General features: G+C 48.0%; 59 protein-coding genes and 1 tRNA gene (2 of these 60 cut by a window edge). 38 read left to right on the top strand and 22 right to left on the bottom strand.

Translation table 11 applies throughout. The annotated features are described in order from the left end of the window. The 5 genes from ACYVJM_RS19045 to ACYVJM_RS19025 form a co-directional block, all read left to right on the top strand. Positions 1–346 carry the 3' end of a 3-keto-disaccharide hydrolase gene (locus ACYVJM_RS19045; RefSeq protein WP_461149810.1) on the top strand. The gene continues 347 nt to the left of window position 1, outside the view, so 346 of the gene's 693 nt are visible here — the last part of the coding sequence; its start codon lies beyond the left edge, outside the window; it ends in the stop codon at positions 344–346. Between the two features lie 182 nt (positions 347–528). Beyond that, positions 529–2,613: an NAD(+) synthase gene (nadE, locus tag ACYVJM_RS19040; protein ID WP_461149809.1), complete on the top strand. Its 2,085-nt coding sequence runs from the start codon at positions 529–531 to the stop codon at positions 2,611–2,613. Between the two features lie 89 nt (positions 2,614–2,702). Then, positions 2,703–2,879: a DUF433 domain-containing protein gene (locus ACYVJM_RS19035; RefSeq protein WP_461149969.1), complete on the top strand. Its 177-nt coding sequence runs from the start codon at positions 2,703–2,705 to the stop codon at positions 2,877–2,879. After that, positions 2,876–3,067 carry a DUF5615 family PIN-like protein gene (locus tag ACYVJM_RS19030; RefSeq protein ID WP_461149808.1) on the top strand — a complete coding sequence of 64 codons (192 nt, stop codon included), beginning with the start codon at positions 2,876–2,878 and terminating at the stop codon, positions 3,065–3,067. Before ACYVJM_RS19035 ends, ACYVJM_RS19030 begins: the two co-directional genes overlap by 4 nt. Positions 3,068–3,231: 164 nt before the next feature. Then, positions 3,232–4,104, top strand: coding sequence for a DMT family transporter (locus ACYVJM_RS19025; protein WP_461149807.1), 873 nt, complete (start codon positions 3,232–3,234; stop codon positions 4,102–4,104). A gap of 83 nt (positions 4,105–4,187) precedes the next feature. Here the strand turns inward: ACYVJM_RS19025 and ACYVJM_RS19020 are convergent, their stop codons facing one another. Next, on the bottom strand, positions 4,188–5,108 hold the full coding sequence (locus tag ACYVJM_RS19020; protein WP_461149806.1) for an OmpA family protein: 921 nt from the start codon (positions 5,106–5,108) through the stop codon (positions 4,188–4,190). A gap of 206 nt (positions 5,109–5,314) precedes the next feature. Here ACYVJM_RS19020 and ACYVJM_RS19015 point away from each other — a divergent pair, with 206 nt between their 5' ends. From ACYVJM_RS19015 to ACYVJM_RS19000, 4 genes are all read left to right on the top strand, one after another. Continuing rightward, complete coding sequence (locus tag ACYVJM_RS19015) at positions 5,315–6,397, top strand: hypothetical protein (protein WP_461149805.1); 1,083 nt, start codon at positions 5,315–5,317, stop codon at positions 6,395–6,397. A gap of 294 nt (positions 6,398–6,691) precedes the next feature. Then, positions 6,692–7,246, top strand: coding sequence for a peroxiredoxin (locus ACYVJM_RS19010; protein WP_297379303.1), 555 nt, complete (start codon positions 6,692–6,694; stop codon positions 7,244–7,246). Positions 7,247–7,335: 89 nt separating this feature from the next. Continuing rightward, complete coding sequence (locus ACYVJM_RS19005; RefSeq protein WP_461149804.1) at positions 7,336–7,923, top strand: carboxymuconolactone decarboxylase family protein; 588 nt, start codon at positions 7,336–7,338, stop codon at positions 7,921–7,923. Between the two features lie 196 nt (positions 7,924–8,119). Further along, positions 8,120–9,118, top strand: a complete 999-nt coding sequence (locus ACYVJM_RS19000; RefSeq protein ID WP_461149803.1) for a cytochrome C — start codon at positions 8,120–8,122, stop codon at positions 9,116–9,118. 285 nt (positions 9,119–9,403) lie between these two features. Here the strand turns inward: ACYVJM_RS19000 and hemH are convergent, their stop codons facing one another. Then, the gene (gene hemH, locus ACYVJM_RS18995; protein ID WP_461149802.1) at positions 9,404–10,465 is read right to left on the bottom strand and encodes a ferrochelatase; all 1,062 of its coding nucleotides are present in this window, start codon (positions 10,463–10,465) and stop codon (positions 9,404–9,406) included. A gap of 156 nt (positions 10,466–10,621) precedes the next feature. Here hemH and ACYVJM_RS18990 point away from each other — a divergent pair, with 156 nt between their 5' ends. Next, entirely contained in the window at positions 10,622–11,563 is a 942-nt protein-coding gene (locus ACYVJM_RS18990; RefSeq protein ID WP_461149801.1) for a LysR substrate-binding domain-containing protein, read from the top strand. A gap of 8 nt (positions 11,564–11,571) precedes the next feature. On the opposite strand, the gene ACYVJM_RS18985 is transcribed toward ACYVJM_RS18990, so the two are convergent. After that, positions 11,572–12,417: a hypothetical protein gene (locus ACYVJM_RS18985; protein WP_461149800.1), complete on the bottom strand. Its 846-nt coding sequence runs from the start codon at positions 12,415–12,417 to the stop codon at positions 11,572–11,574. A 52-nt stretch (positions 12,418–12,469) separates the two neighbouring features. Then, positions 12,470–13,225: an NUDIX hydrolase gene (locus ACYVJM_RS18980; protein ID WP_461149799.1), complete on the bottom strand. Its 756-nt coding sequence runs from the start codon at positions 13,223–13,225 to the stop codon at positions 12,470–12,472. Between the two features lie 164 nt (positions 13,226–13,389). Between ACYVJM_RS18980 and ACYVJM_RS18975 the strand changes: the two genes are divergently transcribed. Further along, positions 13,390–15,021, top strand: a complete 1,632-nt coding sequence (locus tag ACYVJM_RS18975) for a carboxylesterase/lipase family protein (RefSeq protein WP_461149798.1) — start codon at positions 13,390–13,392, stop codon at positions 15,019–15,021. 91 nt (positions 15,022–15,112) lie between these two features. On the opposite strand, the gene ACYVJM_RS18970 is transcribed toward ACYVJM_RS18975, so the two are convergent. Next, a complete protein-coding gene (locus ACYVJM_RS18970; protein WP_461149797.1) occupies positions 15,113–16,426 on the bottom strand; it encodes a protoporphyrinogen/coproporphyrinogen oxidase in 1,314 nt (437 codons plus the stop codon). Between the two features lie 218 nt (positions 16,427–16,644). Between ACYVJM_RS18970 and ACYVJM_RS18965 the strand changes: the two genes are divergently transcribed. From ACYVJM_RS18965 to porG, 6 genes are all read left to right on the top strand, one after another. Continuing rightward, positions 16,645–17,262, top strand: a complete 618-nt coding sequence (locus ACYVJM_RS18965) for an anthranilate synthase component II (RefSeq protein ID WP_461149796.1) — start codon at positions 16,645–16,647, stop codon at positions 17,260–17,262. Then, complete coding sequence (locus ACYVJM_RS18960) at positions 17,259–18,035, top strand: alpha/beta fold hydrolase (RefSeq protein ID WP_461149795.1); 777 nt, start codon at positions 17,259–17,261, stop codon at positions 18,033–18,035. Before ACYVJM_RS18965 ends, ACYVJM_RS18960 begins: the two co-directional genes overlap by 4 nt. 118 nt (positions 18,036–18,153) lie before the next feature. After that, on the top strand, positions 18,154–18,822 hold the full coding sequence (locus tag ACYVJM_RS18955; RefSeq protein ID WP_461149794.1) for a CBS domain-containing protein: 669 nt from the start codon (positions 18,154–18,156) through the stop codon (positions 18,820–18,822). Between the two features lie 113 nt (positions 18,823–18,935). After that, positions 18,936–19,811: an NAD kinase gene (locus tag ACYVJM_RS18950; RefSeq protein ID WP_461149793.1), complete on the top strand. Its 876-nt coding sequence runs from the start codon at positions 18,936–18,938 to the stop codon at positions 19,809–19,811. Between the two features lie 162 nt (positions 19,812–19,973). After that, the gene (locus ACYVJM_RS18945; RefSeq protein ID WP_461149792.1) at positions 19,974–20,981 is read left to right on the top strand and encodes a DUF6089 family protein; all 1,008 of its coding nucleotides are present in this window, start codon (positions 19,974–19,976) and stop codon (positions 20,979–20,981) included. A 108-nt stretch (positions 20,982–21,089) separates the two neighbouring features. Then, entirely contained in the window at positions 21,090–21,761 is a 672-nt protein-coding gene (gene porG / locus ACYVJM_RS18940) for a type IX secretion system protein PorG (RefSeq protein ID WP_461149791.1), read from the top strand. Positions 21,762–21,817: 56 nt separating this feature from the next. Here the strand turns inward: porG and bshB1 are convergent, their stop codons facing one another. Continuing rightward, on the bottom strand, positions 21,818–22,537 hold the full coding sequence (gene bshB1 / locus ACYVJM_RS18935) for a bacillithiol biosynthesis deacetylase BshB1 (RefSeq protein WP_461149790.1): 720 nt from the start codon (positions 22,535–22,537) through the stop codon (positions 21,818–21,820). Between the two features lie 244 nt (positions 22,538–22,781). Between bshB1 and ACYVJM_RS18930 the strand changes: the two genes are divergently transcribed. Further along, the gene (locus tag ACYVJM_RS18930) at positions 22,782–23,789 is read left to right on the top strand and encodes a nitrilase-related carbon-nitrogen hydrolase (protein ID WP_461149789.1); all 1,008 of its coding nucleotides are present in this window, start codon (positions 22,782–22,784) and stop codon (positions 23,787–23,789) included. On the opposite strand, the gene ACYVJM_RS18925 is transcribed toward ACYVJM_RS18930, so the two are convergent. Continuing rightward, a complete protein-coding gene (locus tag ACYVJM_RS18925; RefSeq protein WP_461149788.1) occupies positions 23,786–24,907 on the bottom strand; it encodes an AI-2E family transporter in 1,122 nt (373 codons plus the stop codon). The two genes, ACYVJM_RS18930 and ACYVJM_RS18925, sit on opposite strands and share 4 nt — an antisense overlap. Before the next feature lie 176 nt (positions 24,908–25,083). Here ACYVJM_RS18925 and ACYVJM_RS18920 point away from each other — a divergent pair, with 176 nt between their 5' ends. The 3 genes from ACYVJM_RS18920 to ACYVJM_RS18910 all read left to right on the top strand — a co-directional run bounded on the left by ACYVJM_RS18920 (position 25,084) and on the right by ACYVJM_RS18910 (position 27,413). Next, positions 25,084–25,641 (top strand): L-threonylcarbamoyladenylate synthase, encoded by a 558-nt coding sequence (locus tag ACYVJM_RS18920; protein ID WP_461149787.1) that lies wholly within the window; start codon positions 25,084–25,086, stop codon positions 25,639–25,641. Positions 25,642–25,719: 78 nt separating this feature from the next. After that, the gene (locus ACYVJM_RS18915) at positions 25,720–27,174 is read left to right on the top strand and encodes a CCA tRNA nucleotidyltransferase (protein ID WP_461149786.1); all 1,455 of its coding nucleotides are present in this window, start codon (positions 25,720–25,722) and stop codon (positions 27,172–27,174) included. 29 nt (positions 27,175–27,203) lie between these two features. Continuing rightward, on the top strand, positions 27,204–27,413 hold the full coding sequence (locus tag ACYVJM_RS18910; RefSeq protein ID WP_012925281.1) for a hypothetical protein: 210 nt from the start codon (positions 27,204–27,206) through the stop codon (positions 27,411–27,413). 46 nt (positions 27,414–27,459) lie between these two features. Here ACYVJM_RS18910 and ACYVJM_RS18905 read toward each other — a convergent pair whose 3' ends face one another. Continuing rightward, on the bottom strand, positions 27,460–28,251 hold the full coding sequence (locus ACYVJM_RS18905) for a M23 family metallopeptidase (RefSeq protein ID WP_461149968.1): 792 nt from the start codon (positions 28,249–28,251) through the stop codon (positions 27,460–27,462). Between the two features lie 479 nt (positions 28,252–28,730). On the opposite strand from ACYVJM_RS18905, the gene ACYVJM_RS18900 reads away from it, so the two are divergent. The 3 genes from ACYVJM_RS18900 (at position 28,731) to ACYVJM_RS18890 (ending at position 31,936) form a co-directional block, all read left to right on the top strand. After that, positions 28,731–28,922 (top strand): cold-shock protein, encoded by a 192-nt coding sequence (locus ACYVJM_RS18900; protein ID WP_012925283.1) that lies wholly within the window; start codon positions 28,731–28,733, stop codon positions 28,920–28,922. A gap of 193 nt (positions 28,923–29,115) precedes the next feature. Further along, entirely contained in the window at positions 29,116–31,254 is a 2,139-nt protein-coding gene (locus ACYVJM_RS18895; protein ID WP_461149785.1) for a Tex family protein, read from the top strand. Positions 31,255–31,321: 67 nt separating this feature from the next. Then, positions 31,322–31,936: a C40 family peptidase gene (locus ACYVJM_RS18890; RefSeq protein ID WP_461149784.1), complete on the top strand. Its 615-nt coding sequence runs from the start codon at positions 31,322–31,324 to the stop codon at positions 31,934–31,936. Positions 31,937–31,994: 58 nt separating this feature from the next. On the opposite strand, the gene ACYVJM_RS18885 is transcribed toward ACYVJM_RS18890, so the two are convergent. After that, positions 31,995–32,249 carry a GIY-YIG nuclease family protein gene (locus ACYVJM_RS18885; RefSeq protein WP_461149783.1) on the bottom strand — a complete coding sequence of 85 codons (255 nt, stop codon included), beginning with the start codon at positions 32,247–32,249 and terminating at the stop codon, positions 31,995–31,997. A 170-nt stretch (positions 32,250–32,419) separates the two neighbouring features. Between ACYVJM_RS18885 and ACYVJM_RS18880 the strand changes: the two genes are divergently transcribed. Next, positions 32,420–32,493, top strand: a tRNA-Ala gene (locus ACYVJM_RS18880). 116 nt (positions 32,494–32,609) lie between these two features. On the opposite strand, the gene ACYVJM_RS18875 is transcribed toward ACYVJM_RS18880, so the two are convergent. Further along, positions 32,610–33,107, bottom strand: a complete 498-nt coding sequence (locus tag ACYVJM_RS18875) for a DUF3299 domain-containing protein (RefSeq protein WP_461149782.1) — start codon at positions 33,105–33,107, stop codon at positions 32,610–32,612. 91 nt (positions 33,108–33,198) lie between these two features. Between ACYVJM_RS18875 and ACYVJM_RS18870 the strand changes: the two genes are divergently transcribed. The 5 genes from ACYVJM_RS18870 (at position 33,199) to ACYVJM_RS18850 (ending at position 37,534) form a co-directional block, all read left to right on the top strand. Further along, complete coding sequence (locus ACYVJM_RS18870; RefSeq protein ID WP_461149967.1) at positions 33,199–34,779, top strand: sensor histidine kinase; 1,581 nt, start codon at positions 33,199–33,201, stop codon at positions 34,777–34,779. A gap of 4 nt (positions 34,780–34,783) precedes the next feature. Beyond that, positions 34,784–35,440, top strand: a complete 657-nt coding sequence (locus tag ACYVJM_RS18865; protein WP_461149966.1) for a response regulator transcription factor — start codon at positions 34,784–34,786, stop codon at positions 35,438–35,440. A 145-nt stretch (positions 35,441–35,585) separates the two neighbouring features. Beyond that, complete coding sequence (locus tag ACYVJM_RS18860; RefSeq protein ID WP_461149781.1) at positions 35,586–36,221, top strand: peroxiredoxin; 636 nt, start codon at positions 35,586–35,588, stop codon at positions 36,219–36,221. Positions 36,222–36,401: 180 nt separating this feature from the next. Continuing rightward, the gene (locus ACYVJM_RS18855; RefSeq protein ID WP_012925317.1) at positions 36,402–36,647 is read left to right on the top strand and encodes a hypothetical protein; all 246 of its coding nucleotides are present in this window, start codon (positions 36,402–36,404) and stop codon (positions 36,645–36,647) included. Positions 36,648–36,760: 113 nt separating this feature from the next. Continuing rightward, positions 36,761–37,534 carry a glycoside hydrolase family 25 protein gene (locus ACYVJM_RS18850; RefSeq protein ID WP_461149780.1) on the top strand — a complete coding sequence of 258 codons (774 nt, stop codon included), beginning with the start codon at positions 36,761–36,763 and terminating at the stop codon, positions 37,532–37,534. Between the two features lie 19 nt (positions 37,535–37,553). On the opposite strand, the gene ACYVJM_RS18845 is transcribed toward ACYVJM_RS18850, so the two are convergent. From ACYVJM_RS18845 to ACYVJM_RS18830, 4 genes are all read right to left on the bottom strand, one after another. After that, entirely contained in the window at positions 37,554–37,838 is a 285-nt protein-coding gene (locus tag ACYVJM_RS18845; protein ID WP_461149779.1) for a putative quinol monooxygenase, read from the bottom strand. A gap of 48 nt (positions 37,839–37,886) precedes the next feature. Further along, positions 37,887–38,630, bottom strand: a complete 744-nt coding sequence (locus ACYVJM_RS18840) for a shikimate dehydrogenase family protein (protein WP_461149778.1) — start codon at positions 38,628–38,630, stop codon at positions 37,887–37,889. Positions 38,631–38,704: 74 nt separating this feature from the next. Further along, positions 38,705–39,346 carry a DedA family protein gene (locus ACYVJM_RS18835; protein ID WP_461149777.1) on the bottom strand — a complete coding sequence of 214 codons (642 nt, stop codon included), beginning with the start codon at positions 39,344–39,346 and terminating at the stop codon, positions 38,705–38,707. 79 nt (positions 39,347–39,425) lie between these two features. Beyond that, the gene (locus tag ACYVJM_RS18830; protein WP_461149776.1) at positions 39,426–40,190 is read right to left on the bottom strand and encodes a phosphosulfolactate synthase; all 765 of its coding nucleotides are present in this window, start codon (positions 40,188–40,190) and stop codon (positions 39,426–39,428) included. Positions 40,191–40,319: 129 nt separating this feature from the next. On the opposite strand from ACYVJM_RS18830, the gene ACYVJM_RS18825 reads away from it, so the two are divergent. From ACYVJM_RS18825 to ACYVJM_RS18815, 3 genes are all read left to right on the top strand, one after another. Further along, complete coding sequence (locus tag ACYVJM_RS18825) at positions 40,320–40,775, top strand: PaaI family thioesterase (protein WP_461149775.1); 456 nt, start codon at positions 40,320–40,322, stop codon at positions 40,773–40,775. 1,214 nt (positions 40,776–41,989) lie between these two features. After that, positions 41,990–43,990, top strand: a complete 2,001-nt coding sequence (locus ACYVJM_RS18820; RefSeq protein ID WP_461149965.1) for a hypothetical protein — start codon at positions 41,990–41,992, stop codon at positions 43,988–43,990. Positions 43,991–44,127: 137 nt separating this feature from the next. Further along, positions 44,128–44,589 carry a PPC domain-containing DNA-binding protein gene (locus ACYVJM_RS18815; protein ID WP_461149774.1) on the top strand — a complete coding sequence of 154 codons (462 nt, stop codon included), beginning with the start codon at positions 44,128–44,130 and terminating at the stop codon, positions 44,587–44,589. A gap of 51 nt (positions 44,590–44,640) precedes the next feature. Here the strand turns inward: ACYVJM_RS18815 and ACYVJM_RS18810 are convergent, their stop codons facing one another. The 3 genes from ACYVJM_RS18810 to ACYVJM_RS18800 all read right to left on the bottom strand — a co-directional run bounded on the left by ACYVJM_RS18810 (position 44,641) and on the right by ACYVJM_RS18800 (position 47,122). After that, positions 44,641–45,237 carry a bifunctional nuclease family protein gene (locus tag ACYVJM_RS18810; RefSeq protein WP_461149773.1) on the bottom strand — a complete coding sequence of 199 codons (597 nt, stop codon included), beginning with the start codon at positions 45,235–45,237 and terminating at the stop codon, positions 44,641–44,643. A gap of 101 nt (positions 45,238–45,338) precedes the next feature. Further along, positions 45,339–46,301: an electron transfer flavoprotein subunit alpha/FixB family protein gene (locus ACYVJM_RS18805; protein ID WP_461149772.1), complete on the bottom strand. Its 963-nt coding sequence runs from the start codon at positions 46,299–46,301 to the stop codon at positions 45,339–45,341. Between the two features lie 83 nt (positions 46,302–46,384). After that, positions 46,385–47,122, bottom strand: a complete 738-nt coding sequence (locus ACYVJM_RS18800; protein WP_461149771.1) for an electron transfer flavoprotein subunit beta/FixA family protein — start codon at positions 47,120–47,122, stop codon at positions 46,385–46,387. A 165-nt stretch (positions 47,123–47,287) separates the two neighbouring features. Here ACYVJM_RS18800 and ACYVJM_RS18795 point away from each other — a divergent pair, with 165 nt between their 5' ends. Then, positions 47,288–47,617 (top strand): tetratricopeptide repeat protein, encoded by a 330-nt coding sequence (locus tag ACYVJM_RS18795; protein ID WP_461149770.1) that lies wholly within the window; start codon positions 47,288–47,290, stop codon positions 47,615–47,617. A 63-nt stretch (positions 47,618–47,680) separates the two neighbouring features. Here ACYVJM_RS18795 and ACYVJM_RS18790 read toward each other — a convergent pair whose 3' ends face one another. Further along, positions 47,681–48,490 carry a hypothetical protein gene (locus tag ACYVJM_RS18790; protein ID WP_461149769.1) on the bottom strand — a complete coding sequence of 270 codons (810 nt, stop codon included), beginning with the start codon at positions 48,488–48,490 and terminating at the stop codon, positions 47,681–47,683. 279 nt (positions 48,491–48,769) lie between these two features. Between ACYVJM_RS18790 and ACYVJM_RS18785 the strand changes: the two genes are divergently transcribed. The 4 genes from ACYVJM_RS18785 to ACYVJM_RS18770 all read left to right on the top strand — a co-directional run bounded on the left by ACYVJM_RS18785 (position 48,770) and on the right by ACYVJM_RS18770 (position 53,145). Next, positions 48,770–49,786, top strand: coding sequence for a hypothetical protein (locus tag ACYVJM_RS18785; protein WP_461149768.1), 1,017 nt, complete (start codon positions 48,770–48,772; stop codon positions 49,784–49,786). Between the two features lie 403 nt (positions 49,787–50,189). After that, the gene (locus ACYVJM_RS18780) at positions 50,190–50,924 is read left to right on the top strand and encodes a WecB/TagA/CpsF family glycosyltransferase (protein ID WP_461149767.1); all 735 of its coding nucleotides are present in this window, start codon (positions 50,190–50,192) and stop codon (positions 50,922–50,924) included. A gap of 39 nt (positions 50,925–50,963) precedes the next feature. Then, the gene (locus tag ACYVJM_RS18775) at positions 50,964–51,875 is read left to right on the top strand and encodes a glycosyltransferase family protein (protein WP_461149766.1); all 912 of its coding nucleotides are present in this window, start codon (positions 50,964–50,966) and stop codon (positions 51,873–51,875) included. 64 nt (positions 51,876–51,939) lie between these two features. After that, on the top strand, positions 51,940–53,145 hold the full coding sequence (locus tag ACYVJM_RS18770; RefSeq protein ID WP_461149765.1) for a glycosyltransferase family 4 protein: 1,206 nt from the start codon (positions 51,940–51,942) through the stop codon (positions 53,143–53,145). 13 nt (positions 53,146–53,158) lie between these two features. Here the strand turns inward: ACYVJM_RS18770 and ACYVJM_RS18765 are convergent, their stop codons facing one another. The 4 genes in view from ACYVJM_RS18765 to ACYVJM_RS18750 are tightly spaced (at most 30 nt apart) and all read right to left on the bottom strand, a layout consistent with a single transcriptional unit that may run on beyond the window. After that, positions 53,159–53,848, bottom strand: a complete 690-nt coding sequence (locus tag ACYVJM_RS18765; RefSeq protein ID WP_461149764.1) for an acyltransferase — start codon at positions 53,846–53,848, stop codon at positions 53,159–53,161. 30 nt (positions 53,849–53,878) lie between these two features. Then, on the bottom strand, positions 53,879–54,769 hold the full coding sequence (locus ACYVJM_RS18760; protein ID WP_461149763.1) for a glycosyltransferase family 2 protein: 891 nt from the start codon (positions 54,767–54,769) through the stop codon (positions 53,879–53,881). Then, positions 54,766–56,121, bottom strand: coding sequence for a hypothetical protein (locus ACYVJM_RS18755; RefSeq protein ID WP_461149762.1), 1,356 nt, complete (start codon positions 56,119–56,121; stop codon positions 54,766–54,768). Before ACYVJM_RS18755 ends, ACYVJM_RS18760 begins: the two co-directional genes overlap by 4 nt. Then, positions 56,114–56,383, bottom strand: partial view of an acyltransferase gene (locus ACYVJM_RS18750; RefSeq protein WP_461149761.1) — the final stretch only. Its footprint extends 372 nt past the window's final position; only the last 270 of its 642 coding nucleotides appear in the window; its start codon lies beyond the right edge, outside the window; the stop codon is at positions 56,114–56,116. Before ACYVJM_RS18750 ends, ACYVJM_RS18755 begins: the two co-directional genes overlap by 8 nt.

The raw sequence follows: 56,383 nt of genomic DNA, 5'->3' as shown, positions 1-56,383 counted from the left end.
CTACGAAGTGCAGATCGACAACCACCCCGAAACGTCCGACGAAGACGAGTACCATGTAACGGGAACCTTGTATTCCCTGACGAAGCCCCTCGCTAAACCCGGCAAGCCAGGTCCTCAGTGGAATACCATGGAAATCACCCTCGATGGCCCCCGAACCCTCGTGTACGTCAATGGGGTAAAAGTTACGGACTACAAAGAAGGGGCTCCGGTTCCGGCCCGCAAGTTTGACTTCGAGCCATTTCGAGGCATTCGTCCGGATGCTGGCTACATCGGCCTGCAAAACCACGGCGAGCACGATATTGTGTATTTCAGGGAGGTATCGGTGAAGGCGCTTTCCGGGAAATAGATGGAATGACAGGTTTTGCAGAAGCCGGCTTTATCTAACGTAAAGCCGGCTTTTTGTTTCATTGGCTAGTTACTTCGCTTCGACAAATCTATTTTCGCCCATTCGTTGTTATCCCTGCAATAAACTAAATACTACCGTACCGATCACGACTCGTGCCTATCGGTGCGCTTCCGCCTTTATCTATGAAACTACTGAAAGTAGCCGCTGGTGTTCTGAATCAGATTCCGCTTGCCTGGGAACACAATAAGCAAAATATCATCAACGCCATCGAAGAAGCCCAGCGGCAGCATGTCAGTCTGCTGTGTCTGCCCGAATTCTGTATTTCGGGGTACGGCTGCGAAGACGCCTTTTTTGCCCAGAACACCATCGACCAGTCCATTGCCTCATTACTGGAGATTGTTGAGCACACGAACGACATTGTCGTGGCCGTTGGTTTACCCCTGCGCCATAACAATCGCACTTTCGACACCGCCTGCCTGATTGCCAACAAGCGGATTCTGGGCTTCACGGCCAAGCAGTACATGGCAAATAATGGTGTCCATTACGAAACACGCTGGTTTCAACCGTGGCCGCCCTACGTGCGCGACGAGATCAAAATCGGCGACTTTACGTATCCCTTTGGCGATGTGGTCTATGACCTGTCGGGTATTCGGATTGGATTCGAAATCTGCGAAGATGCGTGGGTCGCCAATCGTCCGGGACGTATTCTGTACGAGCGGGGCATCGACATCATTCTGAACCCCACGGCAAGTCACTTCGCGTTCCTAAAGTCGCAGGTGCGCGAGCGGTTCGTGGTCGATGCATCGCGGTCGTTCGGGGTGAGCTACGTATATTCCAACATGCTTGGCAATGAAGCGGGCCGGATCATTTACGATGGCGACGCTATGGTAGCCTCCAACGGCGAATTACTGGTGTCTGGGCCACGGTTGAGCTATGAAGATTTTGTCATTGTTCCGGCGGTTATCGACGTAGAAGCAACCCGCCTGAACCAGACACAAAACCGGGCAAACATGGCGTTGGCTTACCCTAATCTGCGCGTTACGGATCGGTTCGACTGGCCCGAAATAGCGCCCGTTATTCAGAAAGCGCAGCTCGAAGGCTGGGAGCGGGGCGGCTACCTGAAAGAAGAAGAATTTGCGCGGGCGGTAGCACTCGGTCTGTTCGATTACCTGCGGAAGAGTCGTTCGCAGGGCTATGTGCTGTCGCTAAGTGGCGGTGCCGATTCGTCGGCCATTGCAGCACTGGTATTCCTGATGATTCGGATGGCGGTCGAGAACATCGGCATGGACGGCGTCAAGAAAAAGCTGAGCTACATAAAAGCCATTCAGGATTGCACCACCGCCGAAGAGGTGGTCGGTAAACTCCTGACCGTGATGTATCAGGGTACCGAAAATTCATCGGACGATACGTTTAACTCGGCGAAAGAACTGGCCGATGACATTGGCGCGAAATTCCTGAATATTAATATCAACGGGCTGGTTGAAACCTACACCGGTCTGATTGAAGAACAGTTGGGGCGTAAGTTATCCTGGGATACCGACGATCTGGCGCTGCAGAATATTCAGGCGCGGGTGCGGGCTCCAAGTATCTGGATGCTGGCCAACATCAACAATGCCCTGCTGCTCACCACCTCTAACCGCTCTGAAGCTGCCGTTGGGTATGCCACCATGGACGGCGACACCGCTGGCAGTATTTCGCCCATAACGGGCATCGACAAGCATTTTCTACGCAGCTGGCTCCGTTGGCTCGAAACGGTTGGCCTGAACGTTAAAAACGCCCCCGAACCCACCGACCGCACGAGTCTGGCCACCAGCCCACCGGACCCGGATGAACTCATCAAGGTAAAAGGCCTGAACGCCGTGAACAACCTGCAACCTACCGCCGAACTCCGGCCGCAGGACAAAAAGCAGACCGACGAAGACGACCTGATGCCCTACGATGTGCTGAATTCCATTGAGGAATCGGCCATTCGCGACAAGCAGCCGCCGGTTGAGGTGTTGAAGATGATGGAAGTCCGGTATGCGGGAACCCACGACCGAGACAAGTTGGTGGTGTGGGTAGAGCGGTTCTTCAAGCTCTGGAGCCGCAACCAATGGAAGCGCGAACGCTATGCGCCCTCATTCCATCTGGACGACCACAACCTCGACCCCCGTTCGTGGTGCCGCTTCCCGATCCTGTCGGGTGGTTTCGAGAAAGAGCTGGCCGAAATGCGCGACTGGGCCAACGAACAGAAGCCCAATGGGCGCAAAGGCAAGATTGGGTTTTAGTGTATATTTGCGTAAAATGAAAAAGCTATGATTGATGTAAAGTGGAAGGATTACATCACTACTGATCCGGCTATTATGGTAGGTAAACCATCTTTAAACGCACTCGAATTACCGTAGAACTAGTTGTTGAAAAACTTGGCTACGGTGAAATCGTTGACGAAATTCTGGAAGATTATCCGCATTTAACCCGCGAGCAGATTTATGCCTGTTTGCGCTTTGTTGCTTATACTGTACATCGTAAGCGCAGCCGTAAATTAGTAGCGTGATTAGTCTGCTGGCTGACGAAAATGTAGAAGCAAGGGTTGTTCGTTTGCTGGGTTTAGCGGGACATATCGTTACGTCAATTCAGGAAACACAAAGTGGAGTGGCTGACGTGATAGTGCTTGAAGCCGCTGTCTCGTCAGCCACTGTTTTGTTGACTGGAGATAGTGAATTTGGGGAATTACACTTTTAGAAAGGCCAGCTGCCTAGTGGTATCTTGTTTTATCGGCTCCCAAGAACGACAACTAAAGAAAAAAGAGAAATTATTTTGAAGGTAATACTTGAATACGACACTCAGCTTATTGGCGCATTTACTGCTGTGACTGCTAAGAAAGTACGTATTCGAAAATTATAATTGTGCGTCAACTCATTCCCGGCCTTCTCTTTGCTGCTCTCTGGGCATCCGCTTCGGTTGCTACCAAGTTTGGTGTGCAGTCGGTTCATCCGCTCATTCTGGCGAACGTACGGTTTTTCATTGCCGGTAGCGGTATGCTCCTGTTTGCATATGGCATCCAGCGAGCAGAAAACGCCTGGCCAAAAGGTAAAGAGTGGCGGCAGCTAACCATTTTCGCCCTCCTCAACACCACTATTTACCTCGGGGCTTTTGTACTGGCGTTAAAACAGGTTTCGGCTGGTATTGGCAGCCTGTCAACGGCCACAAACCCCTTGTTTATTGCGCTGCTATCCGCTATCTGGCTGCGTCGGATGCCGCGCTGGAACGAGATGGGGGGCTTACTGTTGGGGCTTTTGGGTGTGGGCGTTGCGACCTATCCGCTCTTGCAGAATAGTTACGCTACCGTAGAGGGGCTGCTTATTCTACTGAGTGGTATGGTAGCTGTATCGGCGGCAACGGTTTACTACGCCAGTATCGAGTGGCGACTGCCCAGTCTGGTTATTAATGGCTGGCAAGTACTGCTGGGCGGCTTTTTGCTTATTCCATTCACGCTGCTGATGGCCTACATCGACCCGGTACCCTTCCGGGCTTCTACCTTCGATCTACGATTCTGGGCCTCGGTGTTCTGGCTTATTCTGCCCGTGTCGGTGGCGGCTTTGCAATTGTGGTTCTATCTCGTTCGGCAAGATGCCATTCGGGCGTCGCTTTGGCTGTTTCTATGCCCTATTTTTGGCTTTATCAATTCATACCTGCTCATGAGCGAGCCCATTACAGTCTACACCGTCATTGGCACTGCATTAGTCATTGGCGGGCTTTGGCTGGGACGAAAAAAGTAACGCGGCCGGTCGGTATCCCGATCAACAGCCGCGTTTTATACGAACTATTTCTGAAAAAAGCACACCTGGCTTAAGGCTGGGTTTTATTGTTTCACCACAATCATCTCGACTCGCCGGTTCTGCTGGCGGGTGGTTTCGGAATTGTTGCTGGCAATGGGGCGGGTAGGACCGTAACCCCGCGTGGTAATCCGACTGGCTGCTATTCCACTTTTTACCAGATAGGACTTGATCACTTCCACCCGTTGTTTGGACAAAAGCAGATTCTGATCGAAGTCGCCCTGATTATCGGTATGTCCCGATAGTTCAATTTCGGCGGTAGGCTGGCTCTGCATGAACTGTAATAACTGTTCCAGCGCCGGTTGAGCATCGGGCAATAGCTCCGTTTTACTTTGCACAAACTGCAATGCCTGAAGTTGCGTCGTTTTACCGACGGGCGCTACCACGAGTGGTGGCGTATACACGACTTTGGCGTCGAGGGTTTTGGGCGGAGTTACCCGTTCGGTACTAGCCGTGGTTGTTTTCACGACTGGAGGCTGGCTTACAGGTTTGGCAGAAGCGGGTGGAGCAGAGGCTTGAGTTGGCTTCACGGCTAAGGCTGTGGCTGAACTTTTTGGCTTGGCAGCGGGCGTATTCTTGAACAGCAGAATTTGTTTTCCGTATAGCCGATTGGTGCTTCCCGATGTAAACGCCAGTTGCTCGTCGATTGTCGTGTAGCCGTTTGCTTTTGTCGTAATGACGTAAGGTTGCCTGGGATCTAGTTTGAGCAAGAAGGTGCCATCGGCACCGGTCGACTGTTGCGCCCGCACAATACCCTCCTGATTTTTTGCCAATACGGTTGCTCCGGCAATAGGCTTTTGTGTGTCACCGTCCTGTACGGTTCCTTCCAGAGAAGCAACACCATCTGTAGGAGCTACTTGGTGCTGAGGTTGCGCAAAAACTGAGGAGGAAGTCTGCTTTGCCAGGCATAGACCTCCCAATAGTATACTATATCTTATCCACTTCATACTGTACTGCTAACGTTGAAACGTAGCCCAAAAGTACGCTTAAATACGCAAAACCAGCGAACGGGGCAATCTGCAAAAGCAGGACTTTTTAGGGTACTTTTTTGGGGTAAAAAATCACATATAATGCATTGATTTTCAGTATACTTAATAGGTAGAAAAAGATGCCTGAAAATGAACGGAGGAACCCACTTTTTCGTTTATTAATTATGACACAGAGAACCAACGTGACGATGCATTCCCCGGACGCTCAGGCACCCCTTGCACCGGCGTCGACGGGCAATTTGCCGCTCGATGACAGCTGGCGGAAGTCGATTCCGGCGCAGGTGTTTCTGAACCATTTTTTTGCGATGGACTACCACATCCATCACCAGAACGACCTCTTCGATCTCGCTAAGTTTCCCATATTTCAACAGTTTTATGGCCGCGTGACCGAAGAGAGCCGCAAGGCTTTGGAGAAATTATTATTGAATAGCTGGAGCGCCGAGTACGCACTGCGGATTACGCCTGTTGTTAACGATGAGCAGTACCTGCAAAGCTCGTTGCACTGGACGTTTCCACAGGCGTATTATAGTGCCTTGTTCAGTGCCAGGGCTTTTCTGGCTGTACAGGGTATCAACGTGAGCAATGAAGAGTTGATTCGTAAGCGCATTGGCAATGCCGTTGTGCGGGGGTATTATCCGGCTTCGGTTGGTTACTATGCTCTTGGCCCGATTAACAGTTATCGCATCCAGCGGTTACCGATGGCCAAACGATTCAGCGTGGCGTCTAAAACGGACCTGCTGTTACCGTCGAGGGCGGCTTCGGCACAGGGGGAGTTGGCCCAGTTCCTGAAAACCACCCGCGACCAGCGAGTGAAGGCTTTACGCAATGCGATTCAGAACAATCCGAAAACAGCCCTGCGTAGCCCGAAGACGGGGGAGATCCTGCAAAAGTTCAGTGTGGAGCAATACAAACAACTGGCAAAGCAAATCGGATATACTACCTACTTCGACATGCTGAGTCGATTACGGATTTCGTCGACCAATCGGGAGATTGAGCGGTTTGTCGATTCGGAGATTGACGTGAAATTGTTCCACCAGAGTCTGGTGAATATCGTATCGCATGTCAACTCGGTACACGAAGCGTACATTGCCAAAGCGCTTGGTATAACGGCTTATCGGCAGTTGGTTGCCAAGTTGCCCTCCTATCTGCAGGAGAGCTTTGTACGGGAGCGTATGAATACCGTTATCACACCCATGCTGGCGGAGCCGCAGGCTGGCGAAGAGTCAGGACTTCGGCTGGCAGCCTGATAAATAATGCATTGATTGTAAAAGCCCGATCAGCTGTTCCGCTGATCGGGCTTTTTGCGTTTATCGGAAAAATTATAATTAGCATCATTTCAATGAATAAGATTATTCTTTGAAGAAGTTGCCAGTGCGATCTCTATCTGCTTTTAGCGTAGATTGTTGAAAATCACCATGGATATTGATTTTTGATAGTTTTTATCTATACCCAGATTGATAAAAGTCATGAGTTGATAATGTAATGAGCCCTTACTTTGCACTCAGGAAAGATCATATAGTTATACAACCTCAATAAATTCCATGAAAAATCATATTGTATCCGTTGGTTCAACTTTTCCGGAGTTCAAAAAACTGGCTGTCGTTTCGCTCGATAAAGACAAAGAGTTTTATGAGATTTCATCTGAAGATCACAAGAACGCTGGTCAGTGGCTGGTGATGTTCTGGTGGCCTAAAGATTTTACGTTTGTTTGCCCAACTGAAATTGCCGAGTTTAACAAGAAGTTCGAAGATTTCCAGGATCGTGACACGATGGTCATTGGCGCTTCGACCGACAGCGAGTTCGTTCACCTTGCCTGGCGCAAAAACCACGACGATCTGCGTGGTCTTAAGTTCCCAATGCTGGCCGATACCTCCAAGTCGCTGGCCGAAGAGCTGGGTATTCTGGAAGCAAACGAAAAAGTGGCCTATCGCGTAACCTACATCGTCGATCCCCAGGGTATCGTTCGCTGGGTAGCGGTTAACGACCTGTCAGTTGGCCGGAACGTAAACGAAGTAATCCGCGTATTGGACGCTCTGCAAACCGACGAACTTTGCCCCTGTAACTGGGTGAAAGGCGAAGAGACACTAACGGCCTAATCAAAGAGCGACAGAGTGAATGAGTGAAAGTGTGGGTCTTAAAGCCGCTCGTTCGCTCATTCACTCTGTCGCTCATTCGCTTCTTAAAAATGACAACTACGCAAAATGAAACCGTTGTGTCGCTGCTGAATCTGGTAGGACTCAACGCCGAAGGTACCTATCCGGCATTGGACGCCCTGGCGCAAGCCGACCACCGTTACCTGCGCGACCTGAAAATCAATGTGGGTAACGTGCTGAACAGCAGCCAAACACTGAGCAGGAAAGAAACCCTGTTGCTGGCCCTGTCCGTAGCCGTTAACGAGAAGCATCAGCCGCTGATGGACTCGCTGACGGAGGCTGCCCGACAGGAAGGGGCAACCGACGCCGAACTGGCCGAAACCATTGCCTGCACCTCGCTGCTAAGCACCAACAATATTTTTTACCGGTTCCGTCACTTCACCAGTAAGGAGTACTATCAGCAAACACAACCGGGTATTCGCATGAGCATTATGATGAATCCGGTGCTGGGTAAAGAGTTTTTCGAGCTGATGAGTCTGGTTGTGTCGGCCGTCAACGGTTGTGAACTCTGTGTTAAGTCGCACGAGGAAAGTGTCCTGAAACATGGTTCCAGCGAGCCTAGAATTTTCGACTCGATCCGGTTGGCATCGGTCATAAAAGGCCTTATTACGCTACTTTAGGCACTGTTTGGCTAACCAGGCCAGGTGTGTATATAGTAAAGCGTTGTTTAGTGAAAGAAGCCTTCTATTCGTTCTGACGTGAGCGAATGGCAGGCTTCTTTTTGTGTTTTTCAGGTCTGCCGACCGTTCACACACATTGTGACGTAATTTTCAAAGATTTCTATGAAATTGTTGAAAATCCACGATCACTAAAAAAATGAAAAAACGAATTGTAAAGATTGTTTTGGGTCTAGTAGGGGCCTTTGTTCTTCTTGTTATTAGTGCACTGGCCTATGTTAAACTTGGTTTGCCGGCAGTTGAAGCCGCTCCTGAAGTGAGTATCAAAGCCACGCCAGCCCAGGTCGAGCATGGCCGGTACCTGGCCAATCATGTAGCTTCCTGTATGCATTGCCATTCCTCCCGCGATTTTTCTAAACTGACCGGTCCGAATATAGCGGGTACGGAAGGGAAGGGCGGAGAGCCTTTTCTGCGCGAAATGGGCTTCCCGGGCAATTATTACGCCAGTAACCTAACCCCTGACCATCTTGGTGAATGGACTGACGGCGAAATCTACCGGGCGATCACAACCGGTGTCAGCCGCGATGGACATGCCCTCTTTCCAGTCATGCCGTATATGAGTTACGCGCAGATGGCCCCTTCTGATATCAACGATATTATTGCCTATTTACGAACCCTGAAGCCGATCAAAAATGATGTTCCGGCATCTGAGTCTGATTTTCCGATGAATTTCATCATCAATACCATGCCTGCCCAGCGTGAGCCGGGAACCCGCCCCGATACGGCAGACCATGTAGCGTATGGTAAATACATCACCACCTTTGCCGCTTGTGGCGATTGCCACACACCGGTCGACGCACAGGGCGCACCATTGCCAGGAATGGATTTTGCCGGTGGACGCGAATTTCCACTACCAACGGGTACGGTTCGGGCCATGAATATCACCGCAGATAAGTCGGGGATCGGGGGCTGGACAAAAGCAACCTTTATTGCCCGGTTCAAAGCCTACGCCGATAAGAGCAAACCCCTGCCAACGGTGCACGAAGGAGAGTTTAATTCGGTCATGCCCTGGACGGTACTTGCGGATATGAGCGAACAGGATTTAGGGGCTGTGTACGAGTACCTGCGGTCGCTGAAGCCAGTTCAGCACAAAGTAGAACGGTTTACACCCAAAGCAAAACTTGTAGCCAGCCGGTAAGGAAAGATGAACATTCTTTTTAGTCTACAGTTTAAGAATACAAATGCGTCTACAGCCTGGTAGCAATGAGTCATAACGCTGCTGTATTGCTTCAGCATACGGATAAAAAGTGCCTATAGACCTATTGCAATTGATGATATTTTATCAACTTTAGTGCTGTATCTGCCGTAATGAAAAGCCCGCTCTCTTTGACAAGAAGCGGGCTTTTGTAATGAAGTATATATAGGGTTTTCGCTTAAACCCTGAATGGTATAATTTCTCTTTGCCGAAATCTGCTTTGGATGCTCAGGCAGTTTTCACCAGATCGACCAGCGTTTCAATCCAGATCGGACTATCGTTCAGGCTCTCGACCAGTTGCCAGTGCTTGCCGCCAACTTCCTCAAACATCTCTTTATATTCAACGCCCACTTCAATGGTCGTTTCCAGGCAATCGGCAACAAAAGCGGGCGAGAAAGCCAGGACGCTATGCACCCCTTTGCCCGGTAAGGCTTTGATCACATCGTCGGTATAGGGCTTGATCCAGGGATCGCTGCCCAGCCGCGATTGAAAACAGGTTGTGTATTTGCCTTCGGGGATATTGAGCGCCTTGACCAGCAGACGTGTCGTTTCAAAGCACTGCGCCCGGTAGCAATGCTGGTTCATGGCCTGAAGAGAATCGCAGCAATCGCCAAGTTTACAAACCGTTTTGGTTACGTCGCCCTTTCGAATTTGCCGTTCGGGCAGTCCGTGGTAGCTGAACAGGAAATGATCGTAGTCGTACGTAGCCATGTATTTTCGGCCCAGTTGCGCAAATCCCTCAATGAATTTGGGATGCTCCAGGAACCGATTGATGAAGCGGATGCCCGGAATTACCTGCCATTCCTTGACAATATCCATCACTTTCTGGTACACCGATCCCGTTGATGCTGAAGCATACTGCGGAAAGAACGGAATAACGATGATGTCCGTTAGCCCCAATTGCTGGAACTCACTTAAACCGGCTTCAATACTGGGGCTCTGGTAACGCATGGCTAATTTGACTACGTACCGATTGCCAAGTGCCTGTTGCAATTCCCGTTCAACAATGTGCCCGTAATACTTCAGCGGTGACCCCGTTTCGGTCCACAGTTCTTTGTAAACTTTAGCCGATTTTGGTGCCCGGAATGGAGCAATGATGCCATTGACGAGCAGGGAACGCGGAACAAGGGGGATGTCAATTACCCGTCCATCCAGCAAAAACTCGCGCAGGTATTTGCGCACGTCGGGTACGTTGGGGCTGTCGGGTGTCCCCAGATTAACGATTAAAACGCCCGTTTTACCGTATATCTTTGGGGCGGAAACGGGTTGTTGTAAAACAGAAACGTCCATGGTAGGAAAAACAAGGATGATAACGAGTAAGTTGCAGTTACTTCAGATTAAAAACTGCTGTCAAGACGGTTGAGTCGCATGTATGAGCGGCAAAAATACGACAAGGATGGATTCGTTTCGTTAGTTCCTTACCAGATACCACTTACCAACTCATTAATGACCCTTACTCAACTCGATTATATTGTTGCGGTAGATACGTACCGGCATTTTGCAACGGCTGCCGAGGCCTGTCATGTAACACAGCCAACGCTCAGCATGCAGATCCAGAAGCTGGAGGATGAACTGGGTATTCTGGTGTTCGACCGCTCGAAGCAACCCGTTGTCCCTACCGAAACCGGACAGGCGGTCCTGGCTCAGGCTCGGGATGTACTGCGCGCAGCCAAGCGTATTCCCGAAATTGTTAGTGAGTCGAAAGAAGACTTCAGGGGAGATTTTCGAATTGGCATTATTCCAACCCTGGCTCCCTATTTGCTGCCTTACTTCATTGGTGAATTTGTGGGGAAGTACCCGGCCGTATCGGTACATATTCAGGAACTGGTAACAGAGCACGTTGTCGAAAAGCTTCGGAATGGCCTGATCGATGTCGGGCTGGTGGTGACCCCGCTGGAAGAGAACGGAATCACGGAAATACCGCTCTTTCAGGAGCCTTTCGTGGCCTATGCTGCGGATTCAAATCCTTTGCTGGATAAAACGTCGGTATCGTCGTCCGATCTGCTTTCCGATGGGCTGTGGCTGCTGACCGAAGGCCACTGTTTCCGCACGCAGGTTATGAATCTGTGTGGTGCCGACCGCCACGCGAACGGAAAGACGACTTTGCGTTATGAAACCGGCTCGCTCGAAACTCTCATTAAGCTAATTGACCGGCAGGATGGGTTTACGTTGCTTCCTTACCTCGCCACGCTTGATATGGACGCTGCCCGCCGGGCACGACTTCGACCGTTCGATGCGCCCGCTCCGGTACGCGAGGTTAGTATTGTGATGCACCGCAGCTTCCTGAAACGTCAATTAATCAATGCCCTGAAGCAGGAGATTATGGTTCATCTGCCCCCGGAAATAACCAGCGTAGCGAAGGGCGGCCGTATAGCCAGTGTGCGTTAAGTGCCTATTTAGTTGTTAAGCCGCTTCCCGGGCTTCCTCGCTCGTTCTCGTTTGGACCGTTCCATTTGTTGGTACATCTGCCGAAACCCGCTCCCGTTTTTGATCGCATTGGTAAGCGTTGGCACCCCTGCCCGCCCCACAACGGCCAGCCAGCGGGCCACTTCGGCGGCTGCGGTTTCGTAAGCCAGCATGGTGTGTATGTAACTGCCGCCAAAAAAATCGCGGGTGGATTCCAGGTCGGTGAGTTTCATCATTGGATAATGCGAAAATGATTCCATGCGAGTCTCGTCGACAAGCGCATCGGCTTGCGACAGACTGTCGGGTTGTTCCCATACCGATGGGTTACTGAATCGATAATCGACCATTAGCGCAAGGCCTTCGTTGAACCATTGCGGAATTTCCCGCTTAACCCGCCACCAGCCCAGCCGCGAAAAGAGTTCGTCGTGGCAAAGCTCATGGGCTATCACATCGGTATTATTTCCATCTGGCCCGAGCACAAGGTACGACGCGCTCCAGGGAGTGCCAATACTGCAACCGGCTCCTTCGCCCCCGGCGCAGTAGGTCTCGTACTCAGCCTGGGCAGGGCAATAAATTAAGGTTGCCGTTCCCTGTCTGTCTCCCCAAAATCGCCGGATGCGCTGGTAGGCCGTTTGCGTATGTTCATGAAGCTGGGCCAGTTGCTTGGTGGTGGCTTTGCGGCTGGTGTATACGTTGCCGGTTTTCTCAAGCAGCCGGAAATCTGCCGAATAAGGGACGCGCATGCACCGGATTACCTGCGGAAAAAGCCACAAATAACTAATAGGCACCGCAATCAGCGCTAGCAAACTATACCGGAAAAAGACACGTCCACGCATGAAAAGAACAGCAAAGCATTTGGTAAGGCAGGCGATTCACAGCTGACTGCCCCTATCCGGAAGTACTGTTAGGCCCGAATCTATACAGATAGGGCGCTTTATGGGCTCCACCGCTGTACTTTTTATCGAGCCGCTGTAAAATTCCCAAACTAAGCATCTTTCGCTGAAAACTGGAGCGGTGCAGGGGTTGACCCAGGATTGTTTCGTAAAGGCGTTGCAGATCGGCCATCGTAAATACGTCAGATAGGAGCGGGGCTGCCCATTGGTTGAAGCCAATCAACTTGCGGTCGAGGTCGGCTCGTAACGTTTCCAACGCTTTCTGAACAATGAGCCGGTGATCCTGAATAAGCGGGGGCAGCGCCGTAAGCTCATACCAAGCGCAGGTATCAGACAGCGAATCGGGAATGGGTATCGCCTTGGTGAAGTCGATCAGGGCATAATAACCTACAGACACAAACCGGCGCAGAAGCCAGTGGTCGTTGGTAGGGGTGATGCCCTTGGCTTCCATGATGGCCCGCATAGGGGCAACATCGTACCGGGCGAGGTCACCAAATGTATAGAACTGTTCCAGAAAAATGTCGGTCAGGCTGGTGCGCTCGGCCAGTACCCGCCGGGCCGCATCATTCAGGTTTTCATCCTGCCGGATAAACCCGCCGGGTAGGGCAAACAGGCCCGTGTTCCGGTATTCCAGCAACAGGATTTTCAATTGGCTCTCATGAAATCCAAACACAACAAAATCCAGCGCGAGGCCCGGCAGGAAGTCAAGTCCGGCGAAGCTTATCTCTTCTGGAGACAACTGATGAGACATAGGGATTAAATTGAAAACGCAAGTAACAAAAAATTGGGAGGTCTGGGTTTAGTTTTTTATTATTGTCGCAAAATGAGACAATAGTCGTACTGTCTTCTTTCTGACTAGTTAAATCAGGCGATACAGGCATTATGTCCATTTTTAAATAGATTAACTACTAAATCATGAAAAGCCTGTTTCTCCTTGTTTTATCCACTGTTTCGCTGGCTCATCTGGCTACAGCCCAGTCAGCGAAGGCTCCACAAGCCAAAACGGCCAACGGCATTGTGGAGGGCGTCGTTGAGCCGAGTGGCATCCGCGCCTTCAAAGGTGTTCCTTTTGCGCAACCGCCTGTAGGTGACTTACGCTGGAAAGAGCCCCAGCCGGTCAAAAACTGGCAGGGTATACATAAAGCAGATAAGTTTGGCCCCCGCGCGATGCAACGGCCAATTTTTGGCGATATGGGGTTTCGCTCCAACGGCATGAGCGAAGATTGTCTCTATCTGAACGTATGGACGCCTGCCAAGTCGGCTAATGAAAAATTGCCCGTTCTGGTGTATTTCTACGGGGGTGGCTTTGTTGCTGGTGACGGTTCTGAATCTCGCTACGATGGCGAAAGTATGGCGCGTAAAGGCATTGTAGCCTTAACAGTAAACTACCGACTCGGTGTGTTTGGCTTCTTCGCCCATCCTGATCTGACAAAAGAATCGCCGAACCATTCGTCGGGTAATTATGGGTATCTTGATCAGGCTGCCGCGCTCAAGTGGGTGAAGGAGAACATTGCCGCTTTCGGTGGTGATCCCAATCGGGTAACGATTGCCGGTGAATCGGCCGGGTCAATTTCGGTTAGTGCGTTGATGGTTTCGCCGTTATCGAAAGGGCTGTTTGCACAGGCTATCGGCGAAAGTGGTTCGTTGCTGGGTGGGCTTCCGCCAACGTCGCTGGCCAAAGGCGAAGAGGCAGGTACCAAGTTTGCGACGGAGGCTGCAGGAGCCAATACCCTGGCTGAGTTGCGGGCAATGCCAGCCGAGAAGCTGCTCGAAGCAACTGCCAAGCCTGGTGTCCCTTGGTTTACGTCGACCATCGACGGCTATTTCTTTCCGAAGCTGCCATTAGAGATTTTTGCCGCTGGCGAACAGGCTCACGTGCCCCTGCTGGTTGGCTGGAATTCCGAAGAGATGAATTACCGGGCCGTGATGGGCCAGGAAAAGCCAACGCCCGAAAACTACGCGAATGCCTTGAAAAAGCTCTATAACGACAAGGCCGATGAGGTACAGAAATTATATCCGGGTTCTACGGAGGCCGAAATACTGGAGTCGGCTACGGCATTGGCCAGCGACCGTTTTCTGGCCTACAGCACCTGGAAATGGGCCGATATGCAAGCTAAAACCGGCGGTGGTAAACCCGTTTACCGGTATTACTATTCGCGGCCTCGTCCGGCCATGACGCCCGCCATGGGCAATGCTGCTCCCGGTTTAGCGGGAGGTGTGGTGAAATCGACAGACGCAAATGCGATGAAAGTGGCACCTGCCAGCGGAGCAGTACACTCGGCCGAAATCGAATATGCGATGGGCAATCTAGCCTCTAACAAAGTGTATGCCTGGACACCCGACGATTACAAAGTATCGGAGGTGATGCAGAATTTCTTCGCCAATTTCATTAAAACCGGGAATCCAAACGGGCCGGGCTTACCCAAGTGGTCTGCCGCTAATACGGGCAACAGTGTGCAATACATGCATATAGATGTTAATACGCGTCTGGAAACGGAGAAAAACCGGGCGCGCTACCTCTTCCTCGATCAGTCATTTGGTAGATAGTGAAGTAGTGGGTTGGTAAACAGTGAAGTGGTGGAGTGAGTGGAGTAGTACAATTACTAATTCACTCATTTCACCACTTCATCATTTACCACTACGCGGCTTCACTAATCATCTCCGCCACTTGCCGGCCTGTTTGTATGGCGGCATTGAGGGATGGGTAAGCTGTTTGATCCCCGCACTGGTACAGGCCATCCGCTAGTTTCAGGGAGTGCCGGATTGCGTCATTGCCGGCTTGTTCAGGCGTGTAGGCCGGTAAAGCCTGTGGGATATGATACGTTTTCAGGTGCCGCCATTGGTTAGCCTCTTCGCCAAACCAATTGACCAGTTCGGTACGGATTTTAGCCGTTAGGGCGGCTTCATCCAGCAAAACCAGGCCTTGGGTACTTACCGAAACCAGGGTTTGCCCGGCTGGCGCGTAGGTTGGTGCTACATCGGTCAAAATCGCCACGTTATGCACGGCCGAACTTCGGTGCGTGTTCAGTAAAAGCAATTTTTCTTCTGGCGGACGTTTCGTGAACTGGTTTGGGCCAACGGCGAAATACGTGCAGGTTGTGTGGTTGAATGCCTGCTCGGTCGGTAACGGACGACCTGTTAACTGAGCCGCCTGAGCCGCATCGACAGCCAGTACAATGGCCTGTCCGGTCAGGGTTTCGCCCGAGTTGAGGTGAACTGTATGGCCGTCAATCCGTGTAACGGGCGTCTGCAACCTAATCTGGACGGGCGCCAGCCTACTGGCCAGTTGATTTGGTATCGCTTCTATACCATTGGCTGGAATAGCTGCTCCACCAATAAAAAACATCCGGAAGCAGAACTCGAAGAAATTGCTGGAGGTCGTGAGTACATCTTCCAGAAAAACACCTCCGAAAAACGGCCGGAAAAATCGCTCGATCATTTGCCCGGAGAAGCCCATGTTGAGCAGAAAATCCAGTGTCGTAATGGGGGTCTGCCGGAAAAGTTCGTCGATAGGCAGTTCCTGTGTTCGGCGGAGAAGTTCCACGATGCGAAGCTTGTCAGCAAAGGTGCCAACCGGCGATGCCAGCGTTTTAAAAATAGAAAGCGGCTCCTGAAACGGATTCAGCAGGGTCATCCATTCGGGAGTGGGCGTCTGGTGATGAATGAGTGCACCGGACCGGAAATACTGCAGATCCAGCGCATTGTAGTTAAGCAGCCGTTTTGTTTCCGGATAAGCTGTCAATAGAATCTGAAACCCCCGATCGAGCCGAAAGCCGTCTACGGTATCGGTACGAACCCGACCGCCAACCCCGTCGGATGCTTCGAGTACAACTGCTTCAATACCCGCTTGCTTTAAATAAACAGCACAGGCGAGACCTGCCATACCGGCACCAATAATCAGAACAGGTCTGCCGGTTGATCCATTACCGGAACTGGATAAATCTGGGGACATACCGCGAACGCTTTGGTTGATAAATAAAAATCAAATTTAAACGCTACGTCTGCCATTCAATGAACCAAGTTTGATTTGGGTAGTATTATTTTAATAAAAATTGAATAATTGCAAGTTATTGATAAGTTAAAATACTGACAATCAGTTGTAGAAAAATAAAAGTTGTTGGTTTTTTTTAGAAATATTAATTTTGCTCAACTGAATTGCGTTATTGCGGTATGAAGCTGTTGGTGGTAGATAACTTCGATTCATTTACGTACATGCTGGTCGATTACTTCCAGCAGGCTGGTGCCCGCTGTCGGGTTGTCAGGAATGATGAACCCATTAGCCATATCGTCAGCGAGCGCGTGGATGCCGTAGTGCTATCGCCGGGGCCGGGTACGCCGAGAGCGGCAAACCGGCTCATGGAGGTTATCGACTATTATCACCAGTCTGTACCTATGTTAGGTGTGTGTCTGGGGCATCAGGCACTGGGCGAGTTTTTCGGAGCAACGTTGGGCCGGGCTGTTAAGCCCATGCATGGAAAAGTATCAACGGTTCGAACGCTCAAAAAAGACTGCTTGTGGAGGGGATTGCCAGCCGAGTTTGACGTAACACGCTATCATTCGCTCGTTCTGACAGACCTTCCCGAGGAATTGGTACCTACGGCCGTAACGGAAGAGAATGAGTTAATGGCCATGCGTCATCGAACATTACCGCTTTGGGGTGTTCAATTTCATCCTGAAGCCGCCTTGACGCAACATGGAATGATGTTGATCCAAAACTGGATTGATTCTCTTCGGTTAATACATAAAATAAACGACTTGACTACACCTTTAACCGCGCAGTACGCATGAACTATCAGATTCGGGAAGAAGCAGGATTCCGTTATGTAGACGAAGGCCAGGGCGAAGTATTACTTCTATTACATGGCTTGTTCGGTGCTCTCAGTAACTGGGATAGCGTTATAAATACATTTTCGGACCGGTATCGGGTTATCATTCCGTTGCTGCCAATTTATGAAATGCCCATCCGGCAAGCTAGTCTGGAGGGGTTAGTCGCTTATATTGAGAAATTTGTTGTCCAGAAGTCCCTGTATGATATGACCCTGTTAGGCAACTCACTGGGCGGGCACCTGGCCATCTTGTATACATTTAAAAACCCGGAACAGATTCGGCGACTGGTATTGACGGGAAGCTCGGGACTGTTTGAGAACGGCATGGGCGGCTCATTTCCCAAACGCGGCAGCTATGATTACATTGCCGAGCGCGTTGCTTACACGTTCTATGATCCGAAGGTAGCGTCGAAGGAGCTGATCGACGAAGTGTTCGAGATAACCAGCAGCATTCCTAAATGCATGAGTATTGTGGCCATTGCCAAGTCGGCACAACGCAACAATGTAGCGAAGGATCTGCACAAGATTCAGGTACCCACGCTGCTTGTCTGGGGATTGAACGATACTATAACACCCGCCGAGGTAGGACATGAATTTAATCGGCTGATTACGGGTTCTGAATTGTACTTCATTGACAAGTGCTGCCATGCGCCCATGATGGAATGCCCGGACCGCTTCAACGAATTATTGGATAACTGGCTAGCCAAACATCCGGTTATTGAGTTAATAGCGTAGGTTTACTACATGTAGTGAGGCAGTACGTTTTATTCACTATACTAAATCTTGAAAACTATGCAGGAATTTCTGTAGTTTTCAGCGAACAGTTTCAGTTGTTAAACGACATCGATTATTTATGCTGGCTGCCGAACTAATAGATCCCATGCTTCCGGCTCTGAAGCCAACCGACCTGGTTGGGCAGGCCTTGGCGTGGATGGAAGAACACCGTGTCGGGCAACTCGTACTGACAGATCAGGGCGAATACCGGGGCATCGTGAGTGAAGAACTGCTGATGGATGTTGCCGACGACGACCGTCCCTTGAGCAATGTAATGTGCCTCTTTGAACAAATGTACGTGCTGGAAAACCAGCATCTTTTTGAAGTACTGGGACTAGCCATCCAGCATCAGATGGAAGTGATAGCTGTGCTTGGTGAGGGGCGGGAATTTACAGGCACTATCGCAACGAGCGAATTACTGAAAAAATTTGCACAGGATTTGGGCGTACAGGAAGCGGGCGCTATTCTAATCCTGAATATGAACGAACGGGACTACTCCATGGCCGAAATCAGTCGCCTTGTCGAGTCGAATAACGTGAAAATAATCAGCAGTTATTTTTCCAGTGCGGCCTATGGCATGCCTGATCGTTCGCGGCTGACCCTCAAGCTCAATCGGCGGGACATTACCCCCGTCATATCTACGCTCGAACGGTTTGGTTATCAGATTGAAGCCGCCTTTGCCAACGCCCCCGTCGAAAGTATTGATCAGGAGCGACTCGACCTACTGCTTCGTTACCTTAATACATAAAGAGTGATAGGTTCGTGAGTGGTAAGTTATAAGTGGTTGGCGCAGGAGTTGTTTTTGTGTCAACCACTTATAACTTACCACTTATAGGCTTACCACTTACTCCCTACTTTTTTATGAAAATCGCCATTCACGGGCGCAACTTTCCCGAATCAGCGCGACCTTACATTCAATCGATGTTCGAAGAACTGTCCCGGCGGCAGGTCGATGTGCTGATTTCACAGGGGTACCGCGAGTACCTGGATACCATGGGTGTGGCTCATTACAGCCAGGCAACGTATACGGTCGAAGAAGGGGTCAGCGATGCCGACTTTATCTTTAGTTTAGGGGGAGATGGCACCCTGCTCGATGCTGTTACCCACGTAGGCGTTCATCAGATTCCCATCATTGGCATCAATATTGGCCGGCTGGGCTTTCTGGCGACCGTTGCGCCGGCATCGGTCCGACTGATGATCGATGCTATTTTCAACAACCAGTATACCATTGATGAGCGGAGCCTGGTCAGTGTACGATCCAGTCAGGATATTTTCGGGAATCTGCCATTTGGGCTCAATGATTTCACGATTACGCGCACCCAAACCTCGTCGATGATTACGGTTCATTCGTACCTCGACGGTGAATTCCTGAACTCTTACTGGGCTGACGGGCTGATTATTTCAACACCTTCGGGGTCAACGGGTTACTCGCTCAGTTGTGGCGGCCCTGTTCTGCTGCCTCAAACGGAAAGTTTTATTATAACGCCAATAAGCCCGCACAACCTCAACGTTAGACCCATGATTGTGATGGACAGTTGCCAGTTGGCCTTCGAGGTAGAAAGCCGGAGTGGTAATTTTTTAGCGGCACTGGATTCGCGTTCGTTTACCGTCGACACATCGGTGCGGATTAGTGTTCAGAAAGAAGCCTTTAAAGCGCGGCTGGTTAAACTCAGCGATGATAATTTTCTCAATACCCTCCGCAGTAAGCTGAATTGGGGGTGGGACATCCGTAATTGACAAGTAACTTCATTGAGTTCACCCAGGAGTATACCTTTGTACGTTAGTAGGTTTTGCTTTATCATAATTTTTACCATCCAACTCCAATAAAAGTGATAGCCCTACCGTTTCGGAATTGGTTGGCTTTGGGGTCGACTGGGTTGATTCACGCATTTAAAGAGTATGAATAACTATAAACAGCTAGTTACAGGCGCTGCGGTATTCTGTTTGCTGACCAGCTCAGTCACAGAAAGTCTGGCACAAAGACGGCCGAATCCTCGTTTTGCTCCCTATTCGTCCGTTTCATTTGGCGTTGGGACATCTACTTACTTTGGTGATTTAGCGGGCTATCGGCAACCATTAAGAACATTGACTACGTTGCCAAGATGGAATGTTGGCCTTGGGTATACACGTCAGTTTACGCCCCATTTTGCCGCCAGGGCTACCTTTACCTGGGCACGCATCACCGGGGATGATTACACGTTCAATAAAACCACTATCGAGAAGAACCTGGTTCAGTATGCCCGGAACCTTCATTTTCGAAATGATCTGAAAGAGTTCGCCGTTACCGGTATCTATAATTTTATTGTAGATGGCCGAAACTCAAACTCCCGCGCCCGGATTACCCCGTATATTTTCGGCGGCCTGGCCCTGGTAGCGCACAGCCCGGAGGCTCGTACCCCTGCTGCCCCTGATAATGGCGATTATGAAGCCCAAAAATGGGTGAAACTCCAACCGTTACATACCGAAGGACAAGGCCAGCCCGGCCGCGACAAGCCCTATTCGCTCGTTACCTTGGCGATTCCGGTGGGTTTTGGCGTTCGGTATAAGTTGAACGATAACTTTAACGTAGGCGCCGAAATAGGTTTCCGCTACGCCTTTACCGACTATCTTGACGATGTAGGCTCCGGAGCCTACGCTGACCCCGCCACCCAGCAGGGAGTCGGAACGATCATGTCGGATCGTCGATTTGAGCAAAACGCTGCCCGTTATAAAAATCCACCGGCTCGCTACGATGTGTTACGGAACATGTTTGACAACGGCACCCCCGAAATGAAAGCAGCAATTTCTGATGCCTTGACCCGACCTACGCGTAGTGATGATGGTAAGTTCAATGACGGGTATCTGTTGACCAATTTCTCGATCCATTATATCATACCCGGTAAAATTAAATGTCCGCCAACCAAGTAACCGGCAGGCGTTTAGTTATAGGGTACGTCGCTTTCTGTGTGCAAATCGGTTCAATTACCTATTTTTCCTGAGAACTGAATATGGCCCGTTGATTGCTTAAACTTATTTATGAATCAATACCATCTAAAGACAGCCCGGCTTCTCATAGCCGGGCTTTTTATCAGCCTGGGAGTACAGGCTCAAAAGATTGAGATTGGGGGTGGGCTGGGCGGTATGCTCTACAAAGGAGATGTGTCTCCGGCGCTAAATCCCCGATTTTACAGACCTGCGGCAAGCTTGTTCTTTCGTTACAACGCTACCCGTTCATTTTCGATCCGGGGTACTGGTTCTCTGGGTGGCTTACGCGGAGAGGACAAGGCCAGTCGGGACCCGTTTCAGCAGGCACGTAATTATTCATTTCGTACCAATCTCAGTGCCGTTGAAATTGATTTCGAATATAATTTTCTGAACTATAAACCACTGCCAAAGGCCAAAAACTGGACACCGTATGTGTTCGGCGGGATTGGCCTCAGCCGGTTTACCAATGCGGTAATAAAAGTTGGGGGAGTCGTTACGTATCCCGTGGGTGTTGGCATCAAATATGAAATTAAGCGGCCCTGGAGTGTAGGTGTAGAATTCGGTACGCGTTTCATGCGAAACGATTACCTCGATGGTTTAGGCGATGCCACATTCGGAAGTGCATTGACCAAAGTGGCACAGGGCAATCCAGCGCTTAAAGATAGTTACACTTATACTGCTTTTACTCTTAGTTACACATTCTACAAAATTGTCTGTCCTTAACGGATATGCGTAAAAAAGGGCTACCCAGAAGTAGCCCGTATAACTGCCCAACGCGTTTAGATCAGGGAAAATAAATTATTTACCCCCAGCATTCTCCGACTGATAAATCCTTCGCCGAACTCTGCACCAATCATGTGACCATGCTCCCGGGAGCGGGACTCCAGAAATTTCATGAAGGGCTCTCCTGAGATGTAGCTTTCCGGCTCGTTACTGGAGGGGTTAAAAAACTGACTTTTGTAAGCCTTGATCGCGGCTATCTTGCCCTGCCAATACGGCGTTATGTCGACAACAAAGTCGGGCTTTAACGAACGGTCCTGTATAAAGCTGTAAATGAACTTCGGTCGGTGGGCTTCCTGTGGCTGCCCATCTTTACCTACCGTTTTTATTTGCCGTAACCCAGCATAGAAACAGGCGTCAATCACAAGTTCCGAAGCCCGACCATGATCGGGGTGGCGGTCGTCGGGCGTATTGGTGATGACAATCTCAGGACGAAATTGACGAATGAGGGGAATGAGGGCGAGCTGGTGTTCTTCATCGTTTCGGAAAAAAGCGTCGCGGAAACCCATATTTTCCCGAGCCGACAACTGCATGATACGTGCTCCCTCGGTGGCTTCCTGCAATCGGATTTCGGGTGTACCACGGGTACCCAGTTCCCCCCGTGTCAGGTCAATGCCAGCTACAGTTTTCCCCTGCTCAATGAGCGAAAGAATGGTGCCGGCGCAACTCATTTCAATATCATCGGGGTGGGCCGCAATGGCCAGTACGTCAACGGTCATGTATATAAAATGAATGTAATGAATGCGGTTATTCCCGTAAAAAGCCCTTGAACGGCAAGTGATACCGTTAGGCCAGGTAGCTCATGCCAAAAGCAAGCGGAGGTGATTCGCTAGCTACCTAGTACTTAAGCAACCAAACCTTCGATTTGTTCCTTACTAATGTCAAAGTCCGGGATTAGCGGTTTTCTCACCGGAAACCCGTTATTTTGACAACCTAACCGTCAGTTTCCTACCCACTTAATCGATGTCTTATAAAGCACTTGCCCTGCAACTAACCTGTCAGACAATAAACTACTGCCAAAGCCGTGAAGAGGCAGAAGCCGTTATGCTTCAAACCATTGAGCGAATTGAACGTCAGATTGCCGCATCGGTTGGGATGCTTGGTCGCGATACGTTGCTGATCGTTGCGCCTGAATTTTTCCTGACCGGACCGCCCATAGATGAAACGGTAGACCAATGGCGAGAAAAAGCGGCTCTGGATATTGATGGTCGTATCTACGAAGCATTAGGGGCCATGGTACAGCGTCAGCAGATTTACTTCTCGGGTAATGTCTACGAACAGGACCCATTTTTTCCTGAAATTTACTTTCAAACCAATTTTATAATTGGCCCCAGCGGTGATGTACTCCTGCGGTACCGGCGACTGAACGCTATGTTTACCCCCACACCGCACGATGTGTGGCAGTTGTATTTAGATGCGTATGGGTACGACTCGCTGTTTCCGGTAGTGAAAACCAACATTGGCAATCTGGCTTGCCTTGCCTCCGAAGATATCCTCTTTCCGGAAGTAGCGCGGTGCCTGGCCATGCGCGGAGCTGAGATTCTCATTCATTCAACAGCTGAAATCAGCAGTCCGCTGCTTACGCAGAAAAATATTGCCAAGCAGGCAAGGGCAATTGAGAACATGGCCTATGTTGTATCCGCTAACTCGGGCGGGATAGTTGGTGGTGTGTTGCCGGGCAATACAACCGATGGAGGGTCCAGAATTATTGATCCCAGAGGTATCGTACTGGCCGAAGCGGCTCATGGAGAGAGTATCGTGGCGAATGCCGATATTGACCTGGCAGCTTTGCGCGAGTTTCGGCAACGTCCTGCCATTGGGAACCTTTTGGCTCGTCAGCGTCCGGAACTGTACACCGAAAGCTACAGCCAGCACTCCTTATTTCCCCCGAACACGCTTTTGAGTCAATCCGCCGATCGCCAGCATTTCATGCGAACACAACAGGAAGTCATCAAGAAGCTGTACAGTTAAGCGCTCACTTCATCGATTTTAGGTTTTCGTCGTCGTCGGGGTAGACGAAATAAGTTGCTGCCCGCTTCTTCAGGGGTTTGATCACCCAGGAGTACACCCCATGGGCGAAGGCTTTCAACACGGTCGAAGATCACTTTCAGGATCGCGATAGCGGGAATGGAGAGAAACATGCCGGAAACGCCCGCCAGCGCTCCTCCTATGAGTACGCCCACGATAGATACAAGCGCGTTGACCTTAACCTTTGAGGCTACAATAAGCGGGACAAGCACGTTGTTATCGATGAACTGTACCACCAGGAAAACAACGACAACACCCAGGATGACTGAAGTTTCCGGATTGTTACTAAAGGTGATGATCACCGTCAGTACTGTCGCTACCAGACCGCCAATGTAGGGCACAAGGTTCAGTATAGCTGCCATAATACCCAGCAGAATGGAGTATTGTACGCCCAGAATGAGTAAGCCGACAGAGTTAAGGGCTGCTACACAGGCTGTCTCGATCAGTAAACCCACCATGTAGCTTTGAATAACTGACTTTACTTCGCCCAATACCTCACGCACTCTTTCGGTATGTTTTTCGGCAAAAAGTACGACGACGAAATGCAGCAGCATTGTTCGATAATAGAGAAGCAAAAAGACGTAAATAGGCACCAGCGTAAGCGTTCCCAGCGGTCCCGTAATGAAACCGAGTGTATCTGGGCTTTGTAGGCTGTCGAGTGTTTGTGCCTGGGCTTTTTTCAGATATTGCTCCTGTTGTCGGTAGCTCACATTGTACTCACGCCGAACCCATCGCTTGGCATCGCTAAAAAAGTCGGCCAGGTTCTGCCGGATTTTAGGCAAGTCATCCGCAAAATCGGAGAGTTGCATCGAAAGGGTTATGGCTACACCAGCCACTATGATAATAGCCAGCAATAGGGCCAGGCTAATCGCAATAACTTTATGCATGCCCAGTCGAATCAGCCTATCCTCCACCGGCCGAAGCAAAACGGCAACTAGTCCCGACATAGCCAGAGGGACCAGGATATCCTGACCCAAATAGATTGCAGTCGTAATAATGGCTAACGAAAGCAGGGAGTGAGAAAACTGATGATAATGAGGACGTAGAGGTTCAGATGTCATGGAAGCACGAATGGTAAGCCAGTGTGTGAATGAATACACGCAACTAAGAATTGTGTTGCATAAAGTCTCAACATTCCATCGTCTATTTTGTTTGTTGGGGGAAAGCCTGACAGCTATCTTCCCAATAACTGACCGTCTTTCACCAAACTTCCTGTATTTTTGCGGTTTGTTTATTTATGACTACGAGCATTCGCGATATCGCATACCAGCTAAGACAGGGGAAACTCATTGCCATTGCCGACGAAACGGGCTGGTCTGTTGTGGCCGATCCCGTCAACGAAGCCGCCGTTGCGGAGTTGTTAACCCTGAAATCGGTTATGCCCGCTGCTCTGCAACCAACGGTTATCATTCAGAATACCGACCAATTGGGGTTATACGTTGCCAAGGTTCCGGATGTGGCATATGATCTGGTTGAATTTGCCGAGAATCCGTTAACCGTCGTTTACGATCAGGGTAAGAATGTTGCCGCATTAATGTGGCAATCGGCAGGTAGTCAGCAAACGGGTCAGCCTATGGGCGAAATAGCTGTTCGGCGGGCGCTAAACATGGAGTTACAACGACTGATCGGTAGTTTTGGGCGAGGACTGTTATCCATTCCTTTGGAATCACTGATACTACCGTCGGCTGCCGAAACGCTCATTGTGGAACGATTTGGAACCCTCCCCGGCATGCCCAAACGGCCGCGCATTATGCGATTGGCCGTTAATGGGGAAGTTAGTTTTATAAGAAAATAAGTCGCGGTCTTTAGTCGATGGTTCGGGAAGGTTCTTTTCCAAACGAATGGCTAATATCTGTCGACCAGCAATCTGTACATGAATTTCAGCGACACCTTATATAAAAATCCGGTTTTTGATGTTATTTCTCAACAGGCGGACAGGCTTGGTTTGCAGACTTACGTCATTGGCGGATTTGTGCGGGACTTAATTTTAGGACGTCCCTCGAAGGATATTGACGTAGTCTGTATTGGGAGCGGTATTTCACTGGCGGAGTCCGTTGGCAAGGCACTAGACGCGCACGTAGTGGTATTCCCGAACTTCGGTACGGCTATGCTGCGGTCCGTGCAGGGTGATGAAGAATGGGAGGTTGAGTTTGTAGGTGCCCGGAAAGAGTCGTACCGAAGCGAATCCCGCAAGCCCATCGTTGAAGATGGTAGTCTGGAAGACGATCAGAATCGTAGGGACTTCACCATCAATGCCATGGGGATAAGCCTCAACAAGAGTAGTTTTGGCGACCTTCTCGACCCGTTTGATGGGCTAAAAGACCTGAAGAAAAAAATAATCCGTACACCCTTAAACCCGGATATTACTTTCTCCGACGACCCCCTGCGGATGATGCGGGCGATTCGCTTTGCCTCGCAATTGACTTTCGATATTGAGCCGGATACGTTCGATGCCATTGTTCGCATGAACGAGCGCATTGACATCGTCTCGCGCGAACGTGTAACCGATGAGTTGAATAAAATTATTCTATCGCCTATTCCTTCCTATGGCTTCAAGCTGCTGTATCATGCAGGCTTACTGGACCGGATTTTTCCTGAACTGGTAGCGCTGAAAGGGGTCGAAACCATCGAAGGGAAAGGCCATAAGGATAATTTTTACCACACACTTCAGGTGCTCGATAACATCGCCAACCGGGCCGATCGGAATCAATATCCTGGCGAAGCTGAAAACGAACTTTGGCTGCGGTGGGCGGCTTTGTTGCACGACATTGCCAAACCTGCTACCAAGCGTTTCGATCAAAAGGTTGGCTGGACATTTCATGGGCACGAAGATCTGGGTGCACGTTGGGTACCCGGCATTTTTCGAACTATGAAACTGCCTCTGAACGAGCATATGCGATTTGTACAGAAACTTGTACGCCTGCACTTACGGCCTATTGCCCTGACCAAGGAGCAAATTACAGACTCGGCGCTGCGCCGGCTTCTGGTCGATGCCGGTGATGACCTGGAAGGACTTATGGCACTTTGCCGGGCTGATATTACCTCAAAGAATTATGAGCGTGTGCAAAAACACCTTCGTAATTTTGATCGGGTTGAGCGGAAGCTGCATGACCTCGAAGAGCGGGATAAACTGCGGAGCTTTCAGCCCGTCATAACGGGGGAGTTAATTATGGAAACGTTTGGCTTGCCCCCGTCGAAGGAGGTTGGCGAAATTAAAACGGTGCTCCGTGAAGCAATTCTGGACGGCGTTGTGCCTAATTCGCTCGGGGCTGCTTATCCTTTTTTACTCGAAGAAGGGCGTAAACGTGGCCTGACACCTGCTAAATAGATGTATAACATAACAGTTAATTTAATCTTATGGAGAATAACAATACCAGCTTTCGGCGCTTCTTTGGTGCATCACTCACCATTCTCGGTGTAGTTGTCGTACTTTTTGCCCTGGTGGCTTTTCTATCCGAGGGGAAGCCTGTCTTGGGCCTTCATGTTTCTAAAGCTGAGTCGGCCGCTCCCTTTATCGTTGGCATGATTTTCCTTGTTACGGGCGTCAATCTCGTACGCGAATCGTAGCCATGCAGGCCGTATCAGCGTGATGTATTACAAAATATATCACACATTATTTTGACTGCTTTGCCGTCAACAGCCATTCGTAGGTATTCATGGGTTGCGGTAAGCCGTCGGGCTTTATTTGCAAGTACATCAGGTGGAGGTGTGTAGGGGAGCGAGTTTTGTAGGCATTAAAACCGCTACGGCCCATTTCGGCGAGTTTCTCACCGGCACTTACCCATTGGCCCGGTGTTACTTCTACCTCGCTATTGTGTGCGTAATAAAATAAGCCGTGTAGGTTGGGGTCATAGACCCATATCCAGTTACCGCCCCGGTATTCAGAGCCGGGTTTCCAGGCCGTTTCAATCGCCAGCACGAGCCCTCGGCTCATGGCTAGAATATCTACCGGTTTGCCCGTCCGATCATCAATGTTATCCTGATTGCGGTCGCTGATGAAAATATCCTGGGCTGGGTGGCTACCGCGTACTGTATAGTCGAACAGATCAAACCCATTGCTCCGGTAACCTTCCCCGTGTGTTCCGCCAATGGCACTGACGCTGTAACCTCGTATCGGAAAGTTGAAATACTGACTTGTCTTGCGCAGGCTATCCCGTTGAATAGAGTCCTGCCTGTAGCTTTCCATGCTGTGGAAACGTGTTTGCAAACCACGCATAATATAGCTAAATTGCTTACGGGCTGAATCAGGCGTGATGCTTTGCTCCCGAATTTGTGTGTACAGGGTCTGAAATTGCTGGCAATATGAATAAATAGTAGGACTAGCGGAGTCGCTACTAACTATCTGCGATGAAGCTACATTAAGCCCCCCGATCAGTAATGCCCCAATAATACCCACTACCCGCATGAATGAAGTTACATCAATGTTCACTCTAGTTGTATCCAATTGAAGCAGTAAAAATAGGGAAAGTAGCGCGACAGCATTGTAAAAATACAGTACAGTGAATAACCTGATTCATTTTTTCGACTACCCTAAGTAGGTAAGTGCCTGTAAATAAGTCCCATATGCCTGATTTTTTTAGACGGGAGATTTACAGTCAGGATTCGCTTAAAGTTGAAAATTTGCTAAAAGAAGGTTAGGTCTTCGGACTTAACGCTCATCGGATAATTTTCTAAGGGGCCGTAAACTTGCTTACAGCACATGTTTGACCGGAAAGCAGGCGAATTGTGGTTATAAACATCCTTGTACGCTTAAGTAGTTATCTTGTATATAAATACACAGAAGATACCGGTGGTAAATTTTTTTTAAAGTATATCGTAAAATCTTACAAATACATTTGGAAATCAAATTTATTGTACCGTCCTTCGCCTAAATTTAAAATAGCAATGCAAACAGGAACTGTAAAATTCTTTAATGAAACCAAAGGGTTTGGTTTTATTAAACCCGATGACGGTGGCGAAGACATTTTTGTACACGCTTCCGGTCTCATCGACCAAATCCGTGAAAACGACAAAGTTAAATTCAATGTCGAACGCGGTAAGAAAGGCTTAAACGCCGTAAACGTCGAAATGGCTTAATCGTAAGATATACCAAGACAACCGTTGTAAAAAACATGCCAATTGGCATGTTTTTTTTTGCCCTGTCGGTTCCGGAAGCCATTTTTGTAGAACCTTTTCGTTTTGCCATGAGCTTGTCCACTATTCATTTTAATTAGGCTCCACGAGCCGAGCCAAGGCTCAGAGCGAAAGGAAAAGGCTACTTCGTTTTAGTATGACCCAATCGATTGACCAACGCGTTGCCGCCCGGCTTAACCTACACCTTAAATCAGTAGCCGCCACTATTGAACTACTCAACGGCGGAGCCACAGTCCCTTTTATTGCCCGCTACCGGAAGGAACAGACCGCATCTAACGGAAACCCTCTTGATGAAGTCCAAATCGGCCAGATTAAGGACACCTGCCAAAAGATTATCGAACTGGATAAACGGCGGGAAGCCGTAATCAAGTCTATTGATGAGCAAGGAAAACTCACACCCGACCTGCGCCGTAAACTGGAAACGACGGACTCGCTTACCGATCTGGAAGATCTTTATCTGCCTTTTCGCCAAAAGCGTAAAACACGTGCTACCATGGCTATTGAGCGTGGTCTGGAGCCACTTGCCAATATAATCCTGGCCCAGCGGGAGGCTTCTCTCGACCGGCTTGTTCAGCGGTACCTTTCCGATGCCGTTGCCACTGCCGCCGATGCTTTGCAGGGTGCCCGTGATATTCTGGCTGAGCACATCAGCGAAAACGTCGACGCTCGACAGCGCATTCGTAATCTTTTTGAGCGAGAGGCTATCATTCGTTCTACCGTCAAAAAAGGCAAAGAAACAGAGGGTGTGAAGTATAGAGACTACTTCGACTTTGCCGAACCCCTCCGCCGGGTGCCCTCTCACCGCTTACTGGCCTTACGCCGGGGGGAAACCGAAGGCTTCCTGTCTGTAAGTATCGGACCTGATGAAGAGGCCGCAATTGAACGGCTCGAACGGCAGTTTGTTGCCGAACGCTCCGGTACGCCTGCTTGTAAGGAGCAGATGGCTCTGGCAATTCGTGATGGATACAAGCGTCTATTGAAGCCTTCGCTCGAAACAGAGTTCGCTAATATGTCGAAAGGGAAAGCGGATCATGAAGCTATTCGGATTTTTGCCGATAACCTGCGCCAGTTATTGCTTAGTGCGCCCCTGGGCCAGAAACGTGTTCTGGCCATAGATCCCGGTTTTCGTACCGGTTGTAAAACGGTTTGCCTCAATGCGCAGGGGAATCTTCTGGCTGACACGGTTTTGTATTTGTCGCATTCGGAAGCCCAGCGGCAACAAGCTATACAAACCGTTCAAAAACTGGTGACTCAACATAAGATTGACGCTATTGCCATTGGTAACGGTACTGCCGGACGTGAAACGGAAGAGTTCATCCAATCCCTTAAACTCGATAAACCCGTTTTTATCGTCAGTGAGCAGGGGGCCTCTATTTATTCGGCCTCCGAGGTAGCACGCGAAGAGTTTCCTGACCATGATGTAACTGTTCGTGGTGCTGTCAGCATTGGCCGGCGATTGATGGACCCACTGGCCGAATTGGTAAAAATCGACCCCAAATCCATCGGTGTAGGCCAATACCAGCACGACGTCGACCAAACAGACTTAAAGACTAGTCTGGATACCGTTGTCGAGAGCTGCGTAAACCAGGTTGGTGTTTCCCTCAATACAGCCAGCGCTTATTTGCTGCGGTATGTGTCTGGTTTAGGGCCGCAACTGGCCGGAAACATCGTGGCTTACCGAGCGGCTAATGGGGCATTTTCTTCCCGCGATCAGCTCAAAAAGGTGCCTCGCTTAGGACCAAAAGCTTTTGAACAGTGCGCGGGATTTTTACGTATCGAAGGGGCTAAGAATCCTTTAGACAATAGTGCGGTTCACCCCGAAAGGTATACCGTTGTGGAGCGAATGGCTGAAGAGGTTGGTAGTCGTGTGGAAGATCTGATCGCCCGGCCGGACTTACGCCAGCAAATAAAAATTGAGAAGTATGTAACGAATGACGTTGGTTTACCAACGCTGCGCGATATTCTGGCGGAGCTTGCCAAGCCCGGTCGCGACCCACGGGAACAGCTTTCGGTCTTTGATTATGATGCCCGTGTTCGAACCGTCGATGATTTACACGAAGGTATGGTATTGCCTGGCGTTGTGACAAACATTACTGCCTTCGGGGCCTTTGTCGACATTGGTGTAAAGCAAGATGGTTTGGTTCATATTTCACAGTTGGCCAATCATTTTGTTTCCGACCCAAATACTGTTGTTAAAGTTTACCAGAAAGTAAGTGTTAAAGTGATGGAGGTCGATAAGGCTCGTAAACGGATTGCATTATCTATGAAAATTTAATAGGTTGCAATAGTCTACTAAATCGTGTCGTTAAACCATAGTTTACCTTGACCCTAACCAATTCTGTATGCAACAACGCTGGTCTCGGGCCATTTTGCGTCCCGTACTGCTGAGTACCTGTTTATTGTCGCTACTTACGGCTTGTAATGCACTCCGCTCCTCTGGCCCGTCCGTTAGCCGTCGCCCATCTTCATCGCGTACCGTTGCCAACCGAACGCCAACGGGTAAAACACCATCCCGTCCCCCGGCTAAATCGGCCGGTAAGGTAGTCGATAGTCGCACCTACGAAAACCGGTACGTACCCGAAGTGGTCAAAATTGCCCGAACCTATACGGGAACGCCCTATCGCTCTGGAGGAAACACGACGGATGGCATTGACTGCTCCGGGCTGGTCTATGCCGTTTTTAACACTGTTGGTTTAAAAATGCCCCGTATTTCCTGGCAGCAGTCGGAAGTGGGGCGCGAAGTGGAAGTTGCCGAGATCTTACCGGGGGATTTAATCTTCTTTGTTCCTGATAAGGGTCAGGCCGGTTATGTATCACATACGGGCATTGTGACTGAAGTAAATGGAGTTCAGAATATCCGTTTTATTCACGCGTCTTCATCGCGGGGTGTTCGGGAGGATAATCTTTATACCGATTACTTTAAAGGGCGGTTTGTGAAGGCACTACGTCCATTTTGATACTGTCTACCAACAAAAAAGCGCTCCTTAAGAGCGCTTTTTTGTTGGTAGACAGTGATTAAACCGTTGGCTGTGTGCTGTTGATGAGTTCTTCCCAATGGGCTCGATCTTTATTCTTTAGCTTCATCTCCAGACTCAATGCCTCATTTCTCGTGTCAAATGACTGGGAGAATCGGACTTCCCAAGGCTTTCCGCCAGCGGTATTCGGATTTGTTTTAGCATTGTGTTGCCACAAGGCTATTTTCAGATCTTTGGCCTGGCCAATAAAATACTGGTCAGTGGTTGGACTATATATAATATATACTGTGTGCATGTGGGTGTCGGAAGTATTACCAAAACTACGCAATTGGTAATACAAAACAAATCTTGTCTAAACGTGGGTAGCCACTTGGCCGAAGATTCAAAAAAAAGCGACTTTCTAGTTGTGAAACGTAGTTTTTTTTCTCACCTTTGCATCCACAAAACGCACAATAGCGGTTTAATGGGGGATTAGCTCAGCTGGCTAGAGCGCTTCCATGGCATGGAAGAGGTCATCGGTTCGACTCCGATATTCTCCACAGTACTTTTTTGAAAGCTGCTTCTAATAAGAGCAGCTTTTCTGTTTCACGGTAATCTAAAAAGCAAACCCCCGGTCATTGGCTGATCGGGGGTTTGTTTTATGCTACTTGATGAACTATTGCTCAAGCATTTCGGCATCAGCCAGAATGTAGTTCAATTCGTAGATATTATCGGCATTCAGTTTGAGCGTGCCACGAAAAGTACGGCGCTCATCCGTTTTGAATTTTTTGCCTGACTTTTTAAATTTCAACGACACGACCGATTCTGGTCCTGCACCGCCACAAAAGAAGCAGGCGCTATATGGAAAGGCCGACAATACATATATGTTCGATTCCAGGTCAACGGGTAGTACATAGCCCGTCAGATCAACAACTTTACCGTTTAACTTCTGGATACCTTGTCCAAATGTTGGATAAAGCATGTAAACAGACTCTTCTGCATACCACTTTTTCTTGAAGGTAACATCGCGGAGAACCTCCCACGAAAGTTTTACCGGTTCAGCAGCCACTGAAGTCGGTATGCCTGGCTTAACCCGGTCTGTAGAGGGCAGTGCCGGACGAAAGGCCGGAGCCACAAGCGATACAAGTAATAAGGCAATTAGTAAACGAGCCATGTTATGGGAAGACTTAAGCGATGAGAAACGATGGTAAAAATACAAAAAAGATTACTTTTACTAACTCATTTTGGCATCGACTACGCTACTCGTGTCTGATACTCGCATCGATAACACAAAAGATGGCTCGGTAATTCCCGTTCGGTTTACCCGCTTGTACTTAACCCTGCTCATCATTCTCGCCGTATTACTAACGGTAGGGCAGGGGCTTACGCAATGGCGGCTCCGTGCCGTGCAGGATGAACTATGGGTGATCCGGTATGCCGCCTTACAGCGGCATCAAAGCCAGCAGATTGTTAAACAGGTTCTTCAAATAGCAGACCCGGGCGAAAAAGAAAACTTTTCTGAAAACGTGACCGCCTTAAGGCAGGTATTTCCCGTTTTTGAGCGGTATCACATACAAGTCCGTAGAGGTGAAGCAGACTATCCGCGAGTGTCGATAAAAAACTCCGATACGGTGCAGCGGCTCTACGAGGGTATTCGACCGGAATTTGAAGCTTTTCGTAAAAGTGCGCATCAATTAATGCGCTTGCAGGATTTCGAGGCCGTAAAGCAACCCGGTATTCAGGCGAGCATAAAATTGATACTGGCGAATGAAAAACCATTCCTGGAGGAAATGGACCATATCGTGCGCGAGTACAATGGAGAGTTGAGAGCTAAGTTAACAACACTTCAGTCGATAGAGTTATATCTCTATATATTTACAGTAGTAGTTCTGATTGGTATAGGTTTCCTGATTTTCAGGCCAGCGGCTAAAAAGCTTCGGCAGACGTTCGCTCAGCTCGTTGAAGCGGAAAGCCAAACGACGGCTGCCAACAAAAAATTGATGAACGCGAATCGATCTTTAAAGGAAACTCGTCAAAAATTATTTGAGGCTACCAAACTTCAATACCAAAAAGAGATTGATGAGCAAAAGCTTAGAACCTCCTATCTGATTGCCGGTCAGGAAGAAGAGCGCAAACGTCTGTCACGCGAACTGCATGATGGACTAGGGCAAATGCTGACGGCTATCAAGCTTCAAATTGAAGGACTTGAAGCTACTTTAGCCAGAACGACTCCCACAGACGCTGCAGGAACGACTCCCCATTCAAAAAATTTAAAGACGTTAAAAACATTGGTTACCCAAACAATTCAGGAAACGAGGACTATCTCTAATAACTTGATGCCCAGCGTTCTTAGCGATTTTGGGGTGATACCGGCTATAAAAATGATTGCCGAACAGGACAGAAGTGAATCGCTGGACGTAACGTTCGAAACCAACTTTGCGCCTGAGATGTCCCGTTTAAATAAAAACGTGGAAATAATGTTGTATCGGGTTACGCAGGAAGCTGTAAGTAATGCTATTCGACACGGTAAACCATCTCATATTCATATTGAGCTGAATGATCGGGGTACGACCCTACAACTGGTTATAGCAGACAACGGGCAAGGCTTTAAAATTCCCCGAAAAAACCCCGAAAATGGTCAATCATCGATAAAAAAATCAGAAATAAATGATGATACTTCCCCTGTTTTAGAACTACGCCCCCCTTCGCAAGGTTTACAAAACATACAGGAACGAACAAAACTGCTTAACGGCAAATTCAAACTCCAATCTGTACTCGGTAAAGGCACCAAAATACAGATAAGTATCCCTTATAAAACGCATTTTGCGCCCCATGACACCTACTAGATTAATGTTGGTGGACGATCACTCAATCGTTCGTGACGGTATTCGACTATTGCTCGAACAAGCCGATGGATTAGAAATTATTGACGAAGCCAATGACGGCGAAGAAGCACTCGACAAACTTAAGGTGCTTCAGCCTGATCCTAGTCTTTTGCCTGACCTGATTTTGATGGATATTTCGCTTCCAGGCATGTCAGGTATTCAAACGACTCAGGTAGTTAGTCGTCTATATAAGAATGTACGGGTGCTTATGCTCTCCATGCATAACAATGAAGACTACATCCTAAAATCGGTAGAGGCTGGAGCCTATGGCTATATTCTGAAGGATTCATCGTCCGATGAAATGATAAAAGCCATTCGTACCATTGCCGCCGGCGAAAAATATTACAGTTCTCCGGTAGCCTCAATTATTTTGAGTGGCTATATGCAGCAACTCAAGAAAGGGGACCGTCATGGTCGGGCCGAGCGGCAATCCAAGCTATCAAATAAAGAGAAAGAAATACTTCAATTTCTGGTCGACGGCATGAGCAGCCGCGAAATTGCCGAAAAACTTCAGCTTAGTGTTCGAACGGTAGATAACCACCGAGCCAACATGATGCGCAGACTGCAAGTGCGCAACGCGGCTGAACTGGTTAGAATGGCTGTTGAAGACAAACTGATTTAAAGTCTGAAGACCCTTATGCAGACTATTGCGAACTCGAAAAATGTTCTTTAGGTTTGCTTATTAAACCGGCCTGAACGCCGGTTTTCCCTTATTAAGGTACTATATTAACCAGATAGACTTTATTGACTAATAAAACCACTCACTTATGTCACTTCGTTTAGGAGATATTGCCCCTGATTTTGAGGCCGACACAACACAAGGCCATATACACTTTCATGAATGGTTAGGTAATTCCTGGGGTATGCTGTTTTCGCACCCAGCCGATTTTACACCTGTTTGCACCACCGAGTTAGGCAGAACTGCGTTACTAAAGGACGAGTTTGGGAAACGTAACGTGAAAGTGATTGCGGTATCGGTTGATGACCTGGAATCCCATAATCGCTGGACGCCCGATATCAAAGACGTGACGGGTTCGGAGGTTAACTTCCCGATCATTGCGGACCCTGACCGCGTTGTAGCTACGCTTTATGACATGATTCACCCCAATGCCAGCGAGAAAGCAACCGTACGCTCTGTGTTTGTCATTGGACCAGACAAAAAAGTCAAACTGACGCTTACTTATCCGGCCTCGACTGGGCGGAATTTCAATGAATTGATCCGGGTGATTGATTCGTTACAGCTAACGGCTGATTATCAGGTTGCTACGCCGGCTGATTGGCAGGAGGGTGACGATGTGATTGTAACGCCGGCTGTAACAAACGATCAACTAGAGTCTAAGTTTCCAAAGGGGGTGACGTTCGTAAAGCCTTACCTACGAACTACACCTCAGCCAAATAAGTAAAAGCTGATAATCCTTACATTAAAAACCCGTTTTGCCTGGTACCAGGCAAAACGGGTTTTTAATGTAAGGATATAACTGGAAGGACTGTTTACTCACAATATTCGACTTACTCGATAGTGATAAAACCTTCCTATTCATTGCTGAGTTAGAAGTATGTTACTAATTCAAACACTTAGCGTTATGGCAAAGCAAAAAAACGACAATCCGGAACACACAGAAGGACCAGTTGCAACAGCGATTGAAGAGCAAACCGCCAAACTACCATCTGATCTGTTTTTATGGGCTGCTTTAGGCTCTATGGGCGTTTCGCTCTATTTGCAATCCACAAATAAGCGGGATCGGAGCTTATTCGTAGGGCAGTGGGCGGCTCCCTTCTTATTACTTGGCCTATACAACAAACTGGTTAAGCTGGAAGGCCACGATTAATTTGTTTAGTTGATAAATAGTCAAAGAAGCCCTCCGCGCAAGTAGAGGGCTTCTTTATGTTCAGGATGTTCACCGCTAAAACTGTATTTTTGAGGTATTAATTAACTAGATGCATGAAAAACCGAGTTCTTTTCAATCTCATTGCTCGACGCTATGGCCTTTGGATTGCAGGAATTCTGTTGGTATTGATCACAATTTGGGTAGTCAAATGGCGTCGGCCGGATAATTTGGACTGGCAATTTATTCAGGCGTTCGGTATTCGGTTACCCATGCGCTATGGTATTCATGGTATCGATGTTTCACGTCATAATGACCGCATTGACTGGGCAAAGGTCCGAAAGATGGAAGCGTATGGCGTTCGGCTACAGTTTGTCTTTATAAAAGCGACAGAGGGGGCCACTTTGGCCGATAAACATTTCAAAAAGAACTGGCGGGAAGCTAAGAAATCAGCTCTTCGGCGGGGAGCTTATCATTTTTACCATCCCACCCGCGATCCGCTTAAGCAAGCCAATAACTTTATTCGAAATGTAGAACTGAGCGAAGGCGATTTTGCCCCGGTCGTCGACTTTGAAGTGGTCAATGGCCAAAGTGACGAAACCATCGTGAATGGATTGCGCTTGTGGCTCCAAACGATCGAAGAACATTATCAGGCTCGGCCAATCATATACACCAATGGCAATCTATATCGACGATACATCAAGGGCAATCTGGATGATTACCCCCTCTGGATCGCCGACTATTCTGCCAGTCATTTACGCAGTTACAACCCGGATAAACTGTACCTCTGGCAACATAATCAGAGTGGATTAGTGCAGGGCATTCGTGGTCAGGTAGACTTTAATGTATTTGTTATGGACGAGAATCGGATGAGTGAGATATGCCTATAAATGCCTCTGAACGAATTAGTTAGACGGTTACTTTTGTCAACTCAGCCGGGCTTGCCAGCCAGTCTTTGGCTTTTTCGCCGAAAGCCTTCATGTGCGGCATCTGGCTGTGTGCCAGCAGACCAGCCTCGTCGTCCCAGCGTTCGTGCATGATAAAGCGTTCCGGGTGCTCGGTGCTTTGGTATAACTCATAAAGCTGGCAGGCTGCTTCCGTTCTTACTTCCTGAACGAGTTCATGCAGGGCATTTTTAAGACGGCTTTCGGCACCAGGCCGAGCGGTTATAGTAGCGAATACTAAAAGAGGCATTTTATTGGATGTTTAGAACTGGGTAAAAAAATCAAGTGATTCACAAAGTTACTCCTGCCAGATTTCCCAGGCTTTTTCGGCCTGAAGTTCGAGCATGCGCAATCCATTATGAACAGCTGCACCATGCTGGCGGCCAAGTCGCATAAAGGTTGTTTCGGCAGGATTGTACACCAGATCATAAAGCATATGTCGTTCGGTTAGCTGGGTATAGGGAATGGCAGGTGCTGCATCGATATGGGGATATGTACCAACTGGGGAGCCGTTAATAATCAATTCGTAATCAGTCAATATTTCCGGGAGGTCATCATAGGTCAGGGTATTGGCTGCTTTCGTACGCGACACATATTGGAAGGAGATACCCAGATCGGTTAAGGCAACCGTTACGGCTTTTGAAGCTCCACCTGTACCCAAAACCAAAGCCTGTAAACCTTCTGTATTGCGCGTGAGGGTAGTAAGCCAGTCGGTCAGTGATTGCCGAAAGCCATAATAATCCGAATTATAGCCTGTTCGCGAGCCATCGGCTTCAAACTTGATAACATTAACCGCCCCAATTTTTTCGGCTGATGGATCTACCCGGTTTAAGTAAGTTAGAACGGCCTGTTTATGCGGAATAGTAACGTTTAAGCCCCGTAGACCGGGTGTGGCAAGCAAATCAGGTAAAGCCGAAATATCCGGCATTTCGAATAGCTCATACTGGCTGTCTAAAATATTTTCACGGATAAACTTTTCAGTGAAGTACCGTTTTGAAAAGGAGTGCGTGAGTGGAAAGCCGATCAGGCCGTAACGATTCATGGGAATTGATTTAAAAAGACTATGCCACCGCAAAAGCAATGGCATAGCTGAATAAAGGACAGTAAAGCGGAATCTTACCGCATTTTTTTCTTAACGAACTCGAAAATAATCGGGAGTATGGATAGGCCAACAATGCCAAATACGACTAATTCAAAGTTCTTCTGAACTACGGGAAAGTTGCCAAAGAAATAACCCAACAACGAGATGCTGGTTACCCACAGAATGGCCCCAATGACACAGAATTTGATGTACGTACTGTAACTCATGCTACCGGCACCGGCAACAAAAGGAGCAATTGTGCGCACGATGGGAATAAATCGGGCTATAATGACAGTGCGTCCGCCATATTTGGCATAAAACTTCTCCGTTTCAGCAATGTATTCCCGCTTGAAGAATAAAATTCGCTCGCGGGACTTAATTCTCGTTCCTAAGAATTTACCCACAAAGTAATTGACATTGTCTCCCAGAAGAGCAGCTACGATGAGAAGTGGGATAATAACCCAAACGCTAAGTTCATTGGTGGGGCGAGCCGCCAGCGCACCGGCGGCAAACAACAGCGAATCGCCGGGTAGCAACGGCATAAAAATAAGGCCCGTCTCCGTAAAGATGATCAGGAAGAGAATGGCGTATAGCAACACGCCATATTCGTTTGCCCACAAATCGAGATAACGGTCGAGATGAAGCAAAAAATCAAGTAACGATTTTATAATGTCCATGTAAAAGGAGTTGTGAGCTAACATCCAGACGTGCCGTAGCGAGCAGATGAATGCAATTCGCTGGCTTGAGTCAAGGTGGTTATTCCTTATCTAAAAAATGAGAAAAGGTATCTCCACGAAGCCCTAACCGGATCGTTTCCAGAGGGATCACTTCATGAGGGGCAATGTTCCCGAGGTTGACATTGGCACCAAGGAGCTTGACGAACCAAACCTGCTGCTCTTTCTGTGGGGCCTCCCATAGGATGCTCTCAAAAGGCACTTGGGTCAAAATTTCTTCGACCAGACCTTGGCGAACTTCACCGCTGGATCGGAATAAACCAACTGTACCACCTTCACGGGCTTCGCCAATAACTTTCCAAGCTCCTGCCTCAAGTTCGGCTTTCATCAGTTGGATCCATTTGTATGGAGGTATGATCTTTGCTTCATCTTTTGACCCCACCTCCGATAAAACAGTGACCTGAGTGGCTAGTTTGCGGATGTATTCGCACTTATCATCCTGAGTCATGTCAATCGACCCATCAGATACCTCAGCATAATTCATCTCATACCGATCCAGTAGCTTTCGGTATTCATCGAATTGCTTTCGTACCACAAAAGCTTCGAATAATGTCCCGCCAAAATAGACAGGGATACCGGCTTCCCGGTAAATAGCCAGCTTTTCTTTGAGTTTAGGTGTAACGAATGAAGTTGCCCAACCTAACTTAACGATATCTGTATGATCAGCAGAGACAGATAGAAAATCCTCTACTTCCCGAAGGCTTAACCCTTTATCCATAACCATTGTCAAACCACTTTGACGGGGTTTCAGGGCTCGTTCGGGTATTTGCGTAAGCGTATAATTCATGTGACGTATTTTCGTAGGCGCATTAAAAACGCCCAAAAGTAGTACAACTCTTGAAAAACTCCCAATAAAGTACAGATATTATAGCACCTTTCGGACGTTTGACTTAGTTAAATGCTATTTTTGCCTATTATGAACGAAATTACAAACCCTCGTTTGGAGTTCTTTCGCTCCAAAATTGGAGAAAGTATGAACGATAGCCCATCACCCTTAGGCAAGTGGTTGAACGGCAGGATCAAAGCAGCAGACTATGGCCGGTTAGTAGCCGACTTTGAAGTACGTGAAGAGATGACGAATCCGGCAGGTGTGCTGCATGGGGGCGCTGCATCGGCTATTCTGGATGATCTGATAGGGGCTATGGTTTATTCCCTTGGCCGCGAGTATGCTTACACATCAATCAATTTAACTGTTGACTTTCTTCATGCTGCTCGTCTGGGAGATATTGTTACTGCAACTGCTGCATTGATCCGGGCAGGAAAAAATATAATCCATTGTGAGGGGCAAATTGTAGCATTTAGCGGTAAGATTATCGCTAAATGTGCTACTAATCTGATTCAAACATCTATCAGAGTAGGAATCAACGAGTAGAAGGGCGTTCGAACTTGTCAAACGTAATTACATTTCTAGCGAATCCGGACCGTTAATACCACGCTTGTATATAGATGGCAAAGGCGGATGGAAGGTGTTCTGACCGCATCTTCCGGACGATACTACTGCTTGCGTTCACAACTAGTTTGACGTAACGTCTGAATTAAAAACTTTTCTATTTTAAGATAAATAATTGATTGAGTGGTTCTAAAAAATCTTTTTAAAGTAACTGACTTAAGCTTTGATTAAAACCGGAAGAGAGATTCCTAAGGGTTTTGCTCACTATACAGAGTATTTGTACCATCATCATCATGTAATTGTCTTTGAGTTAAAGGATGGAAAGTAGTTCAAGGTAAATATATATACTAATGTACTTGCCTTTAGAGGTCCATAGCTCGTGTAGTCTCAAAACAGGTTTAACTATTTTACAAAACTTGTCAGAACGAAAACCAGTAACTTTCAGACTCAGGACAAAGACGGCTATGGTTTTTTAATTAAGAATTGCAGACTGACCCGTCTGAATATTGCCTGGTAGAATTACGATAATAGTAGTAATCGGAGAAGAAATAATAAAATGTCATGGTTTTGGCCTTTGTTTCAGACCATATGTAAGAATTGTTTTTTTATCCTAGTATTCTTCCTATTATTGACAAACAATAAAAAGTTCAGCAGTTTTTGAACACAATGTCAACGAATGAGTAATATTGTGGTAAAGTAAACTGATTTTGGATTGTTGAGCCTAAACACCCGATTTAATAGCGTTATGAGTCAATTTACTATTTATTACGTGGTAGCAGCTTTTGAAAAAAAAGTCGAATGGTGAATTGATTTTTGCAATTCAGTCTTAACATTGCAGAAAAAAGGTGGATTGTTGGGACATTAACTGATTTTGTTCAGCGAATGACCTATATGGCCGGTCAAATTTGTTGACCTCAAGCTAAGGATAATGGCGTTTTTCAGATAGCCTGATGAAAAAAAGTTACTTCTGAAAAACATTTGTGTCGGAAGTTAGTCATAGATGTGATTATAAATTATTTAACATCACTCACAATGACTGATTTTCAGAACAAGACTTAAAAATCCACTGGGCTGGTGGATTGGCCGTTGCCTAAATTTCCATAGCCATATTTGGAAGATTAAAAGTTTAGTCGGAAACATTGCGTCAAATTAACCCAATAAATATGCGAACATTTATCCAACAACACCCCATGAGGATGCTGGCTGGACTCGTGTTGCTAAGTTTTGCAATACCTTCTGTTAGCCTTGCTCAACAGGCTGACACAGTCCGGGTTCAACCCGCAACAGTAAGTCCATCAACAACTGCCCCCAGGGGCAACTACGAGCGCGAGAAGATCTATCGCCTTGGTAAAGGTGTTTACACCGATACTCTCAAACGAAGCGACTTCAAAGCGCAGGCTAGTGATGTTGCTGAGCTAGACGACTGCGATACAACCTTTCAAACGTTTATCTTAGTACGGCGTCAATCTCCCTGGCGGGTAGGTCTTTTTGCAGGGCCTAATTTTGCCTATTGTGGTACATGGGAGAATACTTTTGGCCCTAACAAGCGTGATAAAACGCTTTATAACGGTGCTGGTTTCAACCTTACGGCTAACATAGATTACTTTTTGACCCCAGCTACCCGTCGACTCCGTTTTGGTATCGGTGCAGCTTTTGGGTATCAAAACTATATTACCCGGAGTGTTTATCGGGACTACTTGTACGGCCTGGCTAACGCACGGGGCTTTACGAATGATCAGGTAACCATTCGTCAGCGGGCATCGGAAGATATGTTCCTAACGGTTGGACCTGTTCTCACCTTTACGCTGGCACGCAGCCGTCGCAATCCAGACGCAACGACTTTCATCGAGTTAGGTGCTCGTGGTGGTCTATTCCGTACAGAAGCGGCAACGATCACCGCGTTCACTCCGTCGACAATTACACTGCCAAACGGTGTTCCTTCATTTGTTGAAGGCGGTGGCTTGATCCGGTCGGTTAACCCAAGTTCGCGTCTTTATCATTTAGGTGCGTTAGGGTCTGCTGCTATCTTCTTCCCATTGCGTAACAACTGGAATATCGGTATTCAGGGACAAGGATTTATCACTCAGCTGAATTACCTGATTATCAATGGTGTTGATGACCAGCTGTATGAATTTAAGCGTAAACACGGTGGGTTCAGTGCAGGTATTGCGCTTCGGAAAGGGTTCGTTCAAAAGAAACTTATTCCTAAGGCTCCTGTTACCTGCCCAACTTGTGAGCAGATTCCTGAGTTAAGCGTTCAGTTTAACGGTGCTTCGCTTAAAGGTGCTTCGTTGTCTTTCGTTGATAGTACAAACGCTCAACAGTCGGCTCCGGTTAACACCGCTGCTACGGCTCCAGTAATTAGCTGGCGTAGTACGACCCCAAATCCGAAGAACGAAACGTTCACGGCTCGTTTGTATTACCGCGCAGATTCAGTAGTTGCCGGTGCAACAGATCAAGTGATTGCTCAGGTAGAGAACACAACGGATCTGTCGCTGCCATTCCCAACCAGCTATTTCTCAGGTGGTCAAATCACACCAGGTTTCTACTATGTTACTGTTCACAATAAGCAAGTAGCTAAGTGCGGTACCTGTATGAGTGAAGTTGCTACAACGAGTTTCGCGAGCATCCGCCCACGGCCTTCGATTGTTGAAACGAAATTCCGTCACAAGCTGGAGCGTCTTGAAGTATACTATCGTACGCCATACACCCGTGAAGTGGCCAACGTTTGTTATTGTAATGGTACCGTTACTTCAGTTGGAGACACCGTTACGCGTCTTCGCTATCGCGGTCTAAACCGTGCATTGGCAAACAGTACGGTTGAGTTCGATACGAATACGGTAATTCTTAACCTGAGTGAATTGCCAGGTAGCCTGGCTCAACAGCTCCAGGCAGAGAAAGCTAAGATCGAAAGTGGCAACGCCATTCGTTTCAAAGGTCGTCGTGTTCGTCCGCAGGTTCAATACTTCCGCGCAGTATTCACTGTTACGAAATTGCCTGCTAACGGGCAGCCTGAGCAACCAGTTGGTAGCTTCAACACAACGATCAGCGATAACACCTACTCGATCACTGATCTGAAGCCATTGACAGATGATCAGAAGGCTAAGTTATTAGCACCACCAGCACCTAGAAAAGCAACACGCGGTCGGGCTGGTAACAGCGGTCGTCGTTCAACTGGCGTATTTGGTGTTGAGTAATCAGTAATGAACATAAAAAAACCGGGGGCCAACGCTCCCGGTTTTTTTATGTCAAATATGTCGTATACAGCGATAAAAGGCTAATGAGTAACCTTCAGAAGATACTGTTGCTAATTCTTTTTCAACTCGTTATTGTTATGTCTGATGCCAAATCACAGCCAGTGACCAGTTATGCCCCTGTAGCGTCAGCTACTATGCAGACCTACTCGATACGACTAAAGCCGGGGCAGGATTTAAAGAAAGCGCTGGAAGCTATTGTTCAGCAAGAGCGAATCGGGGCAGGTGCTGTGCTGACCTGTGTGGGGAGCTTGACAGATGTAACACTGCGACTAGCCAATCAGGACAATGCCAGTGAATGGAAAGGGCATTTTGAGATAGTTTCTCTGGTGGGTACGCTCTCCATGACGGGTAGCCATATTCACCTGTCAGTTTCCGACTCAACAGGGCGTACAATTGGCGGGCATTTACTGGATGGGTGTAAAGTGTACACCACCGCCGAGTTAGTAATTGGTACGTTTCCTGATCTCAATTATACACGGGAGCCTGATCCAACATTCGGTTATCGGGAGTTGGTCATTCGAAAACAGAAAAGAAAATAGCAAAATAGCCATCCCTATAAGGATGGCTATTTTGCTAATAGACTAATTAAATTAATTACGCTTACTCATTTCATCACGAATCTTTGCCGCCCGTTCGTACTCCTCGTTACCAAGGGCTTCTTCGAGCATGCGTTGTAACTCTTCAGACGTTGCATTTTTGAGCTGATCGCCGAATGATCGTGTTGATGGACGGCTCGATGACCGAACTAACTCTTCCTGTTCTTCCTCTTCATCTGTACCGCTGGCCGTGATACCTGCTTCAGATAAAATAGATTCATTAGTATAGATCGGAACATCGAAGCGAATGCCAATAGCGATGGCATCAGATGGCCGAGCATCAATGACCGATTCGCGAACGCCATCAAAACAAACGATTTTAGCAAAGAAAATACCTTCGCGCAGATCGGAGATCATGATTTCACGGACCGTAAATTTGAATTGTTCTGCAAATTGCTTGAACAAGTCATGGGTCATTGGCCTGTTTGGCACAATCTTTTCTATTTCGATAGCAATGGCCTGCGCTTCGAACATGCCAATGATGATCGGCAACCGGCGGTTGCCATATTCCTCTCCTAATACCAACGCAAACGAGCCTGATTGCGACTGGCTGGGCGAAAGTCCTAGTATTTCCAGCTTAATCTTATCCACGATGCGAAATTAACAAAAAGTCGTAAGTCATAAAGCCTTAAGTTGTAAGTAAAAATAGGAAGTCTATCATACGTACGTATTCTGACTCTATGACTTCTGAACTATAGGGCCTGCACTGCCTTGGTCAGGCGGGGCAGTACGTCGAAAACATCACCAACAATGCCGTAATCTGCCGACTTGAAAAATGGTGCATCAGCGTCCTTATTAATAACAACAATCACCTTCGATGAGTTTACGCCCGCTAAGTGTTGAATAGCTCCTGAAATACCACAGGCAATGTATAAATTAGGACTGATCTTTAATCCTGTTTGCCCTACGTGTTCGGAGTGAGGGCGCCAGTCGAGGTCCGATACCGGCTTTGAGCAGGCCGTTGCCGCATGAAGCGCTTTCGCTAAATCTTCAACAATACTCCAGTTTTCGGGACCTTTTAAGCCACGCCCAGCCGATACAACGAAATCAGCTTCCGGTAGCAGAATATCTCCCGACGATTTTTCAGTGTTTTTAACTGAAATGACGAAGTCGGCCTCATTGAGGGCGGGGGTAAACACTTCGACCGGGGCTGATGCATCTTTCTCTTCCGGCGTAATGGTGTTCTTTTTGATCGCCAGAATTTTGATGTCCGCTTTTAGGTCATTAAAGGCAAAAGCTTTACCCGTATAAATGCTGCTTTTAACAACAAATCCATTCGAGACATTGGGTAATTCGACGACATTGGCTGCTAAACCCGCTTTCAGTTTACCCGCCAAACGGGCTGTCATAGCGTCGGCTAGGGATGATTTAGCCAGAACAATAACCTTACTGCCTTCCTGCTGCGCTGCCGTTGCTACAACGGTAGCGTAGGCCATACCGTTAGGTTCGTTTAGTTTGGCATCTGCCGCATGAAGTACTTTCGTAGCGCCAAATCTACCGGCAGAGGCCAGTTCGGTATCGTTTGCTGCGCCAATAATGATGGCCGTTGCTGACGTACCTGTCATTTCGGCCACTTTGGCGCCGTAATAAATAGCTTCCTGAGAGGACTTCTTTAATTTACCTTCGTCTAATTCAGCAAATATGAGGACTGACATAATAATATGTTCGGTTTAGGGCTTTCAGACTCCGGCTCCTTAGTCAGGCCGAGATAGTGTAGTGTACTGAAAGCCAGAAGTTATTAAATGACTTTTGCTTCGGTGTGCAGGAGTTGAATGAGTGTTTCGGCTGCATCAGCAGGAATCATTTTCACCGCACCCCGTGGAGCAGGTAACTCATAACTGGCAACTGCGCTCAACTTATCAGTTCCAGTTGGTTCTACAACCTTGAGCGGCTTTGTTCGGGCGGTCATGATTCCCCGCATGTTCGGGATTTTCCACTCGGCAATGGGTTCCTGACAGCCGAGTACTAACGGTAATTTGGCTTCCAGACTCTCTTTACCCCCTTCAATCTCACGGGTGATTTTAGCTGTGTCACCATCCAGGTCGAGCAGCATAACCGGTGAAATGGACGGAATACCAAGCATTTCTCCTACAATGCCGTGTACTTGTCCGCCATTGTAATCGATGGATTCACGACCCATAAGAATCAAGTCGTAGCTATTTTCTTTGGCGATGGCGGCAATTTGCTCAGCTACAAAGTAAGCATCGGTGGGTTCTGCATTCACGCGAATGGCATCGTCTGCACCAATGGCGAGGCATTTACGAATGACAGGTTCGGAATCCGCTTCGCCTACGTTGAGGACTGTGATGGTGGCACCTGTTTTTTCTTTCAGTTCAACCGCCCGCGCCAATGCATAATCGTCGTAAGGCCCAGTAATGAAGGTTACACCAGCTTTATTTAATTTGGTGTTGTTATCCGTGAAAGTAATTTTGGTGGTGGTGTCGGGCACACTCGTCACACACACTAAAATTTTCATACTTGTTGGGGTTTTGTAGTTGATGTTGGGGGGGTAACACCCGTGGTTGGTTGTTCCACTTTGGAACCAGCCATCAGGCACTACCCGTTATTCATTACTTTTATGATTCAAAAGTACAAATAGTCTTAAATAAAAGTATGCATGCATACTAATTTTCTTGCACGTATGAATAACGAACGTATCCAACAATTAATTCGATTTGTACAGGAGGAACCTAACGAGCCATTCAATATTTACGCGCTGGCGATAGAATACATAGCCGTTCAACCAGCGCAGGCGCGGTTGTATTTTGACAAGCTATTGACCGAACATCCGGATTACCTGCCAACTTATTACCACGCAGCGGCATTGTACGCTGAACTGGAAGAGCGGGAGAGGGCTGCCAAATTATATGAAAAAGGAATTGCGTTGGCTAGAATTCAAAATAAGCAAAAGACACTGCTGGAATTGCAACGGGCACAACAGGCTTTTGAAGAGGATGAAGATGATTGGTAATTCGTTTTTTAGCTTGAGGGTTGGGTTCGGTCAACCTGCAACCGGGCTTATAAGCTAGTTAGCTTACCGACGTCGACGCCCCTTTTTCTCCTGAATCAACTCCTGTTTGAATAATAGCGACACGCTTGCCTGCTCAGGAATAGTATAGTTAACCGCCAGATAGCGGGCTCCCGCCACTTTGGGCAAATAAACGAATCCGCGTACCGATTCTCCGGCTTCAACTGTATTTGTTTTGAGGGCCAGCTCGCGCCAGCGGTATTCTTCGTAATCGTATCGTTGCATTCGGTCGGCGAAGGTACTGTAGTCTATAGCTCGTTTAACGGCCAGCCCCTGATAGCCAATACCATGAGCTGCTCGATTGCCTATGTATTCGCTATACGTACGGCTTTTTGAGGAAGAGGAAACATCACTGGCGACGAGTGCAACCATCAGGATCGTATTAAAGACTTTTGCCTTTTTAAGCCGCTTTTCTTCCAGTTTACGCTTTAAGCCCATACGTCCTGCTTCGTAAGTCGGGTCTGCGGCTCTGCGCGAAAGGGCAAGGCCTGCGTTGGTTGGGTCCGTTAGCGTGTCCTGAGCCGCGTCAAGGCCAGTAAAATAGAAATCTGCCGGGTTAACCTCAATGGGATGGTTGGTGCGATTTTTTACTTCGACATCCAGGGTAACAAACTCCATATCTTCCCGCTCGAATGAGGCAACTACGCCTATGCCATTCTGCTCAGCTTTCGTAACGGGCCGCCCATCAATAGTAACTATATCGCCAGAAACGGGTTCCAGTCGATAAGCCGTAGTAAATGTTGGTGCGCAGCTATTGAGCACAGTAGCCAACAGGCCAGCACCAATAAAAGCGGGTAAGTTGGAGAGAAGCTTCATAGTCCGGACGTGCAGAAACGGATACTTCGTTTGACGTATGTAAAGTTACAGAAGTGTCGGCTCTGATTTATTAAAAATTCAATTGTTTATTAGACGGATAATTTGGTCAGGTGGTTAGTTTGTAGAATTTAATTAGTTGATCACTAAGTGCATAGATGCCCATTGATCAAATCAAAAAGTAACTCGTCAGGCTATAATATCATAAAAAAGTGACTAAAAATTAGGATGAATAAGGAGTTGGGAACGAATATTGCTTTGTAATCCATAACTTCTCTTTGTATGAAATTATCCTTAACGTGTTCATTTATTTTTCTGAGTTGTTGTGTAGGACAAGTCGTTGCACAGAGTCAGATTATAACGCCTGATAATCAGGTTGTGAGTTTTCAATCGGCTAATGGCACCACTAATTTGTTTATCGGGCAGAGTACCAGCGCTGTCATAGGCGGGACGTTTAATACCTTCATGGGGAGCCAGGCCGGGCAAGCTAACACTACGGGTTCGTACAATACGTATTTTGGTTATAAAGCAGGTTTTCCCAATACGTCTGGCAGTCACAATACATTCATCGGTTATGAAGCCGGGAAGCTAAATATCGATGGGGACGACAACGTGTTTATCGGCTACAACGCCGGTCAGCGTAATGAGCGTGGGCGTCGCAATTTGATTATCGGCCCTAATGCCGGTTTTGATTTGACAGATGGCGAAGACAACACCTTTTTGGGGGCTAATGCCCTTGGTTCCGGTACAAAATTATCTAATGCAACGGCCATTGGCGCCAATGCCCGTGTCTTGTGCAGTAACGCCTTGGTATTGGGTCACAATGTCAACGTTGGTATTGGCACATCGACACCTCAAAATAGGCTGGAGTTGACGGCGGGTATAGATGGACGCAGCGGTTTACGCTTGACCAATCTAACCGCTGGCTCGCCTGCCTCGGCCGCAACGACAACTAAATTTTTGACTGTAAATGATCAGGGCGATGTAACCCTATCCGGTCAGTTATCGGCACTGGCTATGCGGGTTAAGCCAGCATCTGAGCGGCAGTGGGCCGATTATGTGTTTGCGGAAGGCTATCAGCTTCGATCACTACCTGAAACGGAGAAGTACATTCAGCAGTATAACCATTTGCCAGACGTACCGAGCGCTGGTGAAATGGTGAAAGAAGGAATGGACTTGACAACCCTTCTGGCCATTTTGGTAAAGAAGAATGAAGAACTTACTCTTCACGTAATTGAGCAACAGAAACGAATAGATCGTCTGGAAGCCCAACAGCGAAAGGCCATAAAAACTAAATAGATTAAACACCCCCATCAACAGGAAGCCGCACCAGATTGACAATCTGGTGCGGCTTCCTGTTGATGGGGGTGTTCGCGAGTAAATGGGCTGACTTGCCTGGCTCCATTATCTCGATTGAATCTGGAGATGAATAGCAACGGTTTAAGAATAAGGATTCACCATTCTAATTTACGTTATTACTCTAATTAGTTGATGAGGTTACTTATTTTATTGATGGCCGTCTAAGGTCAAGGGAAGAAGATGATGTACTCCTTTATGCCAGGTGCGCTATCGGCTACATCTACCTAACCGGCTTCCTGATGCAGTTATGTTTAATACAATACATCGGGTGCAGCAATCATCACCGGTGGCAAGTCAGTCATGGAGACCCGAACAAGAACCGGAACGCAAACTAGCGATTAGTTTGGAGTTAACCCTTCTCCCATACAAAACCTTTATCCAGAACGTGATTAGCGTAGCCCGGCAACGTAAAGCTGCTTACTGCTGCTTTGCTAATGTCCATATGGTAATTGAAGCGGTCAAAGATGCCGCCTTTGCCGACGCTGTTAATAAGAGTGCCTGGGTAACGCCCGACGGAGTACCACTGCTTTGGACATTACAGGCTTTCTATCGAGTTCGGCAGGACCGGATAACGGGTCTGGATGTACTGCCCTTGCTACTTGAAGAAGCCGACCGAAATCAACTCTCTGTTTATTTCTACGGGTCTACAGTATCTATCCTGGAAAAATGCCGTGTTTTCTGTGCTGAGCGTCATCCCACGCTGACCGTAGCAGGTATGCATTCCCCACCATTTCGAGCCCTTTCTTCAAGAGAGGAGCAACAAGTGATTGCCGACATTAATGCATCAGGCGCTTCCATTGTGTTCGTATCACTGGGTTGTCCTAAACAGGAAAAATGGATGGCTTCTGTATCGACCCGTATCTCAGCGGTCCTCTTAGGCATTGGCGGAGCGTTGCCCGTACTGGTGGGCGCTCAGAAACGCGCCCCTCGCTGGTTGCAGCGCAGCGGATTGGAATGGGTTTACCGACTTGTTCAGGAGCCTCGCCGGTTAATCGGGCGGTACGCCACAACGAACAGTTTGTTCGTCTTCTATTTTTTAAAAGGGCTTTATCGCTACCGTGTTCGGAATCAAGTCTAAGGAGCCTTCTATACTTTTCACCTGTCTGTAACTAATTCAATGTCTGCCCCCGTCGTACTTTTTGCCTTCAAACGCCCTCATGAACTAAAGCAAACGCTGGCGGCTCTGATGGCCAACAGACTAGCTTCTGAAACGGATTTGTATGTTTTTGTGGATGGTCCTCGGTGCGATGACGAAGTGGCGAAGGTGAAGTTAGTACAGGCGGTGGTTGATACCATTAGCGGGTTTAAATCTGTGCAGCGGATTTACAGTGAAACCAACATTGGGTGTGCCAACTCCATCATAGCCGGTGTGACACAGGTGCTAACGCGACATCCGGCTGTGATTGTTCTTGAAGATGATATTGTGACCACTCCTAATTTTCTGGAATTCATGAACCAAAGTCTGGCTCAATATGCGGAGAATGCCGATGTCTTTTCCGTTGGTGGGTACACATTCCCGTTCAAGCGTCCGGCAGGGTATACGGCAGATGGCTATTTCTTTCAGCGAACCTGTGCGTGGGGATGGGCAATCTGGGCAGACCGTTGGCAACAGGTCGATTGGGAGTTGACGGATTTCGACGAATTTATGAGCAGCCCCGAGGCCCGCAAGCAATTCAATGCGGGTGGAAGCGACAGAGTACGCATGTTAAAACGCGCCAAGAACCTCGCCATTGATGCCTGGGATATTCGGTTGTGTTACAATGAATTCAGCCTTGGTGGATATACCATCTATCCAACTGTTTCCAAAACAATCAATATTGGCGTTGATTCACCCGACTCAACCACCGAGGTCGTATATGACCGGTATAAGCCCGTTCTGGATAACGGGGAGCAGCAACATTTCATCCTTCCTCAACAAGTACAAGTGCATCCGGACTATGGTCGTCAATTTCGATGGAAGTTCAGTATTCCGGTCCGGGTGTATAATAAACTGCTGACTTACAGTACACAGCTTCTTCGACGGTTCTAACCATTTCCTGGCTTCACTAGCTCAATGCCTGAACCCGGCAGGCCTAGTATCATACAACCTGATTATGCGCGTATTATTGATTCACAACTATTACCAGCAGCGGGGCGGAGAAGACGTTATTTTTGAACAGGAAGTTGATTTACTGCGCGAGAATGGCATATCTGTCGAAACGTTGATCTTCACCAACGATCAGTTTGATGGAACAATGCTAGGAAATACCCGTTCGGCAATCCAATCATTTTTTAACCGGCAATCGGCCAAACGGCTCGATCTGGCCATTCGGCAATTCAGTCCGGACGTTGTTCACATTCACAATTTATTTTACACCGCTTCCGCAGCTGTAATTTGGGCCGCGAAAAAACGGAACATTCCGGTGGTCATGACGCTCCATAATTACCGGCTGGTCTGCATTAACGGGCTGCTCATGCGGGAGGGAAAGATTCCCTGTGAGCAGTGTCTGACCAAACTGGTTGCGTTGCCGGGCGTTCGAAATGCCTGTTTCAGAAATTCTAAAGCGCAGTCAGCTCATTTATCGGCCATTACGTTGCTTCATAAATTAACGGGCCTATGGCAACGGGTGGATCGTTTTGTAGTCGTTACAGACTTTGCCCGTCAAAAAATACATCTTTCTTCATTACTGCTTCGGCCGGATCAACTGAGTGTCAAGCCTAATTTCGTGGCTGATGCGGGTTATGTAAATCCACAAGATAGAGATGACTTTTTTCTGTACATAGGCCGCCTGACGTTCGAGAAGGGCATAGGGGTGTTGCTAAATGCCGCCGAAACGGATGGTTTTTCGATTGATATCATTGGCGACGGCCCATTGGTTTCTGACGTGATACAAGCTTCGGAGCACACGTCTACCATTCGCTACAGGGGCCAGCAACCGCGCTCGGTTGTGCTGGAAGCGCTCAAACGCTGCCGTGCTCTGCTAGTTCCCTCGCTTTGGTATGAAGGGTTACCGACCGTAATCCTTGAGGCATTTGCAACGGGTACTCCCATTATCTGCTCTGATCAGCAGAACCTGAACGAAATCGTTAAAGACAATCATACCGGGCTTTTATTTCGAACAGGCGACAGTGGAGATCTTTGCCGGGTAATTCGAAACTTCAGGGAGAACAGGCTAAACCAAGAGCGGTTAGGGCAGAATGCCTATCAGGAATTTCAGAGCCGCTACACGCACGCTATTTCACTACGGGCAATTCTCACCATCTACGAAGACGTGATCGCCAAACAGAGACTGTCGGATGCGGTCGAAGAAGTGCCATAACATCCTGACCGCTTTACTGCCCAGAGTCGTAAGTGCGCTCTCGAAGCCAGTTTACGTTGTTTTTAACAACTCTGGCTGGTACGCCAGCGGCAATGGAATGGTCGGGGATGGGTTGGGTAACAACGGCATTGGTACTGATTATGGCGTTGTTGCCAATTGAAACACCTTTTAAAATAACGGCATTCAGACCGATCCAGACATGGTTGCCAATAGTGACATCCTGAGCGTAGTTGATTCGCTTTCCTGTTTCAGCGTCTAAAATGCTGTGCGAGTCGCCGGTTCGGATGTCGATGCCCGCCGAGAGCATGCAATCTTCTCCAATGATGATGCGTTTGCCCGGCTCCGTAACGGCTAAGTGTGCCGATTCAATACTGGTATGGTCGCCAATAATGACCTGACCGTTGTCGTCTTCAACCCATACACATCCTCCCTTAAACTTGCAGTAAGCGCCGATGCGCAGCAAATTATTATTGCCTCTGATGTAAATTATCATGTTCGTTAAAATGGCCCCCTCCGCAATTTCAACAATGTTGTTGTTGCCCGCAATGTCGAGCCTTACCTGAAGAAAAACCCCTTTATTGATGATACGATTACCCTGCCCCCGTATGGGTGAGGCCAGCTTTGCTTTTACTATCAGCAGAATCTGCGCAAGTTTGTGCAGTATTTTATTGCGTTTTACGATAAGTTTAAGTGTCTGGTTCATGGCGTTCGGGTTGTACGAAGCAACGGTCTATTAATTTTGGTGCGTCATCGCCTTAAGCTGTCGGCGTAAATAGCCAAGTAAAATGCGAAGCATATCGACAGCAAAGTAGGTGTAAGGCAAACGGGCATGTTTTAAGGCAAAATGATAACGTACCCGGAAATTGATGGGGGATTTTATGGCCAATAATGTCTCAACAAACTGCCGGAAAGGCATCGACTGATTTAGATTCACACCGGTAGCATCTGCATACTCATAGACAACGCTGGACGAGGAGATAACCAGTGGAAAGCCCGCCTGACGTGCGCGAATTGAAAAATCAAGATCTGCCATATGATGGCGGAAACGCTGATCGTCGAAATGGCCAATCGTATCAAAAACCGCATGGGGAATAAGCATGCCTCTACCCGGCAAGCTATCGGATAGCAGATAAGGACTTGTCGTCTTCAGCAGGTCATAGCTATTCTTAAAGCGGGTATTGGCCCAGTTTTCGATGTTGGGCATACATAAATTCAGGCCGGTACCGGCATAAAGTAATTCTTGTGGTGATTTTACATCGACCGATACCGAGCCGACGATACATGGTTTATGAACCTGATAAGCCGTTAATAGACTGGCCAGATAACCTGGGTCAACCTTCGTATCGTCGTTCAGGGTCAGGATAAAATCATCATCGTTCAGCGAAAATGTCTGGAGTACGTACCGGATGCCCAGATTGGTAGCCCCAGCCCACCAGAGGGAGCCGTCGCCGGTCAGGACGATGGTAGTAGGAAAGTTTGCTCTTATTTGTTCGCTTGTACCGTCTGTAGACCCGTCATCAACCACAATAACCTGTTGAGCCGTTATGGTTTGGCGGGATAGACAGGCCAGGCAGCCTATTGTATAGTGTCGGCGATTATGGACCGGTATAACGATGTAAATCATGCCGGGTAAGATTGTATCGTCGTTTCACGCGGACGGAGGAGTTTTAACAGGGAAAACAGGCCATATAAATACATGGTAACGGAGAGGCAGCCAACGGTAACCGAACTTTGCCCAAAAACGGTCAGGACGAGTAAGCCATAGATCGTACTCAAAAAGAGCAGGCTTGACTGCTTCACAACGCGTACCAGCCTATAGGATAAGCTGCTGATTAACCAGCCAAAAAAAGTGATGAAGAATAAGCCGTAGAAGTTATACGCAAAATACAGTTCGGAAGTTAAGCCGGTTCGAATCCCCAGCGTATTCTCGTCATCGAAGAGTTTCATGAAGGAATAAGCACTGTCTTTATGGACCATTTCGGACTTATCGAAACCGGCAAGCTTGAGGATAAACGAATTGCCAAAGCCGCCAATCGTACTGACCAACAGATCGTACCCCGCTATTTCTCCCGGTTTGAATTCATTAACAGCCCGGACATACTCCCGAAATTCGGAGCCAAGTGGAAAGCCGTCGCGCTCAAACGGAGATTCTGTTGCGTTGCCCAGCCTGATATTCTGTAAAATGACATACAAAAACAGGCCACTCAGCAGAATCGTAATCGTTCGCAGATCAATGGTCAATGCACCTGACATTAACTTATCATAAACGAAAATAGCCAGCAGCGATACTAATAAGTAGAGTCGTTTGCTATCTGCCGACATGATCAGCACTGAAAGAATTAACAGGCTTACCCATAACAGCTTGGTTTGGGTAGTTGTGCTTTTTAAGAAGCGGTCGTACAGGAGGACGGCGGAAAAACAATTGAAAAAGCCGAAGTTATAGATGTAACCATAGTTCAAGCCATACATGGTATCGGTAACATCATTGCCCGATAGAATAGGAATAAAGCCCACATTGCGGACGAAGTCGACAATCCAGATCAGCGGAAAAACCAGCAGAAAGTATGCGAATGGACCCAGATCATTAAGAAGTAACCGGCCTCTTGCCTGCTCCTCCGCCGATGGTGTTGAAACAGGGGCATTTACATCGTGGATGAGCATCCCGATGCTTAGGAATATCAGGTAGATGTTGTAAATGATGCACCCCTCGTCCATCGAAATGTAGTAAGGATTGATCGAGAAATAGGTTAAAATTTTGAGTTCCCCAACGTATAGCCAGGCAATCCAGACAATCAGGAACGCCTTTGTATACCGGTTCTTCAGGAGAAAGATGGTTGCGATAGGGACGATCAGTAGGGAGTGGCTTAGCAAGGAAGGGTAGATATAGTACTCGTTATACCCGAAGTATGCCTGATAAGCCAGCGGAGTCACTTGTACCAGTGCAAAATAGATAAGCAACAGAATACTCTTATTCATAGATAGGTTGAGGCTGAAGTGTCCGGATAAATTGAGCGGGATTGCCGCCCCACAGCTCGTTGGACGGTATGTTCGCGGTCACGACTGAACCCGCACCAACAACGGCGTTTTCTCCAATTGTTACCCCTTTCAGGATCGTGACATGAGCGCCAATAAACGCACCGTTCCGGATGACAACCGGAGCCGTCTTTGCCAGGGAATTATCCTGAAACGTTGTTCGCTGAGCCGTTATGAGCGTATGGAAGTCGGTATCATAAATGAC

It is taken from the genome of Spirosoma pulveris, assembly GCF_054781875.1.
This window is presented reverse-complemented; position numbering and strand designations above follow the sequence as displayed.

Coding starts and splice junctions, on each gene's coding strand:
- nadE (WP_461149809.1), top strand. CDS start 529: ATGAAACTACTGAAAGTAGCCGCTGGTGTTCTGAATCAGATTCCGCTT.
- ACYVJM_RS19020 (WP_461149806.1), bottom strand. CDS start 5,108: ATGAAGTGGATAAGATATAGTATACTATTGGGAGGTCTATGCCTGGCA.
- ACYVJM_RS19015 (WP_461149805.1), top strand. CDS start 5,315: ATGACACAGAGAACCAACGTGACGATGCATTCCCCGGACGCTCAGGCA.
- ACYVJM_RS19010 (WP_297379303.1), top strand. CDS start 6,692: ATGAAAAATCATATTGTATCCGTTGGTTCAACTTTTCCGGAGTTCAAA.
- ACYVJM_RS19005 (WP_461149804.1), top strand. CDS start 7,336: ATGACAACTACGCAAAATGAAACCGTTGTGTCGCTGCTGAATCTGGTA.
- ACYVJM_RS19000 (WP_461149803.1), top strand. CDS start 8,120: ATGAAAAAACGAATTGTAAAGATTGTTTTGGGTCTAGTAGGGGCCTTT.
- hemH (WP_461149802.1), bottom strand. CDS start 10,465: ATGGACGTTTCTGTTTTACAACAACCCGTTTCCGCCCCAAAGATATAC.
- ACYVJM_RS18990 (WP_461149801.1), top strand. CDS start 10,622: ATGACCCTTACTCAACTCGATTATATTGTTGCGGTAGATACGTACCGG.
- ACYVJM_RS18985 (WP_461149800.1), bottom strand. CDS start 12,417: ATGCGTGGACGTGTCTTTTTCCGGTATAGTTTGCTAGCGCTGATTGCG.
- ACYVJM_RS18980 (WP_461149799.1), bottom strand. CDS start 13,225: ATGTCTCATCAGTTGTCTCCAGAAGAGATAAGCTTCGCCGGACTTGAC.
- ACYVJM_RS18975 (WP_461149798.1), top strand. CDS start 13,390: ATGAAAAGCCTGTTTCTCCTTGTTTTATCCACTGTTTCGCTGGCTCAT.
- ACYVJM_RS18970 (WP_461149797.1), bottom strand. CDS start 16,426: ATGTCCCCAGATTTATCCAGTTCCGGTAATGGATCAACCGGCAGACCT.
- ACYVJM_RS18965 (WP_461149796.1), top strand. CDS start 16,645: ATGAAGCTGTTGGTGGTAGATAACTTCGATTCATTTACGTACATGCTG.
- ACYVJM_RS18960 (WP_461149795.1), top strand. CDS start 17,259: ATGAACTATCAGATTCGGGAAGAAGCAGGATTCCGTTATGTAGACGAA.
- ACYVJM_RS18955 (WP_461149794.1), top strand. CDS start 18,154: ATGCTGGCTGCCGAACTAATAGATCCCATGCTTCCGGCTCTGAAGCCA.
- ACYVJM_RS18950 (WP_461149793.1), top strand. CDS start 18,936: ATGAAAATCGCCATTCACGGGCGCAACTTTCCCGAATCAGCGCGACCT.
- ACYVJM_RS18945 (WP_461149792.1), top strand. CDS start 19,974: ATGAATAACTATAAACAGCTAGTTACAGGCGCTGCGGTATTCTGTTTG.
- porG (WP_461149791.1), top strand. CDS start 21,090: ATGAATCAATACCATCTAAAGACAGCCCGGCTTCTCATAGCCGGGCTT.
- bshB1 (WP_461149790.1), bottom strand. CDS start 22,537: ATGACCGTTGACGTACTGGCCATTGCGGCCCACCCCGATGATATTGAA.
- ACYVJM_RS18930 (WP_461149789.1), top strand. CDS start 22,782: ATGTCTTATAAAGCACTTGCCCTGCAACTAACCTGTCAGACAATAAAC.
- ACYVJM_RS18925 (WP_461149788.1), bottom strand. CDS start 24,907: ATGACATCTGAACCTCTACGTCCTCATTATCATCAGTTTTCTCACTCC.
- ACYVJM_RS18920 (WP_461149787.1), top strand. CDS start 25,084: ATGACTACGAGCATTCGCGATATCGCATACCAGCTAAGACAGGGGAAA.
- ACYVJM_RS18915 (WP_461149786.1), top strand. CDS start 25,720: ATGAATTTCAGCGACACCTTATATAAAAATCCGGTTTTTGATGTTATT.
- ACYVJM_RS18910 (WP_012925281.1), top strand. CDS start 27,204: ATGGAGAATAACAATACCAGCTTTCGGCGCTTCTTTGGTGCATCACTC.
- ACYVJM_RS18905 (WP_461149968.1), bottom strand. CDS start 28,251: ATGCGGGTAGTGGGTATTATTGGGGCATTACTGATCGGGGGGCTTAAT.
- ACYVJM_RS18900 (WP_012925283.1), top strand. CDS start 28,731: ATGCAAACAGGAACTGTAAAATTCTTTAATGAAACCAAAGGGTTTGGT.
- ACYVJM_RS18895 (WP_461149785.1), top strand. CDS start 29,116: ATGACCCAATCGATTGACCAACGCGTTGCCGCCCGGCTTAACCTACAC.
- ACYVJM_RS18890 (WP_461149784.1), top strand. CDS start 31,322: ATGCAACAACGCTGGTCTCGGGCCATTTTGCGTCCCGTACTGCTGAGT.
- ACYVJM_RS18885 (WP_461149783.1), bottom strand. CDS start 32,249: ATGCACACAGTATATATTATATATAGTCCAACCACTGACCAGTATTTT.
- ACYVJM_RS18875 (WP_461149782.1), bottom strand. CDS start 33,107: ATGGCTCGTTTACTAATTGCCTTATTACTTGTATCGCTTGTGGCTCCG.
- ACYVJM_RS18865 (WP_461149966.1), top strand. CDS start 34,784: ATGTTGGTGGACGATCACTCAATCGTTCGTGACGGTATTCGACTATTG.
- ACYVJM_RS18860 (WP_461149781.1), top strand. CDS start 35,586: ATGTCACTTCGTTTAGGAGATATTGCCCCTGATTTTGAGGCCGACACA.
- ACYVJM_RS18855 (WP_012925317.1), top strand. CDS start 36,402: ATGGCAAAGCAAAAAAACGACAATCCGGAACACACAGAAGGACCAGTT.
- ACYVJM_RS18850 (WP_461149780.1), top strand. CDS start 36,761: ATGAAAAACCGAGTTCTTTTCAATCTCATTGCTCGACGCTATGGCCTT.
- ACYVJM_RS18845 (WP_461149779.1), bottom strand. CDS start 37,838: ATGCCTCTTTTAGTATTCGCTACTATAACCGCTCGGCCTGGTGCCGAA.
- ACYVJM_RS18840 (WP_461149778.1), bottom strand. CDS start 38,630: ATGAATCGTTACGGCCTGATCGGCTTTCCACTCACGCACTCCTTTTCA.
- ACYVJM_RS18835 (WP_461149777.1), bottom strand. CDS start 39,346: ATGGACATTATAAAATCGTTACTTGATTTTTTGCTTCATCTCGACCGT.
- ACYVJM_RS18830 (WP_461149776.1), bottom strand. CDS start 40,190: ATGAATTATACGCTTACGCAAATACCCGAACGAGCCCTGAAACCCCGT.
- ACYVJM_RS18825 (WP_461149775.1), top strand. CDS start 40,320: ATGAACGAAATTACAAACCCTCGTTTGGAGTTCTTTCGCTCCAAAATT.
- ACYVJM_RS18820 (WP_461149965.1), top strand. CDS start 41,990: ATGCTGGCTGGACTCGTGTTGCTAAGTTTTGCAATACCTTCTGTTAGC.
- ACYVJM_RS18815 (WP_461149774.1), top strand. CDS start 44,128: ATGTCTGATGCCAAATCACAGCCAGTGACCAGTTATGCCCCTGTAGCG.
- ACYVJM_RS18805 (WP_461149772.1), bottom strand. CDS start 46,301: ATGTCAGTCCTCATATTTGCTGAATTAGACGAAGGTAAATTAAAGAAG.
- ACYVJM_RS18800 (WP_461149771.1), bottom strand. CDS start 47,122: ATGAAAATTTTAGTGTGTGTGACGAGTGTGCCCGACACCACCACCAAA.
- ACYVJM_RS18795 (WP_461149770.1), top strand. CDS start 47,288: ATGAATAACGAACGTATCCAACAATTAATTCGATTTGTACAGGAGGAA.
- ACYVJM_RS18790 (WP_461149769.1), bottom strand. CDS start 48,490: ATGAAGCTTCTCTCCAACTTACCCGCTTTTATTGGTGCTGGCCTGTTG.
- ACYVJM_RS18785 (WP_461149768.1), top strand. CDS start 48,770: ATGAAATTATCCTTAACGTGTTCATTTATTTTTCTGAGTTGTTGTGTA.
- ACYVJM_RS18775 (WP_461149766.1), top strand. CDS start 50,964: ATGTCTGCCCCCGTCGTACTTTTTGCCTTCAAACGCCCTCATGAACTA.
- ACYVJM_RS18770 (WP_461149765.1), top strand. CDS start 51,940: ATGCGCGTATTATTGATTCACAACTATTACCAGCAGCGGGGCGGAGAA.
- ACYVJM_RS18765 (WP_461149764.1), bottom strand. CDS start 53,848: ATGAACCAGACACTTAAACTTATCGTAAAACGCAATAAAATACTGCAC.
- ACYVJM_RS18760 (WP_461149763.1), bottom strand. CDS start 54,769: ATGATTTACATCGTTATACCGGTCCATAATCGCCGACACTATACAATA.
- ACYVJM_RS18755 (WP_461149762.1), bottom strand. CDS start 56,121: ATGAATAAGAGTATTCTGTTGCTTATCTATTTTGCACTGGTACAAGTG.